The sequence below is a fragment of the Corynebacterium aquatimens genome (assembly GCF_030408395.1).
Taxonomy (GTDB): domain Bacteria; phylum Actinomycetota; class Actinomycetes; order Mycobacteriales; family Mycobacteriaceae; genus Corynebacterium; species Corynebacterium aquatimens.
In genome coordinates this window covers 518,322-574,728 of record NZ_CP046980.1, presented here as the reverse complement: position 1 = coordinate 574,728, position 56,407 = coordinate 518,322, and the positions used below count along the sequence as shown (strand labels likewise).

Sequence of the window (56,407 nt, the reverse complement as noted above, 5' to 3'; positions counted from 1 at the left end):
CTCATCGCGGATCGCTTTGAGGCAACGCTTGACGGCACGCGTATCGACGACCGCTCGCTGACGCTGACTCAGGGCACCCATGAACTGGTGGTGGACGCGACCCAGACGTATTCCCACACGGGCGAGGGATTGCACAAATTCGTAGACCCGGCTGACGGAAAAGAGTACCTGTACACCCAGTTCGAGCCGGCGTACGCCCAGCTGGTGTTCGCATGTTTTGATCAACCGGATCTGAAGGCAACCTACGACATCGCCGTGACCGCCCCGGAGCGGTACGTGGTGGTGCTCAATGAATCGGTCGACGTTGACAACCGCGGCGACGGCACGGCCGTGACGTCCACAAAAATCGACTACCCCCTGTCGACATACCTGATCGCGGTCATTGCGGGCGAATACGAGTCCGTGCACGATGAATACACCGACAGCCACGGTGAGATTCCGCTGGGGCTCTACGCCCGCGCCAGCATCATCAAGCACATGGATTCCGAGCGCCTGTTCCGCGAAACAAAGGAGGGGTTTGGCTACTTCCACAAGAAATTCGGCCGCGCGTACCCCTTTGGGAAGTACGACCAGATTTTCTGCCCGGAGTACAACATGGGCGCGATGGAAAACGTTGGGGCAGTCACGCTTCGCGACGAGTACGTGTTCACGTCCCCGCCGACGCCGTTCCGCTACGAGCGCCGCAATGACACCATCTTGCACGAAATGGCCCACATGTGGTTCGGCGACCTCGTGACCATGAAGTGGTGGGATGACCTGTGGCTTAACGAGTCCTTCGCCACCTGGTCCGCAGCGATCGCGCAGGCGGAAGCCACGGAATTTGAAAACGCTTGGGTGACCTTCGCGTCCATCGAAAAGGCGTGGGCATATGCGGCTGATCAATTACCCTCCACCCACCCGATTGCGGCGGATGCGCCGGACATTGAAACAGCGGAGCAGAACTTTGACGGCATTACCTACGCCAAGGGCGCAAGCGTGCTCAAGCAGCTCGCGGCCTACGTCGGGGTGGAGCAATTCTTCGCGGGCGTGCGCGATCACTTTGCCAACCACGCCTTTGCAAACGCGACGTTCGCTGATTTGCTGGGCGCGCTGGAAAAGGCATCCGGCAGGGACTTGAGCGACTGGGCCGACCAGTGGCTGCGCACCACTGGCGTGTCCATCCTTCGCCCCGACACCTCCGGTGGAGCGTTCACCGTCATCCAGGAATCACCGGTTCAGCGCACGCACCGCGTGGGCGTGGGCCTGTACTCCCGTGATGAGGCAAGTGGGAAGGTAACGAGGACCCACTACGTGGAGGTGGACATCACCGGCGCTGAAACGGCAGTGCCGGAACTCGATGGGGTCCCGCACGACCTCGCACTGGTCAACGATGAGGACCTCACGTACTGCCTCATGGGACTGACGGATGAGCACACGCAGTTTGTGCTCGATTACTTGGGTGACATCGTCGACCCGATGGCCCGCACTTTGTGCTGGTCCGCGATCTGGGAGGCAGTGCGTGGCGGCCGCCTTCCCGCACGCAAATTCGTGGAGTTGGTGGCCAGATTCGCTGGTGCTGAAGACCAGCCGGCCGTCCAAGAACGCCTGCTTGGCCAGGCCACCTCAGCCGTGAAGTACTACGTGTCCCCCGACTGGCAGCGCGAAGGTTACGCGTTACTAGAAAACGCGTTCCGCGGCCAAGAGCCCCGCATCATCTTTGACCGTGCACTCGCCCAGCTCGACCAGCTGGGCCCGGACTCGATCAGTTACCTGCGCGACCTTCTCTACGGGGACAGCGCTACCGACAACCAGGAGCTTCGTTGGCTAGCACTCACCGCGTTAACAGCCAACGGCGAGTTCGATGGGGATGCCGCAGCCAAGGCCGCGGCCGAAGAAGACGATCCTTCGTCCCAAGGCGAAGTCTCACGCCTGCGCATCCGTGCCGCCGCGGACAAGCGCTGGGCATGGGACGAGCTCACTGGCGTGGGCGCCGCGGACATCTCCAACCTGGCATCCCGCCACCTGATTGAAGGCATCATGTGGAACGACCGCGGGCTGGAAGGCCTCACCGACGAGTTCTTCCGCATCGCGCCCCAGCTTTGGGACACACTGTCGAACGAAATGGCGCAGCGCACCCTAGAGGGCCTCTACCCCGCCTATGACATCAGCCAATCGGCCGTCGATAAGGCACATGATCTCCTCAACGCCGATGTTCCTGCTGGCCTGAAGCGAGTGATCTCTGAAGGCCAAGACCGTGCCGCACGCGCGGTGCGCAACCGCGCAGTGGACGAGGCGTCCTAGTTTGCACTAGGACGCCAGAACGGACGCCAGCACTAGGACGCCTGGATAATGTCCTGGTTTCGCCCGCGGGAAGCGGTGGCTTCCTCCGCTTCGCCGTGGACAACCAGCTGTACCACGTCCCGATTCACGGTGATCGTGGAATAGGCAATGCAGGTCTCCCCGGAGAACAGCTTGCGGTTGATCCGCACCACAGCGGTGTGTTCGGGGATTCCCAGCACCGCGGATTCCGTTGCGATAGACAAGGAGGGAATGATCACGTCTTCGCGATGCGTGGCCTCCAACCCGTCCTCTGTTGCGCCGCCGCCCATCCACACGGGTGTCTTTGCTGTGGGGCTTAGAAAAATCATCTCGTGCAACGCCGGGCGCCCCTCCAACAAATGCACGACCTCCACGTGGCGGACGTGCCTCACGGCTTCCAAGTTGAAAATGCCGCACACGCGCTCTGGGGCATCAATTACGGTGTTGGCCAGAATGCGGTGCGTGTGCGAACCGACCCGGTCCGTACACGCCTCATCATAAATGCCGCCGATCTCCGCGGCGTTGACCAGTTGAGGTTGCGTTTTCACGAACGTGCCGCCGCTACGCCCGCGGCGGCGTTCAATGATGCCTTCGGATTGAAGAATATCCAGGGCATGGCGCACCGTCATGCGCGCAACGCCGAACTCCACCACGAGCTCACGTTCAGAAGGCAGCTTGTCGCCTGACGTGAGTTCCCGGCGGGCAACTTTATCGCGGAAGATTTCCGCGATTGCGACGTACGCAGGCTTGTGCGGCACGGCTACTCCCAACAAGTGGTAGGGGGCTGGTCACTACCGAGTGTAGCCGAAAATTCTCAGGAACAGCTAATATTTTCTAGGAAAATTTAAGGTTAGCCGAGTTTACCTAACGCTTGGCCCAAATCGGCCAGCAAATCTTCCTTGTCTTCGATGCCGACGGAAAGCCTGACAAGCTCAGGCTTCACAGCCAACGCCGAGCCAACCACGGACAGGTGCGTCATGGTCGAAGGGTGCTCGATGAGGCTCTCCACCCCACCCAAGGACTCGGCCAGACAGAACAACTCCGTATTGCGGCACAGTGCTTTCGCCTGCTCTTCCGTCTGCATTTCCACCGACACCATCGCTCCGAAGCGCTTCATCTGCTTCACCGCGATCTCATGCCCCGGGTGGTCCGGCAGACCGGGGTAGCGCACCCGCGCTACGGCAGGGTGGCCCTGCAGAAACTCGGCTACAGCCTCCGCGTTGTCGCAGTGGCGCTCCATGCGCACGCTCAGCGTCTTTAGACCGCGCCCGGACAGGTAAGTATCAAACGGCGACGGGATCGCGCCCACCCAACCAAAGAAGAAACGGAATTCCTCTTCCAGCGCTACCTCGTTGGAGCAGACTAACCCGCCCACCACGTCGGAGTGTCCGCCGATGTACTTCGTCGTCGAATGCAGCACAATATCCGCGCCGAGCGACAGCGGCTGCTGCAAGTAGGGCGACGCAAAGGTGTTGTCCACCACCAGGCGCGGACGTTCGCGCGAGCCTTCGGCGTGGTTCAACGCGGCGGCTGCCCTGTCGCGTGCCTCAGCCAGACCAGCGATGTCGCAGATACTCAGCAGCGGGTTAGTTGGGGTCTCCGCCCAGATCACGCGGGTGTTGGGCAAAATTGCCGCTTCCACGGCAGCCAGATCCGCGAGGTCAACAACGGTGGACGTGATATCCCACTGGTGGAAAATCTCCACGAGCAAGCGGTAGGTGCCACCGTAGGCGTCATTGCCAATCACGACGTGGTCGCCCGGGCGCAGCAACACGCGCAGCACGGTGTCCACCGCGGCCATGCCGGAAGAGAACGCCACGCCATAGGTCGCGCCTTCCATCGCTGCAACAGCCTTTTCCAACGAGGTGATCGTGGGGTTTCCCACGCGCGTGTACTCGTACCCGTTGCGGGTCACCGCGAGGTCATCTTGCGCGAACGTCGTAGATGCGTAAATCGGGATGTTGATTGACCCATAGAGGGAATCCGGCTCATACCCAGCGTGGATCGCATTGGTACTGGGCCCCCACTGGTGCGTCTGGCTGTGAGAGTGCGCCTGAGGCTCGCTCATGAACGTCCCTTTCCGTGTCAGTCTGAAATCACCGAAACTTAAACTCCCGCGAGTATAGACCAAGCGGTACATAATCCAGCGTTGCCAGTCTATTAAATTTCAGCGAGCCCACGTACCATGGGCAGCGTTATGTCTACTCCCCCATCACCTTCCGCCCCGCTCCCCGACGACGTCACGCTCTTTGAGGCAGTTGGCGGCGAGCCTTTCTTCCGAACGCTGGTGAAAGGCTTTTATGACCAAGTCAAGGACGATGATCTGATCGGCCCGATGTACCCAGAAGACGACTGGGACGGTGCGGAAGATCGTCTGCGTTGGTTCCTTATGCAGTACTGGGGCGGGCCCCGCACCTACACAGAGCAGCGCGGTGCGCCCATGCTGCGTCGACGCCACTTCCCGTTCCCCATCGGGACACCTGAGGCCGAACGCTGGCTCACGCTGATGAAGAACTCGCTTGATCAGTTCGACGACACTGAGCTGGCGCCCCCGTTTAGAGACGCGATCTGGAATCACGTTGAGCGCCTCGCCTACATGATGATCAATAAGGCCCCCACCAACCCAGCCTGGCTTTGATACCAAAATCATTTCCCAAAACCGGCCAATAGGAGGGCCCAACCCCGTTACGATTGATCCATGCCTTCCGCCTTGCCCGCTCCCGCGCATACGTTGATCACGGTTGTCAACCACCTACTGAAAACGGGGGAGATCACTGCTCCATGCGCGGTCGTGGACGTTGCGGCGTTTGATTCCAACGCTCAAAAAATGACCGCACGCACGCAAGGCCTTCCCATTCGCGTCGCATCGAAGTCGTTGCGCAGCACGCATGCTTTACGACGAGCTCTCTCACACCCCGGCTATCAAGGTATCTTGTCCTTCACGCTGCCGGAATCAATCAACCTTGTCCGCGAGGGCTTTACAGACATCGTCTGCGCTTATCCTTCGGTAAACGTTCCGGCGATCCGCGAAATTGCTCACGACGACGATCTGCGCCGCAACATCACGTTGATGGTCGATTCCGTAGAGCTGCTCGATCTGATCCGGTCCGCGATCCGGGACTCCGCTGATACCAGCAACTTCACGCAACCCGGCGCACCCGAGGACCAGGCCCTCCGCGTCGCAATCGATCTAGACTGCACCCTGCACCTACCCGGCGCTGTGATCGGCCCGCGGCGCTCCCCTATCCGCACCCCTGAGCAAACTCGGGCCCTCGCCCAAGAGATCACGTCGCGTCCGGAGCTGAAATTGGTGGGGCTGATGGCCTACGAAGGGCAAGTCGCATCGGTGCCGGACGGAGAATCAGGCATCGTCGGTTCAGTGAAACGCTGGCTGCGCTCAACATCGATGGAGCAGCTGGGGCCTCGTCGTAAAGCATGCATTGAGGCCGCACGCGAATTCGCGGACCTGGAGTTTGTAAACGGGGGTGGAACCGGCTCCCTGGACGTCTCCGCGGCGGAGGGAACCCTGACCGAGCTCGCCGCGGGCTCCGGCTTCTACACGCCAGTGATCTTTGACAACTTCGCCGACATCAACCACAAACCGTCCGCGTACTTCGTCTGCCAAGTCTCGCGCTTGCCCGCCGAGGGGTGGGCAACCGTCAACTCCGGCGGATGGATCGCATCTGGCCCCGCTGGCCAGGACCGACTACCGGTACCCGTGTACCCCGCGGGGCTTGGCTACTCCACCACCGAAGGCCCCGGCGAGGTACAAACACCACTTCACGGACACGCCACAAAGAGCCTCACCGTGGGTGATGCCGTGTGGTTCCGCCACGCCAAAGCCGGCGAAATGACCGAAAACGTTGATTCCATCGTGGCCGTCAACCCGGACGGCACCTACGAAATCTGGGACACATACCGAGGGAAAGGATGGACGTGCCGATGAGCACTCCGCTACGCAAGCAACCGAACCGCTTCAGCAACTGGTCGGGGTCGGTGACCAGCAACCCGCACGCGGTGTACTACCCGTCAACCATCTCGGAGGTCGCCGACACCATTGCGCACATCCCTACCGGTGAAACCTTGCGCACGGTTGGTGGCGGCCACTCATTCACCCCCGTTGCCGCGGGCGGCGACAACATGATGAGCTTGGATGAACTCACCGGGATTATCTCCGTAGACACCGAGCGCAAGCGCGTCCGCTTCTTCGCCGGAACGCGTCTGTACAAGATCCCTGAGCTGCTCAAACCGTTCGGCCTTGCACTGGCGAACCAGGGCGATGTGGACCGCCAATCCGTCGCGGGCGCCGTGTCAACCTCCACGCACGGCACGGGCATTAACTGGACAGGCTTCGCCGGAACCGTGACCGGCCTCAAGCTGGTCGACGCATCCGGGCAGGTCCGCGAGTACTCCATCGATACAAACCCCGAGGAACTTCGCCTGGTGACCGTGACGTGCGGTGCCCTCGGAGTCATCGTTGAGGTGGAAATGCAGTGCGTCGACGCTTTTGACCTGCTCGCGGTGGAGTCTTCCGACAACTTCGACGACATCTTGGACACCTGGGAAGAGCGCTGCCGCGCCGTGGACCACTTTGAATGCTTCTGGTTCCCACACACCGACGACGCAATGGTGAAAAACAACACCCGCTACGCCCCCGGTGAAGCTGCCGAAGGCGGCGACCCGAAGCCGCGCACCAAGTTCACCCAGTTTGTTGAAGATGAAGTCGTGGGCAACGGCGCCTTCGCCGCCTCTTTGGCGTTCACCCGCCGCGTGCCATCGATGGTGCCGAAACTGAATGCACTGTCGACCTCCTTGATCGCGAATAACAGCTACCGCGGCCGCGCACACGAGATCTTCATCTCCCCACGCCGCGTGAAATTCCACGAGATGGAATTCGCCGTACCTCTCGCCGCCGGCCCCGATGCCGTACGCGAAATCCGCAAGGCGATCAACGACAACAACTGGATGATCCCCTTCCCGGTTGAGCTGCGCTGCACCGCCACCGACGATGTGGCTCTGTCCACGTCCACCGGCCGCGAATCCACCTACATCGCGATCCACGTGCCGAAGTACATGGACCCATCTACGTTCTTCCCCACCTTCCAGGACATCCTGCTTGCCCACGACGGACGCCCGCACTGGGGCAAGATGCACACACTCACCCACGCGGACTTTTCTAAGCTCTACCCGCGTTTCGACGAGTTCTGCACACTACGTGAACAAATGGATCCGGACCGTCGCTTCGGTTCGCCGCACCTGAACCAGATCTTCGGTTAAGCCCTCTGGCCCAACCGGGGCCTGCTGGGGCCTGCAGTGCCAACCGGGGCCTGCTTGCCCAGCCGGGGCCTGCTCGCAGGGGCCTGCGTGAAAACGTTTGCGGATTATGCCCGTCTCCCGGAATCTGACCTGGGAAAACACTTCCGCGGGAGGGCTGGCAGGCAAACGTTTTCACTGAGCGCTACACGAACAAATGGATCCGGACCGTCGCTTCGGTTCGCCGCACCTGAACCAGATCTTCGGTTAAGACCTCTGGCCAGCTGGGTCCTGCAGGGGCCTGCTGGTTGTATGCGATCAGCGCTGCTGATCGCAACCGGCGGGTCAATTCCACCTATGAGGAGTTTCTGGTGCCGATTTGGTGTAGTTGGTACGGGGTGTCTGCGTAGTTGGTACTGGTTTTCCGTGTAGTTGGTACTGCTTTGGGGCAGGTTGGATTTCGGCGGCATCGCAATTCGGTGGTGCCGTGTCTTACCTGTTTTGAAGGAGGACGGCTAGATGGCCAACTTCAAAGATATTGCGGTGTTGATTTGCGAAGGCCGCAGCTATTCCTACATCACCGAAGTGGTGGGGTGTTCGCGTCGGGATGTCTCGCGTGTGCAGCGTGTTGTGAAGGAGCATTCGCTGACGAGTGAGTCGTTAGCGTTGTTGTCGCCGGGATGGTTCGATGAGATGTTTCCCGATGGGCGCAGCGATCGCTCGAAGCAGTTCGATCAGCCGGACTACCGTGCGCTGGCACAACGGTTGAAGCACAACAAGCACCTGACCCGCCACAGATTGTGGCTGGAGTACCTCGACGAAGAGCCAGCTTCCGGGTTGGAGAAATACAAATACTCCCAGTTCTGCGACGGCTTAGCAGCGTACGTGGACGCGAGTGATCTACGCGAGGTCATTGAGCATGTCCCAGGCGAAGAGCTGTACGTGGACTGGGCCGGTGACAAAGTCGGCATCATTGACCGGGCAAGCGGCGAAGTCGGGTTGAAAGCCTCGCTGTTTGTTGCGGTGTGCCCGTATTCGGGGTTGCTGTTTGTCACCGCCGCCGCGGACGAGAAGATGGGCTCGTGGATTGATTGCCACGTCAAAGCCCTGGAGTATCTCGGGGCCTGCCCCCGGGTCATCGTGGCCGACAACGCATCCACAGCGACGTACCGGCCGGTGAAGAATCGTGCTTACCGGGCGGTGACAGCGAAGTACGCCGAGTTCGCCGAGTACTACGGGGTCACGATCGTACCGGCCCGGCCGGGCAAACCGCGCGATAAAGCCTCAGTGGAGCGTGCGGTGCAGATTGTGTATTCCCGGATCCTGGGCTATTTCGACAACGAGGCGTTTTTCACACTCGACGAGCTCAACGAGGCAATCGCCGAGCGGGTCGAGGAAATCAACACCGCGTTGTCCTACCCTGACGGCACGACGCGCAGAACCCGGTACGAAACCGACGAGCTGCCGATGATGCGACCGTTGCCCAAAGACGCGTTCACCAGCGTGGAATGGAAAAGCCCGAAGGTGGATCGCAACTGGCATGTCTGCTGCGACTACCAGTACTACTCGGTGCCCTTCCAGCTCGTAGGCAAGACCCTTCGTGCGCGGTTGACCAGCACACTCGTCAGCTTGTACGACGGCGACACCCTCGTTGCCGAGCACGCCCGCTTAACCGGCTACCGCTACCGCTATTCCACCGACCCCACACACGGGCCTGCCCAGGGCCAGCACGCCCCAGCTGTGCTGAGCAATGATGAATTACTCGCATGGGCGTCCTCGTACGGGCCGGCGACGGCGGCGGTGATCACCAAGGTCTTGAATGTGCACTCGGCAGCACCAGCCCGGGGACTACACCAAGCGCGCAACATCCTGGCCAACCTCGGCAAGAAACACGACAAGACCACGTTGGAACCAGCCTGCCAATTACTGCTGGATAAACAGCTCGCCCCAACAATCAGTGTGCTCAAGCGCATCCAATCCGACGTTGCGCACAACCGGCCAGAGCCCACTGCATCACACACGGCACCCGCAGCAGCAATCGTCGACATCACCGCGGTCGCCGACTCGGTGTTCATCCGCCCAGCCGACTACTACGACACCACAAAGGAGGGCTAGTAAACCATGATCGACATCGACGAGACCACACGCGTGAAACTACGCGCCCTGCGGCTGTCAACCTTCGCCGACATCTACTTCGCCCTCCTCAACGACGACGCCAACGCAGATGAGCTTCCGGAAAACATCTTCCTCGCCGCCGTCGATGAGGCACTCGAACAACGCCGGCAACGTAACGTGGCTAAAGCAATCGCTCAAGCCCACCTGTTCTACCCGCACGCCACCATCGCAGACATCTCCCGCCCGAGCGAACGCGGTATCAACGAGCGGCAACTCAAACGCCTCGCGGCCACCAAATGGCGCGAAGAGCCCACCAACATACACATCCTCGCACCCACTGGTGCAGGAAAAACCTACATCGCCTGCGCACTCGGCGTCGAAGCCTGCCACACCGGGCACAGCGTCGCCTACTTCCGGCTCGACCAACTCACCGCGAAGCTCGCAGTCCTCCCGACCACACACCCCGACTACACCGCCTTGATGAGAAAGCTCATTAACGTCGATGTCCTCATCATCGACGACTTTCTGACCATGAGCATCGACCTGCGTGGACAAGAGGACCTCACCAAAATCGTAATCGAGCGAGACGGGCGCCTGCCGACCATCATCGCCTCACAATCCACCGCCGCCTACTGGGTGCAAACCATGCCGAACAGAATCGCGGCCGAATCCCTCGTCAGCAGACTCAACACAGGCCTACGAATCGACATCGGCGACTACGACATGAGAAAAGCTCTCAGCCGCCCCACCAACTAACCCACCCCCCACAAGCCGGCGCTCAACCAGCGCCGGCCACCCCAGTACCAACAACACAGAAGCCACCAGTACCACCTACGCAAAACACCGGTACCAACCAACCGGGCTCAGCATCTGGAGCACTACAACACCGCCGCTTTGCCGGCGCGGGCGAAAAGGCCCAAAGACAAAGCGCATGTAGAAGCCGCGGTGAAGATCATCACCCAGAAGGTCATTCACGCACTCGATGGTCACCAGTGCGTTGACATTGATGAGCTCAACACTCGAATCCGTGCACTGGTCGATGCGATCAACACCGCCACTCCGTTTCGCAACCAGGACACAAGTCGCCGTGAGGTGTTCAACGAGTTCGAACGCGACCAATGGGCTCGTCCTAAAGCAAGTTACGACACCGACGGCTCTTCTGGTTCCGCGGATCCCGAAAAGAACCAGTGATCCGGAGCCTGTGGGCGAGAGTTTCGCTGCCGCCCCAGGGCAATCACAGGAGCGACACTCGAATCAGGCGTGCCAGAACTGAAGCGAATTGATCGGGTGAAATTGACGCGTGGGGCTGCACCTGCAGCACATAACGCGACACCAGAGCCCCCAGCAGGACAATCGAGTTCTGCACTACCGCGTCGGCGGTGCTCAGCCGAGGGTGGCTCGGATGCTGTGCCCGTAATCGGAGAAGGAGTTCTTCGGCACCGGCAAGAATTTCACGCTCGAAGTAACCGGATACGATTGCCCTGGTGTCGTCGTCTTTCATTGCGTATCGAAACGCTGGCAGTACTCGCTCTTGAAAGGGAGACGACTCGCAATAGGCAACGAACGTGCGGGCAAGCAGTTGAGGGAACTGGCCAGGCGGGAGTTCCGGGACCGAACTTACTGAGCGCAATATCGCGGACGCGCTCAACCCATCGAGCACCGCTTCGCAAAACAACGCATCTTTGCTGCCAAAATAATAATTCACCAAAGCGTGATCCACGTCTGCTTCAGCTGCGATTGCTCGAAGCGTCGTGCCTGCATATCCATTCTGGAGAAACTGCATCCTAGCTGCATGAAGAATGAGTTCTCGACGCTCCGATGGTTCGCTCGGGCGACCGCGGCGTTTATTCACCATGCTGGAAACACTAGCTGGCGAACGGTGACACTTTCACTATGAAACCAGACCCGGATACTCCCGCAGTTGCTATGCGGAACGCGCGAGCCCGAATCCTCCAGCCTGTTTCCTTCACCTTGCCTCGAGGTTCGATAAGCGCGCTTGTCGGCCCTTCAGGATCAGGCAAGACCACGTTGATGCGCATGATCGTTGGCACGCAGGCTCGTGTCGACGGCACTGTGCACGTGCTTGGACTGCCCGCAGGTCATCGCCAACTGCGCACCAAGGTCACGTACGCAACCCAGCAAGCTAGCGTGTTCGACGAACTCTCCGTGCGAGAGAACCTTAGCTATGTCGCAGACATTTACGGGCTTCGCCGCAACCGAATCGACGGAGTGGTCGACCAGCTCGATCTGACCGCCAAGATCGACGAGCCGGTGCGCAAGCTCAGCGGTGGTCAACGCAGCCGCGTAAGTCTTGCGGTCGCCCTACTGCCAGATCCGGAACTTGTTGTCCTCGACGAGCCAACGGTCGGCCTCGACCCCATCCTGCGAGCCCAAATGTGGGACCTGTTCAAGGAGCTGGCTCACAAGGGCACCACGCTGATTATCTCGAGCCACATCCTGGATGAAGCCGAGCACTGCGACAACGTATTGTTCATTCGCGACGGCAAGGTGAGACACACGCACCCGGAAACCATCAAACGCGAAACCGGTGCAGCGACGCTTGAAGCGGCATTCGTGGAGGCAATGACCAAATGAGGACAAGTTTTGCAGTGGCCAAGCGGGTCGGCAACCAGTTGCGACGGGACCCACGAACTCTCGCACTCATCTTCGTGTTGCCAGCTGTCTTAATGTCCTTGCTGTATTGGATCTTGAGCAACACTGGATTATTTGACCGCATCGCGCACGCAGTCCTCGGGGTGTTTCCGTTCCTCGTCATGTTCCTTGTCGCATCCGTGACCACGCTTCGCGAGCGCAGTTCCGGAACACTGGAACGAGCGCTCACAATGCCGGTGAGCCGGATCGACATCATCGGTGGTTACACGCTGACCTTCAGCCTGGTTGCGGTCACACAAACGCTGATCACCGTTGTTGTCTGCACCCGGCTACTCGACTTGGATATCGAGGGATCACTCGCTGCGTTCGTTGTGGTCGCTTTGCTCAGCGCTCTTACCGGCACCACCGCAGGATTGTTGGCGTCTGCTTTTGCCCATACGGAGTTCCAGGTCATGCAATTCGTCCCCGCTGCTATCGTTCCCCAATTCCTGCTCTGTGGCGTTATCGTGCCCCGGGAAGAAATGCCACATGCCCTCGAGTTGCTCTCGCACACCATGCCGATCAGCTACGTCGTCGACGCGATGCTCGCGTTAAGCAAAGCTCCTACCCCGTCTGCGTTTCCCAAGGGCGATCTGGTAACTGATATCGCCATTCTTTCTGGATTCTGCGCGGCATTCGTCGCGCTCGGCGCAGCGAGCTTGCGCCGGAACACACCTTAGGAAGTCTGAGCGCCCGAGGTGAACTACGAGAGCGCGTGGTGAGCCTAGACGGTGTTACTCCATGGCGTCGCCGAGCAGGTGAGCGACTGAACATTAATCAATGTTGTGCCGCGGTCAGAGGTCGGGGTTGAGAGGAGAACAAACAATGACGTCTCGTGCTGAGGGGATGGAAACGTCCAAGCAATCGGTGAACCGACACTGCAGGGTCCAGCACCCCGGCCAGCTAGGTCCTGCACCCCGGCCAGCTAGGTCCTGCACCCCGGCCAGTGAAAACGTTTGCGGATTGTACCCGTCTCCCGGAATCTAACCTGGGAAAACAGTTCCGCGACGGTGCTGAACAGCAAACGTTTTCACTGGGCGCTACACGAACTAATGGATCCGGACCGTCGCTTCGGTTCGCCGCACCTGAACCAGATCTTCGGTTAAGCCCGCTGGCCAGCTGGGTCTAGCTGGGTTCAGCCGGGTCCAGCTAGGTCCTGCACCCCGGCCAGTGAAAACGTTTGCGAAATTCGCCCCATGCCAGAATCTGACCTGGGAAAACACTTCCGCGACGTTGCTGAACAGCGAACGTTTTCACTGGGCACTACACGAACAAGCTCAACTGCGGCGTGTGGTAGACACTGCCGTACGGCGCGTCGAGCCTGATCCACCGACCGCACGTCGAGACCCGCAAGTGCCTCGGCACAGACTGTGGCGCCCCTGGCCCAGGAATTAATCCAAGCGATGTGCAGGCGAATACCATCCGCATTGGAATGTCTACCTCCCCGCGCCCGGGGCCATCGTCGGACACGGTGAGAACAACCTGGTTCAGCAGCGATTTCGGCGGACCCATCGGCCCGGAGAATTGGCGGGCAAGCGCCCTGCCTTGGTCCGCGAGCTGGCGAACCGCAGTCACCGGCACAATCTCGCGTTCTAGAAACCCCGTCTTTGGGGGCAACGCTCCGATCCACTGTGCGTCTTGCGACCTTCCGATACGGAGCTGGGATCCGTCTACCTGGGATCCGCCAACCCGGGATTCACCAACGTGGTCTTCACTGAAAATCTCCGGTTCTTGGCTCAACCGCTCTGCCAGTAGGGACGCCGGTACGACGGCACCGTCTCGGGACACCGTTCCGATTATCCGGCGAGATGCGATGCACTCAAACGGTGTGGAAACGAACACGTCTACAGCGGGCTGAGATAAATTCTCAAGTTGCGACAGACGCGCATACGCGGCCGAATCAAGGTGAAGAGCACGCGCGAGCAGGGCTCGCAGCCCTGCTGCCCCGCGGTGAATCTCCAGTGTCTCTTCCATGCCAGCCCACTCTAGCTACGGCTAGAGACGGGCGGGATGAAAGCGTGCCTAGGACTCCAGCTCCGCTGGTGCCGACTCGTCAGTGTTGGGGCGTTTGACGGATTCAAGAATCCCGATTTCCTTCTGGGAAATCTCGCGTGGGGTGGCCGTGCTCAGGTCCACCATGACCAGCACGGTAGTGACCACGCCAGCCACGCGCCCCTGGCGGTCCTTGATCTCTTGGCGCGTCTTGAACGAGGTGTTGCCAATCTCCACGACCTCAGAGACGACCTCCACCTTCTTGGTGTCGGGCATGACGGGTCGAAGGAAATCTACCTCCACGTGGCGGACGAAGACGCCCATTTCTTCGCCCACTTCCTCAAAGCGGGTCCGAAGGAACTGCGTACGCGCTTCCTGCGCCATTTCCACGAACGCGCAGTTGTTCAGGTGACCGTAGCGGTCAAAGTCGTTCCACCGCAGCGGAATGAAGTTGTGGGCCTCGATGTGCTCGATCTGTTCAGCAGACATGTCTCAAATACCTTTTCTACTTGCTCGTGCGAGCTCGCGCTTGGGGGGTTCCTCGTTAGAGCTCGCGCTTGGTGGGTTTTCCTCGTTAGAGCTCGTCCTTTGTTGTTTTCCTCGTTAGAGCTCGTGAGAGCTCTAACGGGTCAGTTTGCGGTGCGTAACGCGGGACGGCTTGGCGGCTTCCTCACCGAGACGCTCGACCTTGTTCTTTTCGTAGTCTCCGAAGTTGCCTTCGAACCAGAACCACTTGCCTTCTTCGATGTTGCCTTCCCAGGCCAGGATGTGGGTGCAGGTGCGGTCAAGGAACCAGCGGTCGTGCGAGATCACTACGGCGCAGCCCGGGAATTGCTGGAGAGCGTTCTCTAGTGAGCCCAGGGTTTCCACGTCGAGGTCGTTTGTCGGCTCGTCGAGGAGGATCAGATTTCCGCCCTGCTTCAGGGTCAGAGCCAGGTTGAGGCGGTTGCGCTCACCACCGGAGAGAACCTTCGACGGTTTCTGCTGGTCCGGGCCCTTGAAGCCGAAGGCGGATAGGTAGGCGCGCGACGGCATTTCGTTCTGTCCAACGTGGATGTAGTCCAAGCCGTCGGAGACGACTTCCCACACGGTTTTTTCGGGGTCGATGTTGGCGCGGTTCTGGTCCACGTATGACAACTGCACGGTCTCACCGACGTCGACGGTTCCCGAGTCCGGCTCTTCCAGGCCAACGATGGTCTTGAAGAGGGTCGTTTTACCCACACCGTTCGGGCCAATCACACCGACGATGCCGTTTCGGGGCAGCGTGAACGACAGATCGTCGATAAGCACGCGGCCATCGAAGCCCTTGTCCAGATCCTTGACTTCAACCACCTTGTTACCCAAACGCGGCGGGGTCGGGATCTGGATTTCTTCGAAGTCGAGCTTCTTGTACTTCTCTGCTTCTGCCGCCATTTCCTCGTAGCGCTCCAGGCGGGCCTTGTTCTTTGCCTGGCGGGCCTTCGGGGAGGAGCGAACCCACTCGAGTTCGTTCTTCAGACGCTTTTGCAGCTTCTGGTCTTTCTTACCTGCAACCTCAAGGCGCTGAGCTTTCGTTTCCAGGTACGTGGAGTAGTTGCCCTCGTACGGGTAGAGCTTGCCGCGGTCGACCTCACAGATCCACTGGGCGACGTTGTCCAGGAAGTAGCGGTCGTGGGTCACGGCCAAGACAGCACCCGGGTAGTCCTGCAGGTGCTTCTCCAGCCACAGAACACTCTCGGCGTCCAAGTGGTTCGTCGGCTCGTCAAGAAGAAGCAGGTCAGGCTCGCTAAGCAGGAGCTTCGCCAGCGCTACTCGACGGCGCTCACCACCAGACAGGTGGGTCACAGGCTCATCCGGCGGCGGGCAACGCAGTGCGTCCATGGCCTGCTCGATCTTGGAGTCAACCTCCCACGCATCCGCGGCATCGAGCTCCTCTTGGAGCTTGCCCATCTCTTCCATCAGCTCATCGGAGTAGTTCGTTGCCATTTCGGCTGCGATTTCCTCAAATCGCTGCTTCTTGGTGAAGATGTCGCCGAGACCCTCTTCGACGTTCTCACGAACCGTCTTTTCCTCATTCAACGGCGGCTCTTGAAGCAGGATTCCGACGGTGGCGCCAGGATCCAAGAACGCTTCACCATTATTCGGCTGGTCCAGGCCCGCCATGATCTTCAGCAGCGAGGACTTACCCGCGCCGTTGGGTCCCACGACACCGATCTTGGCGCCGGGGTAAAAGGCCATGGTGACGTTGTCCAGAATGACTTTGTCACCGATAGCCCTGCGAACGTTTTTCATCGTGTAGATGAACTCAGCCACGTAATTTCCCCTTCATGGAGCAAGAATTTTTCAAGGTTCAAACACCACAAAGGGTACATCACCTTCACCGGTGGCTATGCGGGACGTTCACCGGTGAAGGCTGCCACCGGTCAACGTTCGGCCGGGATTTAGTCCGGGATTTAGTAAGGCACAGTGTCTTCTGACAGCTCTGCCGCTTCCGCGTCCTCCTGCTGTTGTGAACGCTGCGCGTTCTGCTGGTTTGGATCCTCGAGGTGGGCGGTCTGCTGGCGGTTGAGAGGCATGCTGCGCTGAATCACGCCATCCGACGCACCGGAAGAGTGGTCGGCTGCTTGCTCTCCGTGTGATTGGCCGGAATCGGATGAGTCCGCTGTCGTGGCAGCCGCTCCATTTTCCGCTTCAGCTATCTCATCAGCCGTCTTCACACGCGGTGCATCGAGTTCGTCCAAACTGTGCTCTTGAACGTTGGACGCCTTCCATGCGGCTTGGTGACGGCTAAGTTCCAGTGCTACTTGGTTCGCCTTCATAATCGTGCGGTAGCGGAACACTACATCCTTACTATTCTCGAGGGTCTCTTCCCACTTTTCCGTGACCAAACGCCCCACCACGATGACGGGGAGGCCTTTCTTTAGGGAAACGTGGGTGTTCACCGCGAGCTGTCCCCAGCACTCCACGTCAAGGTAAAGGGAATCAGTGTCTTCCCACACGGGCTTGCCGTTCGGGTCCAGGTCATTCGTCATAACCCGGCGCGATGTTGCAACACGCATTTTTGTCAGTGTCGTACCGCTTTTGAATTTAAGGAATCGAGGGTCTTCAATCAGGTTTCCGGAAATTGTTACGGGTAGCTGTGCCATTGTTTTTCTCCTTTAAATTTCATGAGTTGATTTCATGTTTGGTGTTTTCGCATCACGCGTTTGTGCGTGATGTACATAAGCATTACCCGCGATCCGACAAACATTTTTCGGCATCAAAAAAGCCTGTGGATAACTCGAAGTTATCCACAGGCTTTTTTGATGCCGAAAAAAAGCCTGTGGATAACTCGAAGTTATCCACAGGCCGTTCAACCAGTAGCGTGTCCGCCCGCCGTATCGGCTGTCTTAGCGCTGTTTCCTCTGGACTGCCGCCTGCGCAAGCATCTCGTTGTAGGCCCGCCACTCCTCATCTTCCGATTCGTCCTCGCGGCGATCCCGCTCCCGCGCCTCGGCTCGGTCTTCTTTAAGCCAGCCAACCAGGAGGATCATGAAGACGATGGCCAGCGGGAATGAACCAGAACCCCAGCCGATGCCACCGCCGACTTTTTGGTCCTTGAGCAGGTCCGGGTCCCACGGCAACTGCAGCGAATGGTAAAAGTCCTCCGCCAAAACGACGTTGAGCTGCATCAAGTACACGCCCATGAACAAGTGCAGCGGCATAGACCCGACAAACCACGCGAAGCGCATCGGAATCTTTTGGCGGTGCGGAATGTGGTCCGGACCGATGAGATCCCAGAAGTAGATGTAGCCGGAGACCAAGAACACCAGGTTCATAATCACGTGGCCGGCATGCTCCGAGATGGCGAGCGCATACAAGCTGGGGAACAAGTACAACACGTAGAAGATTACGAGGAACTGGATAGTGTTGATCGGCGGATACGTAACCACGCGCAGAAGCGTTGATTGTTCTAAGGCTTCAACCCAAGCACGCGCATTGAATTCGCCCGCGGGGAAAGCTTCTTTCACCAACGTCAGCGGCGCGCCCATCACAAGGAAGACCGGCACACCCATCGAAAGCGTCATGTGCACGACCATGTGCATCGAGTACGCCGCAGGCATGTACATACCGATTCCGGATGACAAGGTCACCACGATTAACGCACACCCCGCGAGCCACCACGCAGTGCGACGGTGGTCCCACCCTTTCACCCTTTGCGTGAGGTGCAAATAGTACACAGCGAGCAGAATCGCGATGACGCTGAAGAGCACTTCAAAACGCCACATTGTGAAGGACTTCCAAAAGCCCGGCGCCTCATAGAGGTTGTAGCCCATCTGGATTTCCATCGCGGTGAGATTCGGATTCACCGGTGCCGGCGGCGGGGTGCGCCCCAGCGACACCGCCAACCCCGTAACCAAGGCCATGACTAAGACTTCCACGAATGCCACGCGTCCGAATAGCGCGGGTTTTGTAGCGAGCTGCGGAATGGTGATCTGACGATGCGCAAAGCCAAGCAACCCCAACACCGCAAGACCAACGACCTTAGCCAGGATCACTCCCCCGTACGCCGTTGACAACAGGTCGTCGATACGCACGCGGATAAGTGCGTTGACTACCCCTGAGATCATCATCGCGAAGAACGCGAACAGCGCGATCACGGAGTAACGCTTCACCGCGGCAATTTGATGGGGGCCGAGGCGTCGGCCATGGGCCACCAAAGCCATAAGCCCACCGACCCAGATCACGAGGAATGTGAGGTGCCACAGGTAGGAATTCGTGCCGTAATCGTGGTTACCACCCGCCGCGGAGTGCCCAGACATCCCGAGGGGCATGATCACGACGATCGAACCCAGAAAAAGCGCCACCTGTGAGCCCCACGATGCCCTCGCCCCACCGACGATGAGACCGCTGAAACCCACCACCATTGCGAACAGGGCAACAAGACCCCACACTTGCGCGTCCGCGACCTTGTCCAGCGCCAACGCCCACGATCCGGGTGCGAACACCACATCAGCGAATGGGGTTCCCGACACATCCGACAACACTAGTGGGACCATCACCAAAGAAATAGCGGCCACACCAAGCATTGCAAGCGACGCAGTCCGCGACGCGATGTGGCCATCAACCGTCAGGTGAGCGTCGTGAAGCTCAAGCGCGTCAGGCGGAATCAAGAATGCGGAAAACATCCACGACCCAGTCGCGAGCGCCATCAGCATCCATGCCATTCCCCGCAAAAACGGCAAACCAAACGTAGTAATCACGCCAGGATCAGGAATACCCAGCGCGGCCAGCGACTCCCCCAAGAACGAGTACGACAGCGCGCCCGCAACCACCGCTGCCACGACAGCAGAAGCAACGTACATCGGCCACGCGGCTACAGCCCGCGGGCGATGTGTGCCCACTGCTGTGCCCTTCTCCTGGATATCGCCCTCGCCATCTTCAGACATGCACTCAACCCTACTTTTCACCGCTAGACATCCTAAACCGGTGAACATCCTTTTCGGCAGCAACGACCAAGCAACTAGGGGTTGCACCCCCAAGTGAGTTAGGATGAACGCGCCGTGTGAACCGCCGCAGCTGTAAGCGGTGGGAAACGCCAAGCCTCCATAGCTCAGTGGATTAGAGCATCCGGTTTCTACCCGGCTGGTCGCGGGTTCGAATCCTGCTGGGGGCGCAGAATATCTGCTGGTCACCCGTCTTTTTTAACTGCCGTGTACATCCTTTGCCGGTCGCGGGAATGCGAAAATAGCTAAGCTGGTACGCATGAGCGAAGACAACAAAGAGAAAGAAATCCCCGACTTTCGCGAATACGAAAACCAGGGTGAAAACGGCCGCCCTTCCGGCCTCTCCGCTGGGCCAATTGGCGATAGCGTGAACGACCTCGCGGACCCCGAAGCAGACCAGGAATTCCAAGAGCGCGTTGAGAAAGACTCCGACGAGTAAATGGGTTTTCCTCAACCATCCACAAACTCATACGCACTGATCACCGGTGCCAGCCAAGGCATTGGTGAAGCGATGGCGCGCGATTTCGCGGCGGAGGGCTACAACCTCATCATCGTCGCGCGACGCGAAGATGTTCTGCGCAGCCTTGCAACCGAATTGAATTCCGCGCACGGAGTCGACGTGATAGTGGAAGCCCGCGACCTATCCGTCGAATCCGACGTCGACGCGCTCTGCGACCTCATTTCGGACAAGACCGTCACCATCATCGTCAACTCCGCTGGCATCGCGTCCTTCGGCCCATTCATGGACCAGGACTGGGACTATGAGACGAACCAGTTCGCCCTCAACGCAACTGCAGTGTTCCGCCTGACCAAAGCCGCACTGGACACCATGGTTCCACGCGGCGAAGGCGCCGTCTGCAACGTCGGTTCCGCAGCGGGCAACGTCCCGATTCCCAACAACGCAACGTACGTGTTCACCAAAGCCGGCGTGAACACCTTTACGGAATCACTGCACTACGAACTCAAGAAAACAGGCGTCCACTGCACCCTGCTCGCACCGGGACCGGTGCGCGATGCCGTAGTCCCCGAAGAAGAGCAATCAATCGTCGACAAGGTAGTGCCCGACTTCCTGTGGACGACGTACGAATCCTGCTCAGCAGAGACAATCGCCGCAATGAAAAAGAACCGCCGCCGCGTCACCCCCGGGCCCCTGTCAAAGGCCATGGACGCAGTCTCCTCCTACGCACCTCGCGGCGCACTCGCGCCAGTCATGGGATGGTTCTACTCCAAAATGTCGTGAGGGCCTTGCTGCGCAAACCCTTCTTTTTAGGCGGCCTGACCGCGGCCGCGGTGAAATTGCTAGCGTTGTGAGGCATGAGCGAGACGGAGAATACGGGTACCGTGCCAGCCCCTGAGGGCACCGAAGGGTCAGAGAAATACGACCGCATCGTATGGATCGATCTGGAAATGACGGGCCTTGACGTCCGCCGGCACGTCATCGTAGAAGTAGCTGCACTAATCACTGACGCAGACCTGAACATTCTCGACGGCGGCATCGATATGGTCGTTCACGCCACCGAGGATGAGTTGGCGGAGATGGATGACTTTGTGCGTAACATGCACGGAACGTCCGGTCTCACCGAGCAGGTGCGCGCGTCCACAATCACGCTGGCCGAGGCTGAAGCAGCCGTTTTAGAGCTCGTCGATAAGCATTGCTCCTACGAACGTCCACCGCTGGCAGGAAACTCGATTGCCACGGACCGCGCATTCATCCGCGAATACATGCCGCGGCTTGATCAAGCCCTGCACTACCGCATGATCGACGTGTCCACCATCAAAGAACTCGCCCGACGATGGTTCCCGAAGGCCTACTACAACCAGCCAGAAAAAGGCATGGCGCACCGTGCACTCGCGGACATTGTGGAATCAATTAGGGAGCTCGATTACTACCGCCGCGCGCTCTTCGTGGGCACCCCAGGCCCCTCGGGTTCGGAAGCTGCGAAATCAGCAGGCGAATCTGAGGCCGCCTACCAGCGGTTTTTGCAATCGCCAGCATCTGAACTAAGGTAGGTCAAGCTGCTTCAAACGCAGCGATGGTGGCTGTAGTTCAGCTGGTAGAGCACCAGGTTGTGATCCTGGGTGTCGCGGGTTCGAGCCCCGTCAGCCACCCCAAAAATACCCCGTGACCTGTATCAACAGGTTACGGGGTACATTGCTTTAATCGCCGGGTACGTTAAAGATTCTGGGTTAATAGACAAAAAGTGTGTCTGGTCGGCGTGTCGCCGGTGGGGCACGCTTTTTGTTATTTGAGGGGTCCTTTTCTGATTCCTACTGAGTGTTCGTAGTCGGTTGGGATAGCGTTGTCGTAGAAGGCGGGTTAATAGACAAAAAGTGTGTCTGGTCGGCGTGTCGCCGGTGGGGCACGCTTTTTGTTATTTGAGGGGTCCTTTTCTGATTCCTACTGAGTGTTCGTAGTCGGTTGGGATAGCGTTGTCGTAGAAGGCTGGTCGGCCTGTTTGATGGTCGGATTCGTTTCGGTCTTTAGTGACGAGATCGGGAACTTTGGCGAGTTGATCTTGTCCGAACCTGCACTGCCTGGCGATCTGTAATGGGGCGTCAGGCAGTTGCGTTTTCGAGTGCAGGTACCATTCGAGCATTTTGCGTTGCCGCTCTCCTGATCTGCCGCGGTGGGCGTCAGCGATGCGTTTGAGTTGGGCGTTGATCCCGCCTTCAAGACTGTTGGTGGTTGCTGCCCACCGGTCGGGTTCGAGTGCGTCTGTCGGGGGTTGGAGGTAGGTGAACAGCCAGTTGTTGCGTGAAAGGTGCACAAGCGAGTTGTAAGCCCTACGCACACGGATATGGGTCCATTCCCATTGGTGGTTGAGGGTGCGGCGCTCTTTGGGTAGGAGTGTTTTCTCGTTGAGGAAGGCCTTGTAGACCACTGCGAAGTCGTGTAGACGCAGCGTCCATTCCCGGGCTTGGTCCACGGTGGTGATCGTGGTCAGTTTCAGCGCTAGTGCATAGATGGCCTTGCCGGCATCGGTGCGGGGGCGTGTTGTGGTGTAGCGGCGGACAACGCGTTGGGCATGGACGAGACAGCGCTGGATCAGCGTGTTGGGCCAGCAGGCTTTGATGGCGGATAAGGCGCCTTGGCCGCCGTCGAGGACGACGCATAACGGTGCGGCGATGCCGCTTAGTAGTTGAGTGTAGGCGTGGGCTGATTCGCTTTTAGCCCAGTGCCAGGCGATGACGTGGTCGCGGCTTGCGGCAACCAGCAGGCAGCCAGCGTCGGTGTAGGTGCCGTCGATGAAAATCTGGTCGTAGACCCGGTGTGGGTCTGGGGTGTTGGGAACATCGATGAGCCAAAACGGGGCGAACCGGCGGTCGAGCGTGCGGCGGGAGACGTTCAAGGTACCAGCTACGTCGTTAAGTGACGCTGTGCCAGTGACGTAGGCGTGAAACGCTGTGAAGTCCCGAGCTTGGGTTTGGTCGGTGCGGTGGCGTATGAAGGTGGCTCCGCAGTCTTTGCACCGCCACCTAGTGGAGCCTTTGGGAGTGGGACCGTTTTTCTTTGTTTCCCCATGACATGAGGGGCATCGTGGTCTGTTTGGTGTCACCGGGAAAGCACACCAACACCCCGCTAGCACATGAAGGTGCCATTCCGGTGGATTGAACGAAAAACGAGCCAGAATAAGGCGAAAAACCCTATTCGAGCCCGATTTATGCAGCCTGATCAGCAGATATACCGGAAATCAGACACACATTTTGTCACTTAACCCAAGATTCTAGAAATCTGGCGTGGCAGCCTGATGCTGTTGCTGCTGTTGTCTCCGCAGCGCCGTGGCACGACGCTGCGCATCGAATACCTGCGTACACACCGCGAGGACAACGAGCGTTTCGTCGTAGGCTCACCAACGACGACGGCGAGCGCATGGGACGCGACCAACGCCGACGACAAGGTGCCCGAGCTGTACTCACAGATCGCCGACGAGACGGGTGTCGAGATTCTTCGCGACCTTCGCAGCCATTCATGGCGCGCCACACTGCACGGCGTGTACGCCGACGCGATGGACGCGAGGACACGGGCGAACATTTTCGGCCACACCGAGCAGATCGCAGACGAGTACTACAACGACCGCGCCAACGTCGAAGCACTCCTTCGAGCGACCACGCACGCACGTACTTTCGTAGACACACCAAAGTAGACATGCGTGCGCTGCAGTGAGTTGAACTAGCGAGCTGACACCAAGCTCGCAGCACCTTCTCCAAGCATCCATAGAGCTAACACGATAAAAATCGAGCCTGTGCCCATATCGACGAAGTGGCCGTAGCGGGACAGAAAGCTGGAAAAAACATCTACGAGAAGCGCAAAGCCAGCCGACATCACAAAGCCCACAACAAAGAGAGTGACGAGAATCAGTAGCATCCACTCTGCACCCATATCGGGTTTTACAAACTGCGCAAATACTGCTCCGAAGAACAGTACCGACTTAGGGTTCGATAGGTTCGTTGCCATCCCAACCCCAAAAGCCTTGCGCGTTTCCACTGACTGATCGTGAAGATTCGTAGGCAGAGCTGCCGACTCGCCCGATCGCCAGGCTCGAAGCCCGCCACGCACCGCGCCAAACCCCATGTAGAGAAGGTAAGCCCCACCAACCAGTTGTAGAACGGCGAGCAATTGGGGCGCAGCTTGCATGAGGGCACTTAACCCCAGCAGCGACGCAGCGATCCAGACTGCGTACCCCGCCATGATCCCCGTAGCGCACGCTACGCCAGCGGCCCGAGATTTCACACTGAAACGAATAATCTGCACAACATCAGGACCAGGCACTGCCACCGCGGCAGCGAACACGCCGATTAGCGCGAGAAAATCTCCGATTACCATTACTCTCCCTCAACCCCTGGTGGTCCTACGCTGATGTGCCAGCCACTCCTGTCAGGCGACTAATCGGAACATGGCCCAAGTCACCACTTTAGTGGCACGCTTTTGCCTTGCCTTTAAGCGGCGTTTTCCTGCCGTTGCTTTCCCCCGCTAGGCCATCGATAGATCTGGAAGATTGACTGATGCGAGTGGTCGGGTGAGATGTAGACTTCCTGCATGGCACCGAATAACCGGAAACCAATCCCGAAAGTCGCCTACGCGCCCATGCTCGGTATGGAGACGTACGTGCGGACCCGTGTGGACAAGGATTACTCGCATCTCGTGCAGCTGCGGGCCTCTGCAATCAACCAGTGCACATACTGCCTTGCTATGCACCGCCGCGATGCTAGGAAAGACGGCTGGACGGAAGAGAAAATCGGCCGTGTGGAGAACTGGACGGAAACTCCCGATGTCTTCTCCGATGAAGAGCGCGCGGCCCTAGAGCTCACCGATGCAGTGACGAAGATCTGCGGCGAAGAATCCGTGCCAGATGAGCTCTGGAATCGCGTTGAGCGCCTTCACGGGGAAAAGGGCGCGCGCAATCTGCTGATGGCGATTGTCACGATCAACGCGTGGAACAGGATCGGCATCACCACGAGGCTCGATCCGAACAGCCTTTCCGGTGTCACGCCTTTCGATCTCGGACAGAACTAGTCGATCTCGGACAGAACTAGCGTTCGCCAGTTGCCCTGTGATTTCAGTTTCTCCTGGCGACGATGTTGGAACTAGGCTGCATTGCAGGGTCCTTGTTGCCTTCAGATTGGCTTGAACACCTAAATCCTTAACCCAGCAAGGACCCCCACATCTTGTGCCACACCCAAGCACCCCGAAAACGACCTACGCACTCCCAAACGCGAAGAGTCCCTTTAGTGAGCAATCGTGTCTTCCCTGCAAAATCGTCCGATTCAAATAGAGGAATCGGAGGGGTACGGAGAAGTACGTTAAAAAGTACGTTAAGCGATTCAGTAGCAGCACGTATCCGGCAGTAGCCCACAGTAGATAAAACATCGTTGACCACTACTTAAGGCCATATACGTACAGGTACTGAAGTTGTCCGTCAAGATCCTGGGTGTCGCGGGTTCGAGCCCCGTCAGCCACCCCGACAAAGTACAACCGCCCCGGTTCACACTTCTTAGATCGAAGTGAACCGGGGCGGTTCTTTGTATTCAGTTTCTACTGCAGGGTCGGGCTGCCCTTCTTCCAGTCTTCCCAGCTGATGTTCCAGTAACCCAGGCCGTCGGTCCCATCAAGGGTCGGGCCGCCAGTGCCCTTGACCTCAACGGGGGCACCTTGCGGCAGGTACTCCTGGAACCACTGCGCGTCTTCGTAGGTGGCGTTGACGCAGCCGTGCGATTGGTTCGTGTTGCCCAGTGCCCAGTAGGCCCACGGCGCGGCGTGGACGTAGATGCCGGACCAGGACAGCTGCGTGGCGTAGGAAACTGGGGTTACGTAGCCGCCGGCCTCAAGCGAGTAGCCGTAAGTGCGGGAGTCCATCACCATCGACGGGTGCTTGTCGCCCACAACGTAGATGCCGTTGGGGGTATCCCACATACCGCCGTCCCTTCCCAGAGAAACCGGGATGGACTTCACTTCAGCGCCGTTGTTGTACACGGTCAACATCTTCGTCGCATTGTCCACGACAGCACGGATGTCTTCGCCAATGGTGAACTTTGTGCCCGTATCGGCAGCGCCGTAGACGCCGCCACCAAGGTCCTTGCCGTAGATATCAGCACGCACCGTCACTTGGGTACCGGGCTGCCAGAACTCTTTCGGGCGCCACTTCAGGATCGTGCCGTTGGTCCAGAAGAACGCGCCCTCTGTGTTGTTAGAGGTCTCGATGATGATCGCGTCCTCCACCGCCTTGCGGTCCGCCGGGGCAACGTCGAAGTAGAAGTTAATGGCCTGCGCGATACCCACCGTGCTGTTTTCCTGCGGGTTCACGGATAACGTCGTCTGCATTGCTGGCATGACGGTGGTGAACTTCGACGTTGCAGTCTTGCCTTCCGCAGTGGACGCTTCCACCGTGTAGGTCCTGCCGTAGCCCAGCGGCTCCGTCGACTTCCAGGTCTTGGAATCCGGGGCCATCTCAGCCTGGACTTCCTTACCTTCTTCATTGGTCATCGTCACCGTCGATAGCCCGGCGTCCGACGACACCTCGACCGGTACGCCCGGCTCTACATCGGTCGCCCCATCGGCGACTGAAATGGTGGGCGGATGCTGCTTGGCCTCTTCGACCTTCTGAGCCTCTTGCGCAGCGGGGTCTTGGCCCTTTTCAATAGTGCATGCCGCCAACGCGCTGGTCAGCGAAATAGCCACAACACCTGCAGCAATGCCGCGGACACACCGCGAAACCATCTTCTTCGTCATCAAAAAATCTCTCAACCCACGTCACTTTAAGTTGTGACTACCAATGGCGCCGGGACACCAAAAATCCCTCACTACCTTATAGGCGGAAACTTCAAAAACGCTACTTAACATTGCTGCAAATCTTCTAACGTTTAGGACACGATTGAAAACGCATTTCACAAGCATCCCTCACCCCCGAAACACCGTCCGCAGCCCTTTTAAAAAATTACGTTTAAGCAGGCGATTTCTTTCCTGGCGATACGGGTGCTATATTCGTATCTCGTTGCAAAACGCAGCACGGTAAACACCTTCAACGTGTAGACCGGATGCGCAAGGCAGCTAACGCGCTACTAGCTCAACTGGCAGAGCAACTGACTCTTAATCAGTGGGTTCGGGGTTCGAGTCCCTGGTGGCGCACAGAAAAACGATGCCCTCTTGGTCTTGCAGCATGCGAGATCAGGGGGCATCGTTGTTTCGTACGTATCATCCACGGTGCCTTGCACCCCACACTTATAAAGGTAGGACTTCATGCCTGATATTGCCCGCAAAGCCCTAGCTGAATTGTTGGCTACGTTCCTCTTCGTGTTCGCCATCATCACCGCCGCAGCTAACGCCAACGAGTTCACCCCCGTGGCAGTTGGTTTCGCCCTCATGATTTTGGTCTACTCCACCGGCCACATTTCCGGTGCCCACGTCAACCCGGCCGTGTCGCTGGGTGTCTTCATCCGCGGCAAGATGGATACCGTTGAGATGCTCGTCTACTGGGCAGCTCAGGTCGCTGGTGGTGTTCTCGCCGCGCTCGTCGTCAAGCTTGCTAACCTTCCCGCCGCTGAACCCGCAGCGATTGAGACCACGCCGGCGTTCTTCGTTGAGCTGATGTTCACCTTCATCCTGGTGTGGGTCGTTCTCAACGTTGCTACCTCCGTTGAAACCGACGGCAACTCCTACTTCGGTCTTGCTATCGGTGCCACCGTCATGACCGGTGCTTTCGCTGTTGGCCCGATCTCCGGCGGCGGCTTCAACCCGGCGGTAGCCCTGGGTCTGTCCGTCAACGGCAACTTCGACTGGGCCAACATCTGGCTCTACATTCTCGCTCCGCTCGTCGGTGCAGCTCTGGCTGGCCTGGCGTTCCGCGCGCTGAGCGTCCAGGACTTCGCAACCCCTGGCGGCGACATCCACGAGGCTAACGACGAGCTGGAAGCAGCTGGCCGCGCCTAATCGCTGCAACTAGGGTGGATAGCCATGAGCACCACTCTAAGCGCGACAGCTCTCGTCGTAGTCGACGTTCAAAACGACTTCTGCCCCGGCGGTTCCTTAGCGACAGACCTTGGTGACAAGGTAGCGCAGGGAATCGCCGGGCTTTTGTCTTCTGCCGATATCCGCGACCGCTATGCCGCCATCGTCGCCACGCAGGATTGGCACATTGATCCGGGTTCTCACTTTTCCGACGACCCGGATTTTGTTGACTCGTGGCCAGTCCACTGCGTCGCTGGCACAGAAGGTGCCGCCCTGCGGGAGCCGATTGAGCCTTCGCTTATCGACGAATTCTTCCGCAAAGGCGCCTACACCGCCGCGTATTCGGGATTCGAAGCTGTTCAGGCAGCGCAGGCAACGAACGACTCAGCGGCGGGCGATGCTGGATCCACCGGCGATGCTGAGACCGGCACACCGCTGATGGCCGACTGGTTGCGCGAGAAGGGTATCGATTCCATAGAGGTGTGCGGAATCGCGACCGACCACTGCGTGCGCGCAACCGTGCTCGACGGGCTTAAAGAGGGATTCGCTGTGACGGTCCTGTCGCAGTTGTGCTCCCCCGTCGATACGCAGCGTGGCGACGCTGCCTTGGACGAAATGAAGGCCGCGGGCGCAACGGTGATCTAACACCGCCGCACCCGCGGCCTTAAAGCAAAGAGAAAGTTCTAGCGGTTAGCTAGCAGACGCTGAAGCTCCTTGAGCTCCTTCTTCTTTTTGCGACCGTTAGCAAATTTCACCAGAACCAGCGCGGCAACACCTGCACCAACGCCGATCAGGACCTTCTTCACTGCCGGGTCCTGCAGCTTCGCTGTGACCGTCTTCTTGGCGTTGTTAGCAACGTTCTCCGGCTTGGTGCGATCCGCAATCTCATCGATCGTGCTGGCCAGCTGATTACGGGTGCGCTCAATGTCGCGCTGAATGTCATTAATGTCTCGTGCCACGATAATCTCCTTGTGTTTCTTGCTCCCACGATACTTTACCTGTGAATGCAGCGGAATGATCTGCCAAGCGTGGCAACAGCCTAAGACGCTAAATACGCGAACGCACTAAAGACCACTACAGTTGAAAGCATGAGCGAACGACACGTTTTGACCAAAGGCGACAAAGCACCCGATTTCTCCCTTCCCAACGACAAGGGTGAGACCGTCTCCCTGTCTGATTACGCAGGCCAGAAGGTCATCGTCTACTTCTACCCCAAGGCGTCCACCCCAGGGTGCACCACCGAAGCATGTGACTTCTCCGAAAACCTGGAGCTGTTCAACGACGCAAAAATTTCCGTTGTGGGCATCAGCCCCGATTCACCGGAGAAACTCGCTACCTTCCGTGAGGAAAACCGCCTGAACTTCGAGCTTCTTTCCGACGAATCCAAGGAAACCCTGGTTGCCTACGGCGCGTTCGGCGAAAAGAAGAACTACGGCAAGGTCGTCGAGGGCGTCATCCGCTCCACGTTCCTGGTCGACGAGCAGGGCGTTATCAAGTCTGCTTTCTACAACGTCAAGGCCACCGGCCACGTGGCTCGACTGCTGCGCGACGTCGTGTAGCCCTGACTGGCCCAGACTGGCCCTGACCGGGCCAGTCAGACTGAGTCGACCAGACTGGGCCAGTGAGACTCATTTCCAAAAGTGTGTGGCAACCCGCTACACTATGTAGCGCTTCACATGCGTGAAGCAATGCGCCCGTGGCGGAATTGGCAGACGCGCTGGATTTAGGTTCCAGTGCCTTATGGCGTGAGAGTTCAAGTCTCTCCGGGCGCACGTGACTACGCCGCAGGAATCAGCTGATCTTGATCCCGAATCCCGGGATCAGCCCGCGGTGGAGCCTGGGGCGAAGAAGAAGCGCGTAAAGATCAAGGCGTGGCATGTGCTCTTCCTCATCGTGGTGGTCATCATCACGCTTTTGCTGGCCTACTGGCAGTGGACTCGTTTTACTTCCGGAACTGGATCGCTGCAAAATCTTGGTTACGCGATGCAATGGCCAGCCTTCGGCGCGTTTGCGGTATTCGCCTACCGGCAGGCGGTGAAGATGGAAAACCAGCGCATTGACGCGGAAAATGCCTCGATGGAGGAGCTTTACGCAGCCGATGCCGCGAAGTACGGCGATCCGTCGGCCTCAGCCGCGAGCGTGCCGCCGGCTAGTGGTGGCAAGCGCGACGAACCGATGACCAAAATCAGCGAAGATTTCTTGCCTTCCCGCCCGACGATGAACGTCGACGAGTTCAACGCTCGGTTCGCGCCGCGCCGCGGCCACCACGAATCAGACTGAGGGCTCACACACCCCTATCGCGAAAGGAATTGGACGTGACCAACGCCAAAGATCCACACGCTGCGCCACATGAGCAAGGAGCAGCGACGACGGCGCCGCTTATCCACCCGGAGCGTAAAAAGCGGGTCAAGAACGCCTTAACGCTTTTTTCCATCGCGGCGTGGGTGACCGGCGTGATGCTTCTCTTGCTGTGCGCGCGCATGATCATGGACTATGCGCTGCACATGGACGTCGCTGCGCTGAACTGGGTCGCCATCGCCCACGGCTGGTGCTACATCGCGTTCCTGCTAGCCACGATGAACTTGGGGCTCAAAGCCCGGTGGGCACCGATGGAATGGGTGGTGACTGTGCTGGCGGGTGTGGTTCCGTTCTTGTCCTTCTTCGTTGAACACTGGCGCCGTCGCGAGGTTACCGAGCAATTCCAGCTTAACGCCTAGTGCGACTCACTAGGCGGTTTAGGCAACCAGCGCAGCGATGTGAGGAACCAGCCCGGTCAGCGCTTTGCCGCGGTGGGAAGCGGCGTTCTTTTCTTCCGGGCTTAAGTGCGCGGCTGAGATGATGGGGTCTGTGGCCCCCGCAGGTGCGAAGATCGGATCGTAGCCGAAGCCGTTGTCCCCTACTGGCTCGCGGAGAAGAGTCCCCTCCCACCGACCGGTGGAGGTGTATTCCAGCCCGCTGGGGGTCACCAATGCGCAACACGATGTAAAAGCGCAGGTGCGGTGGGGGTCGTCGATATCTTTTAATTGCGCAAGAAGAAGAGCATTATTTGCTGCGTCGTCGCCGTGGTTGCCGGACCAGCGCGCAGAGAAGATCCCCGGCATTCCGCCGAGCACGTCGACGCACAGGCCGGAGTCATCTGCCACGCACGCGTACCCGGTCGCAGCAACGCCGGCGCGAGCTTTGATCAGCGCGTTGTCGGCAAAGGTGAGACCGTCTTCGACGGGTTCGTCGTAGGCGTCAACATCGCGCATGCTCACTAGGTCAATACCGTCGACCCCAGCAGCGTGAAGCACCTGCTCTAGTTCTTTGAGCTTTTTCGGGTTGCCGGACGCAACGAGGAGTGGAACACCCACGCCTTACCACCCCAGGGCGCGCTTCTGGGCGTCGATAAGCTCGAAGCAGCCCTTCGTCGCCAGATCAAGCATGCCGTCGAGCTCCGCGCGGCCGAATAAACCGTGCTCACCGGTGCCCTGGACTTCCACGAAGTTTCCGGATTCGGTCATCACAACGTTGAGGTCCACCTCCGCACGCGAGTCCTCTTCGTACGGCAAATCCAGGCTGATTCGGCCGTCGACAATGCCTACGGAGACTGCAGCGACAGGCGGCAGGAGGGGTTCGCCCGGCACCGCGCCGAGGCCTTTGAGGTGCGCAATGGCGTCTGCGAGAGCAACGTAGGCGCCGGTGATCGACGCGGTGCGCGTCCCACCGTCGGCCTGCAGGACGTCGCAGTCGATCTGGATCGTGTTCTCCCCCAGCTGGGTGAGATCAACAGCGGCACGCAGAGAGCGCCCCACAAGGCGCGAGATCTCATGCGTGCGGCCCTTGACTTTGCCCTTCATGGATTCGCGCGGCATGCGCTCGTGGGTGGCGGCGGGAAGCATCGCGTATTCCGCGGTCAGCCAGCCTTCACCGGAGTCCTTTTTAAAGCGCGGGACGCCTTCTTCAGCACTCGCTGTACACATGACGCGGGTGTTGCCAAACTCCACCAAGACGCTTCCAGCAGGGTTGGAGGTGAAGCCGCGGGTGATGCGGACGGGACGCATTTCATCGAGCGCGCGGCCGTCGGCGCGCACAAAAGCAGATTCAGTCATGCTCTTCATCCTAAAGAGTCTGACCGCTTAAAGGTTTTAGAGGATGAAGACGTCCTTCGCCTTACCCACAACAATCTCGCCGTCGAACTCAGCGCGGGCAGCCGCCAGCGTCGCGTCCGCGTCGGACCACGGCTGTATATGAACGAGCACTAGCTTATCGACGGCCGCTTCTCGCGCGATCCGTCCCGCCTGTGCACCGGAGAGGTGCATGCCCTCCGGCATCCCCTCGGCGCTTGGGCCCCACGCTGCTTCGCACAAGAAGAGATCTGCTCCACGGGCGGCGCGGATAAGTTCCTCGGTCCATCCCGTGTCACCCGAATAGGTAATTGTCGTGCCTGTTCTGGGGTCTTCCACGCGGAGCGCATGGGACTCCTGGGCTGGGTGCACCACCGGGTACGGGGTAACGCGGAGCCCTTCGACATCAACGGGAACGCCCGGCTGCCATACGCCGACTTCAAACGTGTCCGTGATGTCATTGACGTCATCCGGCCCGTCACTACCTAAGCGTCCAATGTGTTCCGCCGCATAACTGGGCCCCCACATGGCGTGGCGGCGTTGCGCAGGAACGTGCGGGTGGTAACGGCGCCAGACGATCAGGGAAGCCGAATCCGAACAGTGGTCCGCGTGAAGGTGGCTGAACAACAGGTGCGCGTTGGAAGGATCCCCTACTTCTTGGAGCGCGGCCAGGGCTCCCGGACCGAAGTCCATGAGGATCCCTGGGGTGGTCCCAGCGGGCTCATCTCCAGTGTCCTGGGTGATGAGGTAGGACGAACCTGGGTTGCCCGGGGACGACAAGCTGCCCGTGCACCCAAGAATTGTCAGCTTCATGGCAGATACTGTGCCATGACTTCTAGGGAATTCCAAGTGTTCTTCTAGGCGTGGGGAATCGCGGCGACTTGCGGGCCTAAGAATCGGGTGGCTAAACGGTTGAATAACTCTGGGTCACCGGTTGATTCGAAGACCCGGGTGGGAGGTACCCCAGTCTCGGCTGACGGTGGTGCCAACTGGTCATTGAGGGTGAGAACACGCATCACGTCCTTGGCTGTTTCCTCTGCTGAGGACACGAGGGTGACGTCATCCCCTATCGCGAGCTGCACCACCCCCGTGAGCAGCGGGTAGTGGGTGCAACCCAACACCAACGTATCCACACCGGCGTTCTGCAGCGGTTCCAAATACCCCTGCGCAACCCCTAGGACCTGGCGACCGGATGTGATTCCGCGCTCCACGAATTCCACAAACGCGGGGCACGCAGCTGCCGTGACCTCCACCCCCGGTGTGAGTGAAAACAGGTCCTGGTACGCGCCCGAGGCGATAGTGCCCTGCGTGCCAATCACGCCCACTTTCCCGTTGCGGGTGGTGGCAATAGCGCGGCGGACTGCGGGTTGAATGACCTCCACCACGGGAATCGAATACCGCTCGCGCGCATCATGCAGGAAAGCCGCCGTCGCAGTGTTGCACGCAATCACGATCATCTTGCATCCGCGCTCCACCAATTCATCTGCGATGTCCATGGCGTGGGCGCGCACCTGCGCCAGCGGCTTGGGGCCATACGGCCCGTTGGCTGTGTCCCCGATATAGATCAACGATTCATCGCCCAGTTGGTCCATGATGGCCCGGGCAACGGTGAGTCCCCCTACACCGGAATCAAAAATTCCGATTGGGGCGCTATCAGCTGTAGATGGCTTGGTCACGCTCCAAGCTTAACCGGTGGCTAGTTACACCGGTGGCTTCTATGCGGCGGCCGGCTGAGGCGAGCCGCCAGACCCAAGTGGCGAAACACCGCCTGCTAAAACCGCCGCGACCTTTTCCAAAACACCGTCGAAGACCGTGCGCTCTTCCTCCGAAATCCCGTCGAAGAGCAAAGCGCCAAGCTGAGCCTGGTGCCCCGGTAGCGCGCGTGCCACAACCGCCATACCCGTTGCGGTAAGGGTTGCAAACGTGGAGCGACCATCGGACGGATCCGGAACGCGTACCACGTACCCCTTCTTAGCCAGGCGCGTAACCACGCGGGACAGGTGAGAGAGCGACATCGTGGCGGCGGCTGCAAGCTCAGACATGCGCAGCGAGCCATTCTCAGATTCAGCGAGGCGCTTTAGTGCTTGAAACTCAAAGTGGGAAACACCAGAATCCCGCTTCAGCTGCGCGTCCAAATATGCGGGGAGCCCCACGTAAAAGGACCAAACTTTATCCCATGTGGCCTGTTCTTCGGGCTTTAGTGCGTTGACGGAAGAGTTGATCATGGCGATTACTCTACACTACAAACTAAGAATTCTTAACTAATTCTCATTAACTTTCTTAAAATTTGTTTGGGTGCCTCTCACCGTGGGTGCCCGTCGAACGGCCTCAGCGCTGTTTGGCCTGCATTTTTGATTCCTTTTTGGCAATTTTGCTCGCGGCCAGCTCGGGGGGATCGTCGGAGGTGATGAAGGTTCCCGCAAGCAAGCCACCGATAGCCCCGAAGAGGTGGCCTTGCCAGCTCACCCCCGGTGTGGTGGGTAGAACTCCCCAGATAAGACCGGAATACATGAAGCCCAGCAAAATGCCGAGCGAAATTTGCTGCGGAGATCGGTTAAAAATGCCTCGGATGAGCAGGTACCCTAGCCAGCCGTAGATGATGCCGGAAGCACCAATGTGGTTTGTTCCCACCCCACCGAACAGCCACGTGCCAGCACCGGCAACCGCCATGGCAAGAGTGGTGACCTCCCAGAACACGCGGTGCCCGGAATACCCGATGAGGAAGGCGAATAACGCACCCGGCACGGAGTTGGACAGGATGTGTTCCAAGTCCGCGTGCAACAAGGGCGCCGTGAAAACGTGCCACACGGTAGACGTGTCTAAGGGATAGATGCCGAAGTTAGACAGGCCGCCGAAGAAAATGCCGTAGTTGATGATGTGGACAATCCAGATGACCGCCAAGAAACCCCCGGCGTAGAACAGCCCCAACTTGAAGCTGGAGCGCTTCGAACGCTTCTGGGCGGGCCCGGTAGGGGTGCCAGGTCCGCCGACAGGGCCGCTCACCGGCCCACCGAACGAGTTACCCATGTGGTAGCCGGGCGCATTCTGCCCCGGCGTCGGCGCGTTCAAGTACGGGTTCTGGGGCTGGTTCCCCCAAGGGCTAGTCATAGGTCGCTAGCTTAATGCGTTCGCACTTTCCCCGCGTAACGCTTACAGCGCAATGTCCCTCCACGCCGTAATCCCAAGCTCGGGGGAATCGGCGGTGGATTCGGCGGACGCCACCGCGTCTACAATGGCAGCCTCCACGCACGCGGCCGAAGCCGCGGACAGCTGGGCCATCAGCTCCACCGGGTCTACGTCTGTTTGTGGGCGCGACTGAGTAAAAAACTCCTCCGGCGTCGCAGTAGAGACGGCAAAAAGAGTGTCCCCATCCAGCGGGGAGTGCGCGGGCCGCACCGCGCGTGCAATCCCGTCATGGCCTGTCATGGCCAACCGTTTCAGCTGCGCTGGCGCCAACGGTGCGTTGGTGGCCACGACCCCGATCGTGGTGTTCAGCTTCGGCGTTGGCCGTTCCAGATTGTTGAACTTCTCAAGGTCAACCCGGCGGGTAGCGTCCGGGTGGTCCCCGCCACCGAAGAACCGTCCCGTAGCCGGATCGATGACCGCGCCGACCGGATTAGCTACCACCGCCGCGGCGACCACGTATTGGTCAACCTGCTGGGATGCTTGGCCGAATCCGCCACGCAATACTCCAGCCGTGGCGCCGCACCCCGCACCAACGCTGCCCGATGTCGGGCCAGCAGCCACTGCACCATCTAAGGTTGTGCCCTCCAACGCGTCGCGGATCGCGGCAGCCCCGTCGGCAGCGGACGGCCGGTGGTTCGGATCCCCCACGATCAGGTCGAAGATCACGGCGGCTGGCACGATGGGCACGCGCGGGCCCGGGTTGTCCTCACCGAACACTGGGAAACCGTAGCCGCGGCGTTCCAGTTCAACCATCGCGCCGTCAGCAGCCGCGAGGCCGAAGGCGGATCCGCCAGCGAGCACAATCGCGTGAACGCGCTCCACCGTATTGTGCGGTTCCAGAAGGTCCGTCTCGCGCGTGCCCGGTCCCCCGCCACGCACGTCAACCGCACCCACCATTCCCGCCGGGGAGGTGGACACAACGGCGCTGACACCGGTATCGGTCAGGCTTGCGTGCCCAAGCGCGAGCCCCGGTACGTCGATAAGCATGCTCATTCCCCCATGATTGCTTCGAGCAGCGAGTCCTGGCAGTACGCCAGCCACTCCACGAGGTTTTTGCGGTCGTCTTCCGCGGCCTCTCCCCCGCCTTCCTGCGACGCAACGTAAAGGCGAATGTCATTGAGCGCGGCGACGAACTGGTGGGCCTCAATTTCCTCCAGCGTTATGGCGACGCCGCCGGTGGGCCCTAAAACCTCGTTGATGACCTGCAGGTTGCTCAGCTTGGCCTTAATAATGTCGTTTTCATGCAGCGCACGCAGCAGCGAGTTATCGCCCTCGAATTCCTCGTCCTCACTGCGTTCAAAGTCAGGCAAAAGCCTGCTTAACGACGGATCCTCCGGCGCCTCCGTGTGCCCGGGGGTAAGCCCCATCATCTCGGCGAATTCATCCTTCGGAGCGCTTTGCGCCCGCCCAATCAGGGCCTCAGACACCGTGGCCGTGAGGTTTCCAATGACCTCCCGCTCCAACGGATCAAGCGTGGTGGTGAACTTGGGGGCGCGCATGAGCCCCTTCTTCTTGCGCCACGGCTGCATAGTGCCCCCTTAGCCTGCCTGCTGCATCGTTGCCCACAGGCCGGCGGTGTGCAGCTTTTTCACGTCGCCCTCGACCTTGTCTTTTTCACCCGATGAGACAACTGCCTTGCCCTCTGTATGCACCTGCATCATGAGCTGCTGCGCACGCTTGCGGCTGTAACCAAGGACTGTCTGGAACACGTAGGTCACGTAGCTTTGCAGATTCACCGGGTCATCCCACACGATGCACATCCATGGCAGATTCTCTGCGACGTCGACGTTGACGTCTATCTGCTCATCCAGCTCGGGAGTGGCCATGGGGGAACTCATGGGGACCAGACTAATGTTAAATCTTATGAACAGCCAGCAGGACGATCTTGCCTCCTACCACGCGCAGCCTTCCACCGCCTTTTTGACCGACATGTACGAGCTCACGATGCTCGATGCCTCCATTAAGGACGGCACGCACTCACGCTCCTGCGCCTTTGAGGTGTTTGGCCGCCGCTTACCCAACGAACGCCGTTACGGCGTCGTCGCTGGCACCGGCCGCATGATTGAGGCGATTAAGAAGTTCCGCTTTACAGAGGAGCAGATTGCCAAAGCCGATTTTTTGAGCGAGCAGACAGCGAACTACCTCAGGGACTACAAATTCACTGGCCAGGTCGACGGCTACCGGGAGGGCGAGCTGTACTTCCCGCACTCCCCGATCCTCACCGTGCGCGGAACATTCGCAGAGTGCGTGGTGCTGGAGACCGTGATTTTGTCCATCCTTAACTCGGACTCCGCCGTGGCGTCTGCCGCATCACGTATGGTCACGGCCGCTGATGGCCGCCCGATCATGGAGATGGGCTCACGCCGCACGAACGAGCAAGCTGCCGTGACATCCGCCCGCGCCGCCTACATCGCGGGGTTCAACTCCACCTCCAACATGGAAGCAAGCTTGCGTTATGGCATCCCGGCCGCCGGCACCGCCGCGCACGCGTGGACGCTGTTGCACACCGATCCGGACGGCACCCCCAATGAAAAGGCCGCGTTCAGGTCCCAGGTTGAGAGCTTGGGCGTATCGACGACGCTGCTCGTGGACACCTACGACATCACCCAGGGCGTGGCCAACGCGATCGAGGTCGCGGGCACTGAGCTCGGTGGCGTGCGCCTTGATTCGGGAGACCTGGGTGTCATGTCGCGGCGCGTGCGTGCGCAGCTTGACGAGCTGGGAGCGTACAACACGAAGATCATCGTGTCCTCCGACCTTGACGAGTTCGCTATCGCCGGTTTGCGCGGCGACCCGGTCGATGGCTTCGGCGTGGGCACGTCTGTGGTCACCGGCTCCGGCGCGCCCACGGCGGGCTTGGTTTACAAGCTCGTTGAGGTCGACGGCACCCCCGTGGCGAAGCGTTCCTCCGGCAAGCTGACGAAGGGCGGCGCCAAGGCCGCGATGCGCACCTACCGTGGGTCCGGCGTGGCCGTCGAGGAAGTGGTGTTCCCGTTCGGCAAAGAACCGGAAAACACGACCTCACTGACCACCCGTGGGCTCACCGTCCCGTTGATGCGTGATGGCCAGATCGTCAGCGATCTCGCTGACATTCACGAAAGCCGCGACTACCACGCTGCACAGATTCGAACCCTGCCGTGGGAGGGACTGGCGTTGTCCAAGGACGAGCCGGCAATCCACACCCGCTTCGAGGGTTTTCCGACTGCCTAAAAAACAAACGACTAAGCAAAACGGTGAGCGACTGTGACTGACACCGGCTCCGATCAGGAGCAGCACACCCCCTTAACCGGGGAGCTCCTTGATGCCGCCGTTTTACAGCTCGGCGGAACCCGCCGGCCGGGCCAGGTTGCCATGGCCGACGCCGTGGCGAACGCACTGGAATCACAGCGCCACCTTGCGGTGCAGGCGGGCACGGGAACGGGAAAGTCGCTCGCCTACCTTGTCCCCGCGATCCGCCACGCCCAGGCCACGAACACCGCCGTCATCATTTCCACCGCAACGCTGGCCTTGCAGCGTCAGCTCGTGGAGCGTGACCTGCCCCGCCTCGTGGACGCTCTCGCTCCACTTTTGCCGAAGCGCCCTACCTTCGCGATTCAAAAAGGCCGGTCCAACTACGTCTGCTTGAACAAACTAACCGTCGAGCACGACGCGCCCGAAGCGCTCATGGACGACGAGGACATCTCGTGGCTGGGTCGCCATGTTGCGCGCGTCCACGAATGGGCGCAGGACACAGACACGGGCGACCGCGATGAGCTTGACCCCGGCGTGCCCGATGCGGCGTGGCGGCAGGTCTCCGTCACAGCGCGGGAATGCCTGGGGGCTACGCGGTGCCCCCACGGGGAGGAATGCTTTGCTGAAGCAGCGCGCCGTCACACGCACGACGTAGACATCGTGGTGACCAACCACGCGCTGCTTGCGATCGACGCTCTTAGTGATTCTCCGGTCCTGCCCTCCCATGAGGCTGTGATCATTGACGAGGCGCACGAGCTTGATGGCCGCGTCACCTCCGTGGCCACAAATGAGCTCACCGCCCGGACGTTGACGCTTGCCGCTCGCCGCGCGGGCAAGCTCAAAGCGACGACAGAGCAAGAGAAGCTTGAGCAGCTTATCGACGACTTTTCAGCCGTCCTGGACATCGAAACCCCCGGCAGGTGGGAAACCATCTCGGAGCCCGCCAGGGGCGCCTTCGCAGCTCTGCGAGACGGGATCTGGAAAACCCGGGAAGCTATTGCACGCGCCCCGGAAGGCGAATCAACGAATGACCCCGAGACCTTCGCTGAACGGGAAAACCTAAAAAACCATCTCGGTGAACTGCACGATTCCGTGGTCCGGGTGCTTGATGTTTTCGACGAGCCCGATCCGACGAAGCACATCGACGTCGTGTGGCTCACCCGCTCGGAGCGCTACGGTGACTCCGTGTCTGTGGCTCCCTTGTCTGTTGCCCCACTCATGCGCGAGCGCCTGTTCGGCGAACAGACAGTCGTGCTCACGTCCGCAACGCTGGCACTGGGCGGGAACTTCACAGCGATGGCTGCATCGTGGGGGCTGCCGAGAGGCACGTGGGACAGCATGGACGCCGGTACCCCCTTCGACCCGCACCGCAGCGGCATCTTATATATCGCCCGCCATTTGCCCCCACCGGGGCGCGACGGACTCCACGCACAGACCGTGAACGAAATGGCGGAGCTGATCAGCGCCGCCGGCGGGCGCACCCTGGGACTGTTTTCGTCCAAGCGCGCCGCGGTCGAAGCTGCCGAGGCGCTCCGCGACCGGCTCCCCTACGAGATCTTGGTGCAAGGCGAGGACACCATCGGCGCACTGATCAACCGCTTTGCTGCCGAAGAGGACACGTGCCTCTTCGGCACCCTCACGCTGTGGCAGGGCGTCGACGTGCCCGGGCCGTCGCTAAGCCAGGTCCTCATCGACAGAATTCCATTCCCCCGCCCCGACGACCCCCTGCTCAAGGCCCGGAGTAACGCCGCTGACGCAGCCGGACGCTCCGGATTCATGGAGGTCTCCGCCACCCACGCAGCCTTGCTACTAGCCCAGGGCACCGGCCGATTGCTGCGCTCGACAACCGACAAAGGCGTCGTGGCGGTCCTTGACAGCCGCTTAGCTACGAAGCGCTACGGCGGCTTCCTCCGCGCGTCCCTACCGGACTTCTGGACCACCACCGACCCAGCCGTGGTTCGCGGAGCCCTGTCTCGTCTGGCGCAGGCTTAGCTCAACGCGACCTTGCCGCTCACGCCCTCTTCTTCATTAAGGGCATCGATCTCATGGCGCGGCACGCCCATGATGTAGAGCACGGAATCGAGGAACGGGTGGTTGACCGAGGTGTCCGCAACTTCCTTAAGCGCCGGCTTGGCATTGAAAGCAATGCCCAAGCCCGCTGCAGTAAGCATGTCGATGTCATTGGCTCCGTCGCCCACAGCCACGGTCTGAGACAGCTTGAGACCAGAATCTTCGGCGAACTCCGCGAGGAACTCCGCCTTCGCTTGCCTATCGACGACCTTCCCAATCACGCGGCCCGTCAACTTACCGTCAACGATCTCCAACGTATTCGCGCGCACGTAGTCCAGCTCGAGGTCCTGTGCCATCGGCTCTAGGATCTGGATGAACCCGCCGGAGACCACCGCGGTGCTGTAGCCGAGCTGCTTAAGCGTGCGGATCGTCGTGCGCGCACCTGGCGTGAGCACGATGTCTGCCGCCACTGCATCAAGAACCGACTCGTCCAAACCTTCCAGCGTTGCGACGCGCTCACGAAGCGATTCCTCGAAGTCCAGTTCACCCGCCATCGCGCGCTCCGTCACGGCGGCGACCTCCGCCTCCTTGCCAGCATGCGCCGCCAGCATTTCGATGACCTCACCGGTAATTAGCGTCGAGTCGCAGTCGAAGCACACCAGCCGCTTCGAACGGCGCGCCAGGCCAGCCCGCTCAATAGCGATATCCACGCCGATGCGGGCGGACAAGGCCGCGAGGGCCGAGCGGACCGTGTGGCTCACCTCATCCCCAACCCCGGGAATTGTCACCGAGAATTCCAGTCCCGTGACCGGGTAATCCGAAATGCCGCGAATGCGGTCAATGTTCGCGCCGAAGCTAGCCAGGGTACGACCGATCTCCGACACGGCCTCAGCCGTGACCGGGTCACCCAGCACAACCACCGCGTGGGTGGAGCGCTGACGCTGCGGCGCTACCGGCAGGTCACTGCCCATTTCAATCGAGACGTTGTGCTGCGATTCCTCCGCTGAGGCCTCCAAGTCCCGCCGCAAAGCTTCCACGCTTTCAGCAGCGATACCCGCGAAGGCCGCAAGGGCAAGCCGGCCGCGGAAGTGGGCTTGCTCCACATCAAGCAGCTGCACGTTGTGCTGCGACAAGATAGCGAAGAATGAAGCGCTCACCCCCGGATGGTCCGGGCCAGTCAGAGTAATAACAGCATGTTCAAGACCCGGTTGGAGGGCGACCGCATAACTCATGTACTTAGTTGTACTTGCTCGCCTACGCGTTGGCGAATCCAGAGACGATTAAAGCCCCGCTCCCGAACATTGCGGGGGCGGGGCTTAAGTTAAGCGCTTGTTAGTTCAAAGCCGACTCTGTGGTCTGGTTACCGTGCGCCTTGTCGTCGTGGCCCGTGTGAGCCTCGCGACGCATGGCCTCGACCATGTGCGGGTAGTGCAGCTCAAACGCCGGGCGCTCGGAGCGGATACGCGGCAGGGAAACGAAGTTGTGTCCAGGAGGCGGGCAGGAGGTGGCCCACTCCAGGGAGTTACCGTAACCCCACGGGTCGTCCACAGTGACGAGCTCGCCGTAGTGCCAGGACTTGTACACGTTCCAGATGAACGGCAGGAAGCCGATACCCAGGACGAAGGAGCCGATCGTGGACACCTGGTTCAGCAGCGTGAAGCCATCGGTGTCGAGGTAGTCAGCGTAACGACGCGGCATACCCATGTTGCCCAGCCAGTGCTGAACCAAGAAGGTCAGGTTGAAGCCGATGAACACGAGCCAGAAGTGGATCTTGCCCAGGCGCTCGTCCAGCATGCGGCCGGTCATCTTCGGGAACCAGTAGTACACACCAGCAGTGGAGGAAAACACGACCGTACCGAACAGCGTGTAGTGGAAGTGCGCAACCAAGAAGTAGGAGTCAGCCAGCTGGAAGTCCAGCGGCGGGGAGGCCAGCATGATGCCGGTCAGACCACCGAAGAGGAAGGTGAACAGGAAGCCCATCGCCCAGATCATCGGGGTCTCGAACGTCAGGTGGCCGTTCCACATCGTGCCGACCCAGTTGAAGAACTTCACACCGGTCGGAACAGCAATGAGGAAGGTCATGAACGAGAAGAACGGCAGCAGGATTGCACCGGTGACGAACATGTGGTGAGCCCACACAGCCATGGACAGGCCGCCGATGGCCAAGGTCGCGAAAACGAGGCCGATGTAACCGAAGACCGGCTTACGGGAGAAGACCGGAACGACCTCGGAGATCACGCCGAAGAACGGCAGTGCAAGGACGTACACCTCGGGGTGGCCGAAGAACCAGAACAGGTGCTGCCAGAGGATCGCGCCACCGTTAGCTGGGTCGTAGATGTGGCCGCCAAGCTTGCGGTCGTACAGAACACCGAGTGCCGCAGCAAGAAGCAGCGGGAAGATCATCAGCGCGATGATCGAGGTGACGAAGACGGTCCAGGTGAAAACAGACATGCGGAACATGGTCATGCCCGGTGCACGCAGGGTCAGCACCGTAGTGAGCATGTTGATCGCCGAAGCAACGGTACCGATACCGGTTGCACCAACACCGAGGATCCAGAGGTCAGCGCCAACACCCGGGGTGTGGATCGAGTCCGCGAGCGGCATGTACATGGTCCAACCGAAGTCAGCCGCACCACCCGGCGTCAAGAACCCAGCCAGCATCGCGACGATACCGGCCTGGGTGATCCAGAAACCGAAGGCGTTCAGGCGCGGGAAGGACACATCCGGCGCACCGATCTGCAGCGGCAGAACGTAGTTGGCAAAGCCCCACACGATCGGGGTACCGAATGCCAGAAGCATCACGGTGCCGTGCAGGGTGAACAGCTGGTTGAACTGCTCATTGGACAGGAACTGCAGACCCGGCTGGAAAAGCTCCACGCGGATAAGCAATGCCATCAGGCCACCGACGAAGAACCACACGAAGGACATGATGATGTAGAAAATGCCCAGCTGCTTGTGGTCCGTGGTGGTCAAAAGATCCCACAGGCGAGTGCCCTTTTTGGCATCCCCGGTGGGGGCTGGACGAGTCGGCGCGACGTGTGTGTCGAGCCGGGGTGCCACAGCAGTCATATGATCCTCCAGGTTAAAACTCGGCCGTACCTTGACGCCGAGGGGAATCCTCGGGCCACACCCAACTGAGCGGGATAAGGCACAACGAATACACGCTCATCCTATCGGCCACCACAGTGAAAATCCAGGCAACGGGCTGGCCACATAGAAGCAAATCTCCCCCCGGGTGAAGTTTTCCAGCTCAGACACGTAAACCGCGGGTAACCCGCGGCTTGAGCGAAGCTGGGAAAGCAGTTTGGCTCCCCCTCATCCTCGGTTAGACCTTTAGGACTAACCCCGTTTTAGGTTGAGCCAAAGAATGTGTCCCCGACCCTTCTTAGAAGTCCCAGTCGTCGTCCTGGGTGTCCTCGGCCTTGCCGATGACGTAGGACGAACCAGAACCGGAGAAGAAGTCATGGTTCTCATCCGCGTTCGGTGACAGGGACGCGAGGATGGCCGGCGACACCTTGGTTTCGTCCGTCGGGAACAGCCCCTCGTAGCCAAGGTTGTTCAGCGCCTTGTTCGCGTTGTAACGCAAGAAGCGCTTCACGTCCTCAGTCCAGCCCAGCGGATCATAGATGTCTTCGGTGTACTGGCACTCGTTGTCGTAGAGGTCAAAGAGCAGGTCGAAGGTGTACTCCTTGAGCTCGTCTCGCCTTTCCGCGGACTCTTCCAGAAGTCCCCGCTGGTACTTGTAACCGATGTAGTAGCCGTGGACGGCCTCGTCGCGGATGATCAGGCGGATGATGTCAGCGGTGTTGGTGAGCTTCGAGTGCGACGACCAGTACATCGGCAGGTAGAAGCCGGAGTAGAAAAGGAAAGACTCTAACAGCGTTGAGGCAATCTTCTTCTTCAGCGGATCATCACCCTGGTAGTAACTCATGATGATCTTGGCCTTGCGCTGCAAGTTCTCATTCTCTTCCGACCAGCGGAAAGAATCGTTAATCATCGGCGTCGACGCCAAGGTCATGAAGATGTTGGAGTAGCTCTTCGCGTGAACCGACTCCATAAAGGCGATGTTGGTGTACACCGCCTCCTCGTGCGGCGTCACCGCGTCAGGGAGCAAGGAGACCGCGCCGACGGTGCCCTGAATCGTGTCCAGCAAGGTCAAACCGGTGAACACCCGCATCGTCGCGGTTTGCTCATACTCATTCAAAGTGCGCCAGCTCGGAATGTCATTGGACACCGGGATCTTCTCCGGCAACCAGAAGTTACCGGTAAGGCGATCCCACACCTCTGAATCCTTGTCATCCGGAATCGTGTTCCAGTTGATCGCCTTCACCGGCGCCTCATGCGAGCCAAGATAAGAATCGTAATCATGCCCGTCCTGCATAATCCCATCCTGCATAGTTCTTCTCTCCCCTAGTGCATCTGTGTTGTCGTTGCTAACTTCTTGTGCTTCTAGTGCTTCCGGCCGTCGATAAGCGTGTGTTTCTTGCTCATGCTGGTCATCTTCGGGTGACTACAGCATGCAGGAGACGCAGCCCTCGACCTCCGTGCCCTCGAGCGCCATCTGGCGAAGGCGAATGTAGTACAGGGTCTTGATCCCCTTCTTCCAGGCGTAGATTTGAGCCCTGTTGATGTCGCGCGTAGTCACATTGTCCTTGAAGAACAAGGTGAGCGACAGGCCTTGGTCCACGTACTTCGTCGCCACCGCGTAGGTGTCAATGATCTTCTCGTAGCCGATCTCGTAGGCGTCCTTGAAGTAGGCAACGTTCTCATTGTCCAAGTGCGGTGCCGGGTAGTAGACGCGCCCGATCTTGCCTTCCTTGCGGATCTCAATCTTGGAAGCGATCGGGTGGATCGAGGACGTGGAGTTGTTGATGTAGGAAATCGAGCCAGTCGGCGGGACGGCCTGCAGGTAGCGGTTGTAGATGCCGTCGCGGGCGACGTCCTCCTTGAGCTTCGCCCACTCTTCCGCGCTCGGCGGCTGCGCGGTGGAATTAGCAAACAGCGCCTTGACCTTCTCCGTCTTCGGCTGGAAATCTTCCGGGTTGTAGCGGTCGAAGAACTCGCCGGTGGCGTACTCGGAGCGTTCGAAGCCGTCGAAGCGTTCGCCCTTCTCCACGGCGATCGTGTGGGAGGCCTTGATGCACTCATACATCACCGCGGCAAAGTACGCGTTGGTGAAGTCCAAGCCTTCCTCCGAGCCGTAGTCAATGTGCTCGCGGCCCAGGTAGCCGTGGAGGTTCATCTGTCCCAGACCGATCGCGTGGGACGCATCATTGCCCTCACGTACCGACGGAACCGAGTCAATCGACGTCTTATCCGCCACGGCCGTCAAACCACGAATCGCCGTCTCCACCGTGCGGGAGAAGTTATCAGAATCCATCGTCATAGCGATGTTCAGCGAACCCAAGTTGCAGGAAATATCCTGGCCCAGCTCCTTGTAGGTAAGGTCCTCGTTGAGCACGGACGGGGTGTTGACCTGGAGGATCTCAGAGCACAAGTTGGACATGTTGACGCGGCCGATCTTCACCGGGTTCGCGCGGTTCGCCGTATCTTCGAACATGATGTACGGGTAGCCGGACTCAAACTGGATCTCCGCGATGGTCTGGAAGAACTGGCGCGCGTTGATCTTGGTCTTGCGGATGCGCGGGTCCTCCACCATTTCTTCATACTTTTCGGTGATCGACAGATCCGCGAACGGGACGCCGTAGACGCGCTCCACGTCATACGGGGAGAACAAGTACATGTCATCATTGCGCTTGGCCAGCTCAAACGTAATGTCCGGGATGACCACGCCGAGCGAGAGGGTCTTAATGCGGATCTTCTCATCCGCGTTCTCACGCTTGGTGTCAAGGAAGCTCAAAATGTCAGGGTGGTGCGCGTTGAGGTACACAGCACCTGCGCCCTGCCGCGCGCCCAGCTGGTTCGCGTAAGAGAAGGAGTCCTCCAACAGCTTCATCACCGGGATCACACCGGAGGACTGGTTCTCAATGCGCTTAATCGGGGCGCCGGACTCGCGGATGTTCGACAAAAGCAGCGCCACGCCGCCGCCACGCTTAGACAGCTGCAGCGAGGAGTTAATCGCGCGGCCAATGGACTCCATGTTGTCCTCAATGCGCAACAGGAAGCAGGACACCAGTTCACCGCGCTGCGCCTTGCCCGCGTTAAGGAAGGTCGGTGTGGCGGGTTGGAAGCGGCCGGTCATAATTTCGTCGACAAGCGCCGAAGCGACTTCCTCATTGCCATCAGCGAGGAACAGCGACGTCATGGCCACGCGGTCCTCGAAGCGCTCGAGGTAGCGCGAGCCATCAAACGTCTTCAGCGTGTAGGAGGTGTAGTACTTGTACGCGCCCAGAAACGTCTTGAACCGGAATTTGAAGCTGTAGGCACGCTTGAAGGTCTCTTTCACGAACTCCCAGTCGTACGCGTCAAGGACGTGCGGCTCGTAGTACTTGTTGTCCACCAAGTACTTCATCTTTTCTTCCAGATCGTGGAAGTAGACCGTGTTCTGGTTGACGTGCTGGAGGAAGTACTGGTTCGCCGCCTCCCGGTCCTTGTCAAACTGGATGTTTCCATCCGCGTCATAGAGGTTCAGCAGCGCGTTCAGCGCGTGGAAGTCGAACTGCTCATGCTTATCGACGGGTTCAGCTACAGCGCGACCGTGCGTCTCAGCGGGGGTTCCCAACGTAGAGGGCGGCGTAGTCGACATGGTGGAGATCTCCTTGGAACTGGTGCGTTATCAAAAAGGGGTAGAAGAAGGTGATGGACCGTCACGAGACAGCGTACTTGCGTCGCAGACGAGCGAGGCGCTGCGCGGCCTCATCGAGGCGAGCGTGCTCCGCGGCCTCGAGTTTTTCCCTGTCTGCGGCCGTCAGCGGGTTCAGGCCGAGCGCCACAGCGTTATCCAGCAGCCCGCGGCGGACCTTAGCGACGTCCTCTTCCGTGCCCAGCAGCTCAAAACGGAACAAAAAAGGCACGCCCGTACGCGCTGCAATCACGTCGCCGGCCTTACAGAAGTCAGCGCCGAAATTGGAGTTTCCGCCGGCGATGACGCCGCGGAGGTTCGCGCGATTGTGCTCATCGTCTAAAAAGCGCTCGACTTGCCGGGGCACTGGGTGGGTATTCGCCCACTCTACGTCCTGCTCCGCGGCCACCGAGACTCCTCCGCCGTACGTCGGACACACCAACACGTACGGTTCCGTCACGTCAACCGGCGCGTCGCCCCGACGCAACGGGATCCGGCGGGCTGGAAGCCCCACCTTCTCCACGAACCGCTTGGTGTTTTCCGTTGCGGAGGAGAAGTAGACAATCAACATGCCGCACTCCTTCCATGCACATGCTTATCGACGATCGGTGCCCAGCCGCGCCTTCACCACACCCGCCTCCGGCGCTTTAAGTGCTGCGGACATAAGGGAAGCCGCCAGCGTGTCCTGACGGCTTAACGTTTACTTGTGCGCTGCTAGGCGACGCTTTCTGCAAGGGTGCGGATGCGGTCCGGGCGGAATCCCGACCAGTGCTCGCCACCGACCTCAACGACCGGTGCCTGCAGGTAGCCCAGCGCCATCACGTAGTCGCGTGCGGAATCATCCATGGAGATGTCCACCAAGGTGTAGGGCAGGCCTGCACGGTCAAGGGCCTTCTTGGTTGCATTGCACTGAACACACGCTGGCTTGGTGTAGAGAGTGATCGACATGGAACTGCGCTCTTTTCTTGGAAACTCGCTGATTCGGCCCCGCACCCGAAGCGGTGCGAACACTGCAAAACACTATACGTTGTAGCGAATTCTGGCAACCGCTACTACATATAGTAGTTACATCGATGAAATTACCAGGATAGGGACCTAGAATCACCTACATGTAGTTCACGGTTTCCTCCCCAAAAACACGATGCGGGTTACAACGGTGAAATTTCAGGCGGAAAACTTGGAAGATTCTCAGATTCGTTCGCGGTTATGCCCGCCCTTTAGGGCACAGCGGCCGCAAACGTGACAAAGTTCACACTCTTCGGCTGGGCCGCGCATGGGGGGCGCGCCGCAGCCCCAAAGCAAAACCCGCGCCCCCCTCCTAACGGGGAACGCGGGTCAGCAGAATCCTTGCGCGATTGGCTTAGCCCTGGCGAGCCTTGAAGCGCGGATCCTTCTTGTTGATCACGTAGACCTTACCGCGGCGACGCACAACCTGGGCGCCCGGCTTGTTCTTCAGCGACCGGAGTGAATTACGGACCTTCATCGGGCGCTCCTTTCTTTGTATGCTTTCACTTCACCTCACGGGCATTCCTCATAGGCATCCCGCGGGCATAACGGACTACTACCCTACCTGACGTGCGCGATAGACCCAAAATCGTCTGCTCGCCCGCGGCGAGAGCGGGTACGCTACTCAAGCGCGCGTGAAGCGCCGCTCCATTTCGCCCGCCACATCATCGAGGCTGCGCCCCATCGTCTCAGGCACGCTGAACTTCACAAACACCGTTGCCGCGATGCCGCACACCACGAAGATCATGAAGGTGACTGTGGCGCCGACGCCGTCGACAAGCGGAAGGAAGAACTGTGCCACAGCCCAGTTCATGGTCCACAGTGCTAGGCCAGCCAGGCCCATTCCAACGCCGCGGATCTGGGGCGGGACGATCTCCGAGATCAACAGCCACGTCGTCGGAGAGACCGCAGACTGCTGCGAAGCGATGAACAGCGCCATACACGCCAACGCAACCAGCGCGAGCCCCGAGTTGTTTTCCGCGGAGCGGTACACCACGGCCAGCAAAGACAAGAACACCACGTTGCAGACCAGCCCGCCGACCAGCAAACGCTTTCGCCCGATCCGATCCACAAGCATCAAACCAACCCAGCACGCGACGACGGACACGACACCGATCACCATCGCCGTGTACACGGAATTAGACGTGGACAACCCCACCTTGTTCATCATCGTGGGCGCGAAGTACACGATCGCGTTCACCCCCGTGACCTGCTGCGTGATGCCCAAAAGAGCGGCCACGAAAACAGTCCATCGCATCCACCGCGTCTCCATCAGCGTGCGCCACTGGCCGCGCTGGGCCTGGCGCAGCGCAGCATCCTTCGCGGTTTCTTCGGCCAACTCGTCGGTTTCAATGCCCGTGCGCGCCGCAACAGCGTGCGCTTCCGCCGCGCGTCCCTCACGCGCGAGCCACACCGGGGTGTCCGGCAGGAAGAACATCCCCACGGCCAGCACGGCGCCCGGCACCGCAGCAAGCCCCAGCATCAGATGCCAGTTGCCCCACGGCGCCAGCAGCGAGTTGACCACGTACGCCATCAGCTGGCCGACGACAATCATCAAGGTATTCAACGACACCAGCCGCCCGCGCACGGCCGCCGGCACCATCTCAGAGATGTACATCGGCGCCACAATCGACACCGCACCCACCGCCACGCCGAGGAAGGTGCGCGCCGCGCCCAGCATTGCGGGCGAACCAGCGAACGCGCACCACAGCGAGAATGCCACGAAGAACACGCCCGCGATGATCAGCGTCATCCGCCGTCCCAGCTTGTCGGCGACAGCACCACCCCCAAGCGCACCGATCGCTGCCCCCACGAGCAGCATCGCCGTCACCATGCCTTCTTGGCTCGGGCTCATGCCGAAGTCGTCAGTGATGAACAGCAGGGCTCCGCTCATGACGCCCGTGTCGTAGCCGAACAGCAAACCACCGAACGCCGCGATGGCGGCGACCATCCGCACGTAGTTGTTGACGGTCCCGTGGCCAGCATCGCCGCTGTGTAGAGGTGAATTCATGCCCAACATAGTGCCGACAATTACGATGGCTGTCATGTCAGACATCCACGAAAACACCCAGCTAGAGATCATAAACGCACTGGGTACCGCTCCCTTTATCGATCCAGCGGTGGAGATCGAACGCCGCGTCGATTTCCTCGTTGACTACCTCACGGTCACCGGCGCCCACGGATTCGTCCTGGGGATTTCCGGAGGCCAAGACTCAACGCTCGCCGGCAAGCTCGCTCAGCTCGCTGTTATAAAAAAGCGCTCGCTTATCGACGATTCCCCCTCCCCCTCCCCCACCTTCGTAGCCGTCCGCCTCCCCCACGGAATCCAAGCTGATGAAGATGATGCCCAACTGGCTCTCGATTTCATCGCTCCGGATCAGCGCGTGACGGTTGATATCAAACCCGCCACCACGGCACTGAGCGACGCCGTCGCGGACGCGCTGGGAAACGACGGCAGCCCGCTGACGGATTTCAACAAGGGCAACGTCAAAGCCAGAATGCGCATGATCGCCCAGTACGCCATCGCCGGTGAACTAGGCCTCTTAGTCATCGGCACGGACCACGCCGCAGAGAACGTCACCGGGTTCTTCACCAAGCACGGCGACGGCGCCGCAGACCTTGTTCCCCTTGCCGGGCTGAATAAGCGCCAAGGGGCAGCGATGCTCGCCCACCTAGGCGCTGACGCCCGACTCTACGAGAAAGTTCCCACCGCCGACCTCGAAGAGGACCGCCCCGCACTCCCCGACGAGGAAGCACTCGGCATCACCTACGCACACATCGACGACTACCTCGAGGGCAAACCCGTACCACCGGCCGCCGCGCAGCGCCTCGAACACCTGTGGGCCGTAGGACAGCACAAACGCCACCTGCCTCCGGGCCCCGCCGATACTTGGTGGCGCTAGTAACCGTCACCCGAGGAGTCGTAGGGTTGTCTGCGCTGCGTCGATAAGCGGCGATGCGTAGCTTGCACCGTGGGTGTAGGCGTGAACAGCCAGCGGGTGGAGCTGGTGGATGGGGATGCGGGCCTGCCAGTCGCGGCCTAAGTCTCCCCCGGCGGCGAGGTACGCGTCGGCGATCTCGCCGGTGAACGGCGCCCCGAAGAGCTCAAGCATCGCGATGTCCGTCAACGGATGCCCGCCATGCGCCGCCGGATCAATGAACCGCGGCCCCTCCGGCGAAAACAAGAGATTGCCCGCCCACAAGTCCCCATGAATACGCGCCAGCGGGGCATCCTCATCCTCGCGCACGAGCGACTCACAGGCCCGGGTGACGGTGTCTAGACCCGCGTCATCCAGGTTTCCCCTCGCGTGTGCCTTGCGCGCGAACGGCAGCACGCGCTGCGCGGTGTAGAACTGCGCCCACCGCTGCGTTGGGGTGCATTCTTGCTGCGCGCGGCCAATGTAGTTCGGCCCGTCCCACCCGTCCGCTGGGGCTCCAAACGCAGCCGCGCCCATGGCGTGAATCGCCGCTAGCTCCTCCCCTGCCCGGCGCGCGGCGTCGCGGGTGGGGCGGGTCGTTGCCACCCGCTCGATGGTGAGCGTGTTCGCCGCCGCGTCGACGCCATAGACCTCAACCACCGCGTTCGAACCCTCCCGCAGCCAGCGCAGATAAGCCGCCTCGGCTTCTGCTGCGCGCGGGCCGGTTCCAGTCTTTGTAAATGTCTCCATGGGCCCCACCGTAACCGGTCCTTCATCCACGGGCCTCGTGCGCGAGCAACCACCGCTTCATCTCCACGCCGCCGGCGTAATTGCCCAGGCTCCCGTCACTGCGCACCACCCTGTGGCACGGCACGATGATCGGCAGTGGGTTTGTCGCGCACGCGGTCCCCACCGCCCGCACCGCGCCAGCGTTGCCCACGCGCGCCGCGAGTTCGCCGTAGCTTTCCGTTCGGCCGTACGCGATGTCCAGCAGCGCCTTTTGCACCACACGCCGGAACCCGCCGCCATCGCCCCAATCGAGGGGGACCTCAAACACAGTCCGCTCGCCGGCGAAATATTCGAGCAATTGACGACGCACCCTCTCACCGACCCCGGCACCCTGCAGCTGGGCGTGGGAGGGGACGTGCCCGTCGAGACGCACTGTGGCGACGCCCGTGTCCGACGAACCCACCGCAATCACGCCCACCGGGGTGTCCAGTTGTTGCCACTGAAGATCACGCCGGTCCATGGGGCTAGGCTACCCAACGCGGCGAGCACGCCGCGCGGCGCAACCTGTGGATAACATCGCGCCCAACTAGCATTTGCGCTGGTCAGACTAAGCATGATGGGGACTTTCGGGCGGGATATTTCGGCCGATTTGCACAGTTATCCACAGCCGCAGCAAGAGCGAATCTCACAGGCGAAACGATCGCTTATGCTGCAAAGCACAACCACAACGCGCCGCGGACGCGGCACACAAAACAGGGGGAATTTCATGACAAACGCAACCGGCTCACGCACCGGCCCGCCGTCAAGTTTCGCCGCGTACTACGCCGCGGTGGCGGGCAGCGCGCTCGACATCGTGGCCACGTTCGACGCGGAGCTCGCTCGCAGCGGCGCTCTAGACACCAGCCACGTGTCAGACCTTGAGAAACTGCACAAGGTGTATTTCGGGGCGACGAAGTTCGTCGCTAAGCAACGCGATGCCCGCGAATACGCGCGCCAAGCGTCGCATTCGCTCGACCGGCTCATCGCGATCGAACGCAGACTCACCCACATTAAAAATGCGTCGGAGCAATGGCGACTTCGTCTCGCGCTACTGCGGGTGGGCGGTTCCATCGCGACGCTCAAGCGCGAAGCGAAGAAGATCGTGCCACGCGAGCAGAAGCCGCCGCAACCGGGTGTTAGGTTCAGTCGCTCCCGCGAACGCATGCGCTCCGTGACCATCACCGCAGCCGAGCGGGACATCGAGGACCTCGAGCGGCACCTCAACGAAAGCATCGACTCCAACGCCCCGGCAGGGCCGCAGCTCGCGGACGCCTTTGTCGACCTCATCCGCGGCGACGACGGCGCGGGCGTGCGCACCGCCGTTCCGGAGCCGCTGATCCTCGTTCCCCTCGAGGAGCACATCAAAATCGCAGCAGGTCACGGCGACGACGTCACGCTTCAGCTTACCGACGGCACCACCGTCACCGGCGCCGAATACCTCGACACGCTTATCGCGCGCATGGGTGCGGACGATCCCTTCCTTCAAGCCGCGATTTTCCACCCAACAGAGGGGGCGGTGAACCTGTACGACACGCAACGTTTCGCCAACGATAAGCAACGCACACTGCTTCGAGCCACCAGTCCGATGTGCATCTTCCCTGGGTGCCGCCGCAGCGCAGATCACTGCGAGTACCACCACATCACACCGTGGAAACGGGGCGGACCGACGAACCTGACCAACCTCACCGTCATGTGCTCGTACCACAACCGCGTCAATGACGACGACCCGCATATCAGCAAACGTGGCGCCGCCGCCCACATCGACGGCGATAAAGTGTGGGTTTCACCCCACGGCTTCCCCGTACAACACGATGTCAACGCGCAGCGGGGCGCAATGGCCCTGCTCTTCGGCCCGCGGAGGTACCAGAGGACGGAACACGCCAGCTAGCCGCACGACGACCGCGCGCCACACCCGTTCGATGCACACGACGCGAACGGGCGCCTCGTCACGCCTTCGTACGGTATCGGGCTGATTCCGAGCCCAAAGATGAAACCCCGGCCATCTCTGACCGGGATTTTGCCTAAAAGTGGAGCTAACGGGATTCGAACCCGTGACCCCCACACTGCCAGTGTGGTGCGCTACCAACTGCGCCATAGCCCCATATCAACTTGCGCGTCGCACGAGATGTGCTCGCGACAACTTTGCTTAATATACACCCGCCCTAGGCACGCCCCAAATCGCCAGCAAGGGGCGTGCCGGTTAGGGAAGGGTTATTTCTCGCGGGCTTTTGCGAGACCGTCGGTGAGCCAGTTCTTCTGATCCTCGGTGTATTCCTCACCGTTGATGAACACGCGTGGCGACGACACCGAGCCGGTGTTCTCGTTCAACCACGTAGCGTTCTTAGCGCCAATGTCCTGTGCTGCCTCTACGTAACTGTCGTCGCGGATCTTATCAACGGTCTCCTTCGACGCCCCGAGCTGATCGGCTAGATTAGCGAACGTTTCAGCGCTGGAATTCTGGTACATCTCGGCTTGGCGTTCCATCATGATTCGGTTGAAGGCCGAGTAGAGGCTGGGGTTTCCTTCGTCGACAAGCGCGAGCGATGCAGCAAGCGCACGCGTGGAGTGATTGACCGCGCCTTGATCCAAGAAAATGAGCGGACGAATCTCGACGGTGATCTCGCCGTCTTGAACCTTCTGAATCATGTCCGCGTCAGTTGCACGCGCGAGCTCTCCACAGTAGGAGCAGCTGTAGTCCTGGAACAACGCGGTGGGGATGGAATCATCGTTGGTCTTGTTCGACGAAAGCTTGATGATGCCCTCGTCCTTGTTGTACTCCATCTCGAGCCCCTCGATGACTGGGGCTTCGGCCGCTTCCTGCTGCTTTTCTCGGCCATTCCAGTAGATGAGGCCGATCACTACAACAACAACGAGCAGCAGGGCGGCCAAGATCAGGCCGAAAGATGCTCCCGACTTGTCGTTGGGGTTTTTGACGGAGCGCGACTTGTCAACACGCGTTGCCTTCGTGGTCACAGGGGTACCTCTTTTTTCGATTGAATGTGTATTTGCGGCCTATGGATAAACAGCGAACCTAGTATACGGCCGCCAGATCATGAACAGCGTGACCGCGATGAGTACAACATCGCGAGCGATCACCATCAACAGGTTCGACGGCTCCTGCGAAGCGGTTGGGTCGAAACAGCCGCAGTCGATCTCGAGACCTCGCGCATGAGCGGAGTACAGGCCAATGATGAACAAGACCAGCACGCCGATAGAGACCCAGCCAGACTCACGGATCTTGATTCCAAGCAGCAACATCAAGCCGCCGGCAATCTCGAGCGGCCCGATGACCTGCGCCAGATACTGCGACCATTCGAGAGTGAAAATTTCATATGCCGCAATGTTTTGGGACACGCCCATCAAGTTGCCCAGTTTGGTGGACCCTGAATAGACCCACATCAAACCCAACCCGAAACGCACCAGCGCAGACAGGATGTCCAAGATCCTGTCGCGCGTGCTGGAGGGGGCGACAGGATCGGCGCCGGACTCGACCGACTGCTCGGCCGACTGTTCGGCCGATTGCTCGGCCATGTTCACGCTAGTAGTCACGACTGAAACCCTACCGCATGAACAGCGTGCGTCTCGGCCGAAGGGTTCGGCCGAGGACTGCGGCCGAGGGGTTTAGCCGAGAACGTCGGCGACCAGCTTCTGCGCCTCGTCTTGCACTTTGGCCAGGTGCTCCTCGCCGGCAAAGGACTCGGCGTAGATCTTGTACTTGTCCTCGGTGCCGGAAGGTCGTGCGGCGAACCAGGCCCGGTCGGTTGTCACCTTCAACCCGCCGATGGCGGCGCCGTTGCCGGGTGCTTCGGTGAGTTTGGCGGTGATGTCGTCGCCAGCCAGGGTGGACGCGGTGACTTGCTCGGGCGAGAGCTTCTTCAAGATGGCCTTTTGCTCGCGGTTCGCCTCGGCGTCGGTGCGGGCGTAGAGCGGCGCGCCGAATTTCTCCTCCAGCTCGCGGTAGCGCTGCGACGGGGTCTTACCGGTCACAGCGGTGATCTCGCTGGCCAGCAGGTCCATGATCAGGCCGTCCTTGTCGGTGGACCACACGGTTCCATCTTTGCGCAGGAAGGATGCACCAGCGGATTCTTCGCCGCCGAAGCCGATGGTGCCGTCGATAAGCCCAGGCACGAACCACTTGAACCCAACGGGGACCTCGACGAGCGTGCGGCCGAGCGACTCCACGACGCGGTCGATCATCGACGACGACACCAGCGTCTTGCCCA

General features: G+C 60.0%; 56 protein-coding genes, 5 tRNA genes and 1 pseudogene (2 of these 62 only partly in view). 27 read left to right on the top strand and 35 right to left on the bottom strand.

All coding sequences use genetic code 11. The features are described 5' to 3' along the window. On the top strand, window positions 1-2,280 hold the 3' portion of the coding sequence (gene pepN / locus CAQUA_RS02670) for an aminopeptidase N (protein ID WP_196824637.1). Its footprint begins 156 nt before the window's first position; the window shows 2,280 of its 2,436 coding nt (coding positions 157-2,436); the start codon falls outside the window, past its left edge; its stop codon occupies window positions 2,278-2,280. Between the two features lie 32 nt (window positions 2,281-2,312). Here pepN and CAQUA_RS02665 read toward each other — a convergent pair whose 3' ends face one another. Both CAQUA_RS02665 and CAQUA_RS02660 read right to left on the bottom strand, forming a co-directional pair. Further along, complete coding sequence (locus CAQUA_RS02665; RefSeq protein WP_290178631.1) at window positions 2,313-3,056, bottom strand: GntR family transcriptional regulator; 744 nt, start codon at window positions 3,054-3,056, stop codon at window positions 2,313-2,315. A 92-nt stretch (window positions 3,057-3,148) separates the two neighbouring features. Further along, window positions 3,149-4,366 (bottom strand): cystathionine gamma-synthase, encoded by a 1,218-nt coding sequence (locus CAQUA_RS02660; RefSeq protein WP_196824638.1) that lies wholly within the window; start codon window positions 4,364-4,366, stop codon window positions 3,149-3,151. 129 nt (window positions 4,367-4,495) lie between these two features. On the opposite strand from CAQUA_RS02660, the gene CAQUA_RS02655 reads away from it, so the two are divergent. From CAQUA_RS02655 to CAQUA_RS02630, 6 genes are all read left to right on the top strand, one after another. Further along, complete coding sequence (locus tag CAQUA_RS02655) at window positions 4,496-4,936, top strand: globin (RefSeq protein WP_196824639.1); 441 nt, start codon at window positions 4,496-4,498, stop codon at window positions 4,934-4,936. Between the two features lie 60 nt (window positions 4,937-4,996). Further along, on the top strand, window positions 4,997-6,244 hold the full coding sequence (locus tag CAQUA_RS02650) for an alanine racemase (protein ID WP_196824640.1): 1,248 nt from the start codon (window positions 4,997-4,999) through the stop codon (window positions 6,242-6,244). Next, a complete protein-coding gene (locus CAQUA_RS02645; protein ID WP_231375435.1) occupies window positions 6,241-7,575 on the top strand; it encodes a D-arabinono-1,4-lactone oxidase in 1,335 nt (444 codons plus the stop codon). Before CAQUA_RS02650 ends, CAQUA_RS02645 begins: the two co-directional genes overlap by 4 nt. Before the next feature lie 495 nt (window positions 7,576-8,070). Next, window positions 8,071-9,666: an IS21 family transposase gene (istA, locus tag CAQUA_RS02640; RefSeq protein ID WP_196823927.1), complete on the top strand. Its 1,596-nt coding sequence runs from the start codon at window positions 8,071-8,073 to the stop codon at window positions 9,664-9,666. Between the two features lie 6 nt (window positions 9,667-9,672). Next, a complete protein-coding gene (locus CAQUA_RS02635; protein WP_196823926.1) occupies window positions 9,673-10,422 on the top strand; it encodes an ATP-binding protein in 750 nt (249 codons plus the stop codon). A gap of 189 nt (window positions 10,423-10,611) precedes the next feature. Continuing rightward, on the top strand, window positions 10,612-10,857 hold the full coding sequence (locus tag CAQUA_RS02630) for a hypothetical protein (protein WP_231375436.1): 246 nt from the start codon (window positions 10,612-10,614) through the stop codon (window positions 10,855-10,857). Window positions 10,858-10,900: 43 nt separating this feature from the next. On the opposite strand, the gene CAQUA_RS02625 is transcribed toward CAQUA_RS02630, so the two are convergent. Beyond that, window positions 10,901-11,521: a TetR/AcrR family transcriptional regulator gene (locus CAQUA_RS02625; protein ID WP_196824642.1), complete on the bottom strand. Its 621-nt coding sequence runs from the start codon at window positions 11,519-11,521 to the stop codon at window positions 10,901-10,903. 38 nt (window positions 11,522-11,559) lie between these two features. Here CAQUA_RS02625 and CAQUA_RS02620 point away from each other — a divergent pair, with 38 nt between their 5' ends. Together CAQUA_RS02620 and CAQUA_RS02615 are read left to right on the top strand one after the other, a co-directional pair. After that, window positions 11,560-12,261, top strand: a complete 702-nt coding sequence (locus tag CAQUA_RS02620; protein WP_196824643.1) for an ABC transporter ATP-binding protein — start codon at window positions 11,560-11,562, stop codon at window positions 12,259-12,261. Further along, window positions 12,258-12,998, top strand: a complete 741-nt coding sequence (locus CAQUA_RS02615; protein WP_231375437.1) for an ABC transporter permease — start codon at window positions 12,258-12,260, stop codon at window positions 12,996-12,998. Before CAQUA_RS02620 ends, CAQUA_RS02615 begins: the two co-directional genes overlap by 4 nt. A gap of 583 nt (window positions 12,999-13,581) precedes the next feature. Here CAQUA_RS02615 and CAQUA_RS02610 read toward each other — a convergent pair. The 5 genes from CAQUA_RS02610 to CAQUA_RS02590 all read right to left on the bottom strand — a co-directional run bounded on the left by CAQUA_RS02610 (window position 13,582) and on the right by CAQUA_RS02590 (window position 19,718). After that, entirely contained in the window at window positions 13,582-14,292 is a 711-nt protein-coding gene (locus CAQUA_RS02610; RefSeq protein ID WP_196824644.1) for a DUF8185 domain-containing protein, read from the bottom strand. Between the two features lie 48 nt (window positions 14,293-14,340). After that, window positions 14,341-14,799: an acyl-CoA thioesterase gene (locus tag CAQUA_RS02605; protein ID WP_196824645.1), complete on the bottom strand. Its 459-nt coding sequence runs from the start codon at window positions 14,797-14,799 to the stop codon at window positions 14,341-14,343. Window positions 14,800-14,931: 132 nt separating this feature from the next. Next, the gene (ettA, locus tag CAQUA_RS02600; RefSeq protein WP_196824646.1) at window positions 14,932-16,602 is read right to left on the bottom strand and encodes an energy-dependent translational throttle protein EttA; all 1,671 of its coding nucleotides are present in this window, start codon (window positions 16,600-16,602) and stop codon (window positions 14,932-14,934) included. A 140-nt stretch (window positions 16,603-16,742) separates the two neighbouring features. Further along, window positions 16,743-17,435 carry a single-stranded DNA-binding protein gene (locus CAQUA_RS02595; protein ID WP_196824647.1) on the bottom strand — a complete coding sequence of 231 codons (693 nt, stop codon included), beginning with the start codon at window positions 17,433-17,435 and terminating at the stop codon, window positions 16,743-16,745. Window positions 17,436-17,678: 243 nt separating this feature from the next. Then, on the bottom strand, window positions 17,679-19,718 hold the full coding sequence (locus CAQUA_RS02590; protein WP_196824648.1) for a bifunctional copper resistance protein CopD/cytochrome c oxidase assembly protein: 2,040 nt from the start codon (window positions 19,716-19,718) through the stop codon (window positions 17,679-17,681). A gap of 153 nt (window positions 19,719-19,871) precedes the next feature. On the opposite strand from CAQUA_RS02590, the gene CAQUA_RS02585 reads away from it, so the two are divergent. From CAQUA_RS02585 to CAQUA_RS02565, 5 genes are all read left to right on the top strand, one after another. Beyond that, window positions 19,872-19,945: transfer RNA gene (locus CAQUA_RS02585), tRNA-Arg, on the top strand. 89 nt (window positions 19,946-20,034) lie between these two features. Beyond that, complete coding sequence (locus CAQUA_RS02580; protein WP_196824649.1) at window positions 20,035-20,214, top strand: hypothetical protein; 180 nt, start codon at window positions 20,035-20,037, stop codon at window positions 20,212-20,214. Further along, window positions 20,215-21,015: a mycolate reductase gene (cmrA, locus tag CAQUA_RS02575; RefSeq protein WP_196824650.1), complete on the top strand. Its 801-nt coding sequence runs from the start codon at window positions 20,215-20,217 to the stop codon at window positions 21,013-21,015. A gap of 74 nt (window positions 21,016-21,089) precedes the next feature. Then, window positions 21,090-21,785 (top strand): oligoribonuclease, encoded by a 696-nt coding sequence (orn, locus tag CAQUA_RS02570; RefSeq protein ID WP_196824651.1) that lies wholly within the window; start codon window positions 21,090-21,092, stop codon window positions 21,783-21,785. 26 nt (window positions 21,786-21,811) lie between these two features. After that, window positions 21,812-21,887 (top strand) — tRNA-His (locus CAQUA_RS02565). Window positions 21,888-22,147: 260 nt separating this feature from the next. Here CAQUA_RS02565 and CAQUA_RS02560 read toward each other — a convergent pair. Beyond that, a complete protein-coding gene (locus CAQUA_RS02560) occupies window positions 22,148-23,332 on the bottom strand; it encodes an IS1249 family transposase (RefSeq protein WP_196824321.1) in 1,185 nt (394 codons plus the stop codon). Between the two features lie 198 nt (window positions 23,333-23,530). Here CAQUA_RS02560 and CAQUA_RS02555 point away from each other — a divergent pair, with 198 nt between their 5' ends. Then, window positions 23,531-23,920: a hypothetical protein gene (locus tag CAQUA_RS02555; protein WP_231375439.1), complete on the top strand. Its 390-nt coding sequence runs from the start codon at window positions 23,531-23,533 to the stop codon at window positions 23,918-23,920. A gap of 26 nt (window positions 23,921-23,946) precedes the next feature. Here the strand turns inward: CAQUA_RS02555 and CAQUA_RS02550 are convergent, their stop codons facing one another. Beyond that, complete coding sequence (locus tag CAQUA_RS02550; RefSeq protein ID WP_196824652.1) at window positions 23,947-24,600, bottom strand: LysE family translocator; 654 nt, start codon at window positions 24,598-24,600, stop codon at window positions 23,947-23,949. Between the two features lie 213 nt (window positions 24,601-24,813). Here CAQUA_RS02550 and CAQUA_RS02545 point away from each other — a divergent pair, with 213 nt between their 5' ends. Then, window positions 24,814-25,290, top strand: a complete 477-nt coding sequence (locus CAQUA_RS02545) for a carboxymuconolactone decarboxylase family protein (RefSeq protein WP_196824653.1) — start codon at window positions 24,814-24,816, stop codon at window positions 25,288-25,290. A 519-nt stretch (window positions 25,291-25,809) separates the two neighbouring features. Here the strand turns inward: CAQUA_RS02545 and CAQUA_RS02540 are convergent. Next, window positions 25,810-27,003 (bottom strand): L,D-transpeptidase, encoded by a 1,194-nt coding sequence (locus CAQUA_RS02540; protein WP_196824654.1) that lies wholly within the window; start codon window positions 27,001-27,003, stop codon window positions 25,810-25,812. Between the two features lie 323 nt (window positions 27,004-27,326). On the opposite strand from CAQUA_RS02540, the gene CAQUA_RS02535 reads away from it, so the two are divergent. From CAQUA_RS02535 to CAQUA_RS02525, 3 genes are all read left to right on the top strand, one after another. After that, window positions 27,327-27,399 (top strand) — tRNA-Lys (locus CAQUA_RS02535). Window positions 27,400-27,510: 111 nt separating this feature from the next. After that, entirely contained in the window at window positions 27,511-28,200 is a 690-nt protein-coding gene (locus tag CAQUA_RS02530; protein ID WP_196824655.1) for an MIP/aquaporin family protein, read from the top strand. Between the two features lie 24 nt (window positions 28,201-28,224). Then, window positions 28,225-28,863 carry an isochorismatase family protein gene (locus tag CAQUA_RS02525; protein WP_196824656.1) on the top strand — a complete coding sequence of 213 codons (639 nt, stop codon included), beginning with the start codon at window positions 28,225-28,227 and terminating at the stop codon, window positions 28,861-28,863. A 38-nt stretch (window positions 28,864-28,901) separates the two neighbouring features. Here the strand turns inward: CAQUA_RS02525 and CAQUA_RS02520 are convergent, their stop codons facing one another. Then, complete coding sequence (locus CAQUA_RS02520) at window positions 28,902-29,177, bottom strand: DUF3618 domain-containing protein (protein WP_196824657.1); 276 nt, start codon at window positions 29,175-29,177, stop codon at window positions 28,902-28,904. Between the two features lie 129 nt (window positions 29,178-29,306). Here CAQUA_RS02520 and bcp point away from each other — a divergent pair, with 129 nt between their 5' ends. From bcp to CAQUA_RS02500, 4 genes are all read left to right on the top strand, one after another. Continuing rightward, a complete protein-coding gene (gene bcp / locus CAQUA_RS02515) occupies window positions 29,307-29,777 on the top strand; it encodes a thioredoxin-dependent thiol peroxidase (RefSeq protein WP_196824658.1) in 471 nt (156 codons plus the stop codon). A 131-nt stretch (window positions 29,778-29,908) separates the two neighbouring features. Beyond that, a tRNA-Leu gene (locus CAQUA_RS02510) sits at window positions 29,909-29,990 on the top strand. Between the two features lies 1 nt (window position 29,991). Then, complete coding sequence (locus CAQUA_RS02505; protein WP_290178619.1) at window positions 29,992-30,498, top strand: MreC domain-containing protein; 507 nt, start codon at window positions 29,992-29,994, stop codon at window positions 30,496-30,498. Between the two features lie 35 nt (window positions 30,499-30,533). Next, on the top strand, window positions 30,534-30,935 hold the full coding sequence (locus tag CAQUA_RS02500; RefSeq protein ID WP_196824659.1) for a DUF3817 domain-containing protein: 402 nt from the start codon (window positions 30,534-30,536) through the stop codon (window positions 30,933-30,935). 18 nt (window positions 30,936-30,953) lie between these two features. On the opposite strand, the gene CAQUA_RS02495 is transcribed toward CAQUA_RS02500, so the two are convergent. The 9 genes from CAQUA_RS02495 to clpS all read right to left on the bottom strand — a co-directional run bounded on the left by CAQUA_RS02495 (window position 30,954) and on the right by clpS (window position 37,348). Beyond that, window positions 30,954-31,571 (bottom strand): non-canonical purine NTP pyrophosphatase, encoded by a 618-nt coding sequence (locus tag CAQUA_RS02495; protein ID WP_196824660.1) that lies wholly within the window; start codon window positions 31,569-31,571, stop codon window positions 30,954-30,956. A gap of 3 nt (window positions 31,572-31,574) precedes the next feature. Next, the gene (gene rph / locus CAQUA_RS02490; protein ID WP_231375441.1) at window positions 31,575-32,309 is read right to left on the bottom strand and encodes a ribonuclease PH; all 735 of its coding nucleotides are present in this window, start codon (window positions 32,307-32,309) and stop codon (window positions 31,575-31,577) included. 36 nt (window positions 32,310-32,345) lie between these two features. Then, window positions 32,346-33,137 (bottom strand): MBL fold metallo-hydrolase, encoded by a 792-nt coding sequence (locus tag CAQUA_RS02485; protein ID WP_196824661.1) that lies wholly within the window; start codon window positions 33,135-33,137, stop codon window positions 32,346-32,348. Window positions 33,138-33,181: 44 nt separating this feature from the next. Further along, window positions 33,182-34,000: a glutamate racemase gene (murI, locus tag CAQUA_RS02480; protein WP_196824662.1), complete on the bottom strand. Its 819-nt coding sequence runs from the start codon at window positions 33,998-34,000 to the stop codon at window positions 33,182-33,184. Window positions 34,001-34,039: 39 nt separating this feature from the next. Then, complete coding sequence (locus tag CAQUA_RS02475; protein WP_196824663.1) at window positions 34,040-34,549, bottom strand: MarR family winged helix-turn-helix transcriptional regulator; 510 nt, start codon at window positions 34,547-34,549, stop codon at window positions 34,040-34,042. Between the two features lie 103 nt (window positions 34,550-34,652). Beyond that, window positions 34,653-35,432 (bottom strand): rhomboid family intramembrane serine protease, encoded by a 780-nt coding sequence (locus CAQUA_RS02470; RefSeq protein ID WP_231375443.1) that lies wholly within the window; start codon window positions 35,430-35,432, stop codon window positions 34,653-34,655. Between the two features lie 42 nt (window positions 35,433-35,474). Then, on the bottom strand, window positions 35,475-36,497 hold the full coding sequence (locus CAQUA_RS02465; protein ID WP_196825640.1) for a P1 family peptidase: 1,023 nt from the start codon (window positions 36,495-36,497) through the stop codon (window positions 35,475-35,477). A 2-nt stretch (window positions 36,498-36,499) separates the two neighbouring features. Beyond that, window positions 36,500-37,039, bottom strand: a complete 540-nt coding sequence (locus tag CAQUA_RS02460; RefSeq protein ID WP_196824664.1) for a DUF2017 domain-containing protein — start codon at window positions 37,037-37,039, stop codon at window positions 36,500-36,502. Window positions 37,040-37,048: 9 nt separating this feature from the next. After that, on the bottom strand, window positions 37,049-37,348 hold the full coding sequence (gene clpS / locus CAQUA_RS02455; RefSeq protein ID WP_196824665.1) for an ATP-dependent Clp protease adapter ClpS: 300 nt from the start codon (window positions 37,346-37,348) through the stop codon (window positions 37,049-37,051). Between the two features lie 25 nt (window positions 37,349-37,373). On the opposite strand from clpS, the gene CAQUA_RS02450 reads away from it, so the two are divergent. Both CAQUA_RS02450 and CAQUA_RS02445 read left to right on the top strand, forming a co-directional pair. After that, window positions 37,374-38,720, top strand: a complete 1,347-nt coding sequence (locus tag CAQUA_RS02450) for a nicotinate phosphoribosyltransferase (RefSeq protein ID WP_196824666.1) — start codon at window positions 37,374-37,376, stop codon at window positions 38,718-38,720. A 33-nt stretch (window positions 38,721-38,753) separates the two neighbouring features. Continuing rightward, window positions 38,754-40,733 (top strand): ATP-dependent DNA helicase, encoded by a 1,980-nt coding sequence (locus tag CAQUA_RS02445; RefSeq protein ID WP_290178613.1) that lies wholly within the window; start codon window positions 38,754-38,756, stop codon window positions 40,731-40,733. Here the strand turns inward: CAQUA_RS02445 and serB are convergent. The 8 genes and pseudogenes from serB to CAQUA_RS02405 all read right to left on the bottom strand — a co-directional run bounded on the left by serB (window position 40,730) and on the right by CAQUA_RS02405 (window position 50,509). Then, window positions 40,730-41,983, bottom strand: a complete 1,254-nt coding sequence (gene serB / locus CAQUA_RS02440; RefSeq protein WP_196824667.1) for a phosphoserine phosphatase SerB — start codon at window positions 41,981-41,983, stop codon at window positions 40,730-40,732. The two genes, CAQUA_RS02445 and serB, sit on opposite strands and share 4 nt — an antisense overlap. Window positions 41,984-42,083: 100 nt before the next feature. Further along, window positions 42,084-43,820 carry an aa3-type cytochrome oxidase subunit I gene (gene ctaD, locus CAQUA_RS02435; RefSeq protein ID WP_196824668.1) on the bottom strand — a complete coding sequence of 579 codons (1,737 nt, stop codon included), beginning with the start codon at window positions 43,818-43,820 and terminating at the stop codon, window positions 42,084-42,086. A 316-nt stretch (window positions 43,821-44,136) separates the two neighbouring features. Next, complete coding sequence (gene nrdF / locus CAQUA_RS02430) at window positions 44,137-45,132, bottom strand: class 1b ribonucleoside-diphosphate reductase subunit beta (RefSeq protein ID WP_196825642.1); 996 nt, start codon at window positions 45,130-45,132, stop codon at window positions 44,137-44,139. Between the two features lie 129 nt (window positions 45,133-45,261). Continuing rightward, the gene (nrdE, locus tag CAQUA_RS02425; protein WP_196824669.1) at window positions 45,262-47,457 is read right to left on the bottom strand and encodes a class 1b ribonucleoside-diphosphate reductase subunit alpha; all 2,196 of its coding nucleotides are present in this window, start codon (window positions 47,455-47,457) and stop codon (window positions 45,262-45,264) included. 172 nt (window positions 47,458-47,629) lie between these two features. After that, a pseudogene (gene nrdI / locus CAQUA_RS02420) lies at window positions 47,630-48,064 on the bottom strand (class Ib ribonucleoside-diphosphate reductase assembly flavoprotein NrdI); the annotation flags it as partial. A gap of 143 nt (window positions 48,065-48,207) precedes the next feature. After that, window positions 48,208-48,441, bottom strand: coding sequence for a glutaredoxin-like protein NrdH (nrdH, locus tag CAQUA_RS02415; protein ID WP_196824671.1), 234 nt, complete (start codon window positions 48,439-48,441; stop codon window positions 48,208-48,210). A 412-nt stretch (window positions 48,442-48,853) separates the two neighbouring features. After that, complete coding sequence (gene ykgO, locus CAQUA_RS02410) at window positions 48,854-48,976, bottom strand: type B 50S ribosomal protein L36 (RefSeq protein WP_034665258.1); 123 nt, start codon at window positions 48,974-48,976, stop codon at window positions 48,854-48,856. Between the two features lie 147 nt (window positions 48,977-49,123). After that, the gene (locus CAQUA_RS02405; RefSeq protein WP_231375445.1) at window positions 49,124-50,509 is read right to left on the bottom strand and encodes a sugar porter family MFS transporter; all 1,386 of its coding nucleotides are present in this window, start codon (window positions 50,507-50,509) and stop codon (window positions 49,124-49,126) included. Between the two features lie 25 nt (window positions 50,510-50,534). Here CAQUA_RS02405 and nadE point away from each other — a divergent pair, with 25 nt between their 5' ends. Continuing rightward, window positions 50,535-51,401 carry an NAD(+) synthase gene (gene nadE / locus CAQUA_RS02400; protein ID WP_196824673.1) on the top strand — a complete coding sequence of 289 codons (867 nt, stop codon included), beginning with the start codon at window positions 50,535-50,537 and terminating at the stop codon, window positions 51,399-51,401. A gap of 6 nt (window positions 51,402-51,407) precedes the next feature. Here the strand turns inward: nadE and CAQUA_RS02395 are convergent, their stop codons facing one another. Continuing rightward, entirely contained in the window at window positions 51,408-52,166 is a 759-nt protein-coding gene (locus CAQUA_RS02395) for a fructosamine kinase family protein (protein WP_196824674.1), read from the bottom strand. Between the two features lie 22 nt (window positions 52,167-52,188). Then, on the bottom strand, window positions 52,189-52,665 hold the full coding sequence (locus CAQUA_RS02390; protein WP_196824675.1) for a methylated-DNA--[protein]-cysteine S-methyltransferase: 477 nt from the start codon (window positions 52,663-52,665) through the stop codon (window positions 52,189-52,191). Window positions 52,666-52,911: 246 nt separating this feature from the next. Here CAQUA_RS02390 and CAQUA_RS02385 point away from each other — a divergent pair, with 246 nt between their 5' ends. Beyond that, the gene (locus CAQUA_RS02385) at window positions 52,912-54,072 is read left to right on the top strand and encodes an HNH endonuclease signature motif containing protein (protein WP_196824676.1); all 1,161 of its coding nucleotides are present in this window, start codon (window positions 52,912-52,914) and stop codon (window positions 54,070-54,072) included. A gap of 140 nt (window positions 54,073-54,212) precedes the next feature. Here the strand turns inward: CAQUA_RS02385 and CAQUA_RS02380 are convergent. The 4 genes from CAQUA_RS02380 to pgm form a co-directional block, all read right to left on the bottom strand. Next, window positions 54,213-54,285, bottom strand: a tRNA-Ala gene (locus tag CAQUA_RS02380). 110 nt (window positions 54,286-54,395) lie between these two features. Further along, entirely contained in the window at window positions 54,396-55,157 is a 762-nt protein-coding gene (locus CAQUA_RS02375; protein WP_196824677.1) for a DsbA family protein, read from the bottom strand. A 39-nt stretch (window positions 55,158-55,196) separates the two neighbouring features. Next, window positions 55,197-55,733, bottom strand: coding sequence for a DoxX family protein (locus CAQUA_RS02370; RefSeq protein ID WP_290178604.1), 537 nt, complete (start codon window positions 55,731-55,733; stop codon window positions 55,197-55,199). A gap of 72 nt (window positions 55,734-55,805) precedes the next feature. Then, window positions 55,806-56,407: the 3' portion of a phosphoglucomutase (alpha-D-glucose-1,6-bisphosphate-dependent) gene (pgm, locus tag CAQUA_RS02365; protein WP_196824678.1), read on the bottom strand. It continues 1,054 nt past the right edge of the window; the window shows 602 of its 1,656 coding nt (coding positions 1,055-1,656); its start codon lies off the right edge, out of view — the gene reads right to left on this strand; the stop codon is at window positions 55,806-55,808.

Excerpts from the sequence above, each read along its gene's own strand:
- CAQUA_RS02660 (WP_196824638.1), bottom strand. The coding sequence starts at position 4,366 with ATGAGCGAGCCTCAGGCGCACTCTCACAGCCAGACGCACCAGTGGGGG.
- CAQUA_RS02655 (WP_196824639.1), top strand. The coding sequence starts at position 4,496 with ATGTCTACTCCCCCATCACCTTCCGCCCCGCTCCCCGACGACGTCACG.
- CAQUA_RS02650 (WP_196824640.1), top strand. The coding sequence starts at position 4,997 with ATGCCTTCCGCCTTGCCCGCTCCCGCGCATACGTTGATCACGGTTGTC.
- CAQUA_RS02645 (WP_231375435.1), top strand. The coding sequence starts at position 6,241 with ATGAGCACTCCGCTACGCAAGCAACCGAACCGCTTCAGCAACTGGTCG.
- istA (WP_196823927.1), top strand. The coding sequence starts at position 8,071 with ATGGCCAACTTCAAAGATATTGCGGTGTTGATTTGCGAAGGCCGCAGC.
- CAQUA_RS02635 (WP_196823926.1), top strand. The coding sequence starts at position 9,673 with ATGATCGACATCGACGAGACCACACGCGTGAAACTACGCGCCCTGCGG.
- CAQUA_RS02625 (WP_196824642.1), bottom strand. The coding sequence starts at position 11,521 with ATGGTGAATAAACGCCGCGGTCGCCCGAGCGAACCATCGGAGCGTCGA.
- CAQUA_RS02620 (WP_196824643.1), top strand. The coding sequence starts at position 11,560 with ATGAAACCAGACCCGGATACTCCCGCAGTTGCTATGCGGAACGCGCGA.
- CAQUA_RS02615 (WP_231375437.1), top strand. The coding sequence starts at position 12,258 with ATGAGGACAAGTTTTGCAGTGGCCAAGCGGGTCGGCAACCAGTTGCGA.
- CAQUA_RS02610 (WP_196824644.1), bottom strand. The coding sequence starts at position 14,292 with ATGGAAGAGACACTGGAGATTCACCGCGGGGCAGCAGGGCTGCGAGCC.
- CAQUA_RS02605 (WP_196824645.1), bottom strand. The coding sequence starts at position 14,799 with ATGTCTGCTGAACAGATCGAGCACATCGAGGCCCACAACTTCATTCCG.
- CAQUA_RS02595 (WP_196824647.1), bottom strand. The coding sequence starts at position 17,435 with ATGGCACAGCTACCCGTAACAATTTCCGGAAACCTGATTGAAGACCCT.
- CAQUA_RS02590 (WP_196824648.1), bottom strand. The coding sequence starts at position 19,718 with ATGTCTGAAGATGGCGAGGGCGATATCCAGGAGAAGGGCACAGCAGTG.
- CAQUA_RS02580 (WP_196824649.1), top strand. The coding sequence starts at position 20,035 with ATGAGCGAAGACAACAAAGAGAAAGAAATCCCCGACTTTCGCGAATAC.
- cmrA (WP_196824650.1), top strand. The coding sequence starts at position 20,215 with ATGGGTTTTCCTCAACCATCCACAAACTCATACGCACTGATCACCGGT.
- orn (WP_196824651.1), top strand. The coding sequence starts at position 21,090 with ATGAGCGAGACGGAGAATACGGGTACCGTGCCAGCCCCTGAGGGCACC.
- CAQUA_RS02550 (WP_196824652.1), bottom strand. The coding sequence starts at position 24,600 with ATGGTAATCGGAGATTTTCTCGCGCTAATCGGCGTGTTCGCTGCCGCG.
- CAQUA_RS02545 (WP_196824653.1), top strand. The coding sequence starts at position 24,814 with ATGGCACCGAATAACCGGAAACCAATCCCGAAAGTCGCCTACGCGCCC.
- CAQUA_RS02540 (WP_196824654.1), bottom strand. The coding sequence starts at position 27,003 with ATGACGAAGAAGATGGTTTCGCGGTGTGTCCGCGGCATTGCTGCAGGT.
- CAQUA_RS02530 (WP_196824655.1), top strand. The coding sequence starts at position 27,511 with ATGCCTGATATTGCCCGCAAAGCCCTAGCTGAATTGTTGGCTACGTTC.
- CAQUA_RS02525 (WP_196824656.1), top strand. The coding sequence starts at position 28,225 with ATGAGCACCACTCTAAGCGCGACAGCTCTCGTCGTAGTCGACGTTCAA.
- bcp (WP_196824658.1), top strand. The coding sequence starts at position 29,307 with ATGAGCGAACGACACGTTTTGACCAAAGGCGACAAAGCACCCGATTTC.
- rph (WP_231375441.1), bottom strand. The coding sequence starts at position 32,309 with ATGACTGAATCTGCTTTTGTGCGCGCCGACGGCCGCGCGCTCGATGAA.
- CAQUA_RS02485 (WP_196824661.1), bottom strand. The coding sequence starts at position 33,137 with ATGAAGCTGACAATTCTTGGGTGCACGGGCAGCTTGTCGTCCCCGGGC.
- CAQUA_RS02475 (WP_196824663.1), bottom strand. The coding sequence starts at position 34,549 with ATGATCAACTCTTCCGTCAACGCACTAAAGCCCGAAGAACAGGCCACA.
- CAQUA_RS02470 (WP_231375443.1), bottom strand. The coding sequence starts at position 35,432 with ATGACTAGCCCTTGGGGGAACCAGCCCCAGAACCCGTACTTGAACGCG.
- CAQUA_RS02465 (WP_196825640.1), bottom strand. The coding sequence starts at position 36,497 with ATGCTTATCGACGTACCGGGGCTCGCGCTTGGGCACGCAAGCCTGACC.
- CAQUA_RS02460 (WP_196824664.1), bottom strand. The coding sequence starts at position 37,039 with ATGCAGCCGTGGCGCAAGAAGAAGGGGCTCATGCGCGCCCCCAAGTTC.
- clpS (WP_196824665.1), bottom strand. The coding sequence starts at position 37,348 with ATGAGTTCCCCCATGGCCACTCCCGAGCTGGATGAGCAGATAGACGTC.
- CAQUA_RS02450 (WP_196824666.1), top strand. The coding sequence starts at position 37,374 with ATGAACAGCCAGCAGGACGATCTTGCCTCCTACCACGCGCAGCCTTCC.
- serB (WP_196824667.1), bottom strand. The coding sequence starts at position 41,983 with ATGAGTTATGCGGTCGCCCTCCAACCGGGTCTTGAACATGCTGTTATT.
- ctaD (WP_196824668.1), bottom strand. The coding sequence starts at position 43,820 with ATGACTGCTGTGGCACCCCGGCTCGACACACACGTCGCGCCGACTCGT.
- nrdF (WP_196825642.1), bottom strand. The coding sequence starts at position 45,132 with ATGCAGGACGGGCATGATTACGATTCTTATCTTGGCTCGCATGAGGCG.
- nrdE (WP_196824669.1), bottom strand. The coding sequence starts at position 47,457 with ATGTCGACTACGCCGCCCTCTACGTTGGGAACCCCCGCTGAGACGCAC.
- nrdH (WP_196824671.1), bottom strand. The coding sequence starts at position 48,441 with ATGTCGATCACTCTCTACACCAAGCCAGCGTGTGTTCAGTGCAATGCA.
- ykgO (WP_034665258.1), bottom strand. The coding sequence starts at position 48,976 with ATGAAGGTCCGTAATTCACTCCGGTCGCTGAAGAACAAGCCGGGCGCC.
- CAQUA_RS02405 (WP_231375445.1), bottom strand. The coding sequence starts at position 50,509 with ATGAATTCACCTCTACACAGCGGCGATGCTGGCCACGGGACCGTCAAC.
- nadE (WP_196824673.1), top strand. The coding sequence starts at position 50,535 with ATGGCTGTCATGTCAGACATCCACGAAAACACCCAGCTAGAGATCATA.
- CAQUA_RS02395 (WP_196824674.1), bottom strand. The coding sequence starts at position 52,166 with ATGGAGACATTTACAAAGACTGGAACCGGCCCGCGCGCAGCAGAAGCC.
- CAQUA_RS02390 (WP_196824675.1), bottom strand. The coding sequence starts at position 52,665 with ATGGACCGGCGTGATCTTCAGTGGCAACAACTGGACACCCCGGTGGGC.
- CAQUA_RS02385 (WP_196824676.1), top strand. The coding sequence starts at position 52,912 with ATGACAAACGCAACCGGCTCACGCACCGGCCCGCCGTCAAGTTTCGCC.